At 33.0% G+C, this 57,671-nt stretch carries 62 protein-coding genes and 2 pseudogenes (2 of these 64 running past the window's edge); 45 read left to right on the plus strand and 19 right to left on the minus strand.

Going from position 1 to position 57,671, the window contains the following annotated elements; all coding sequences use genetic code 11:
- The 7 genes from AAHM86_RS06620 to AAHM86_RS06650 form a co-directional block, all read left to right on the plus strand.
- Positions 1-318, plus strand: the final stretch of a protein-coding gene (locus tag AAHM86_RS06620; protein ID WP_342267729.1) for an Rpn family recombination-promoting nuclease/putative transposase. Its footprint begins 534 nt before the window's first position; 318 of the gene's 852 nt are visible here — the last part of the coding sequence; the start codon falls outside the window, past its left edge; it ends in the stop codon at positions 316-318.
- An 80-nt stretch (positions 319-398) separates the two neighbouring features.
- Positions 399-641 carry a Holliday junction ATP-dependent DNA helicase RuvA gene (locus AAHM86_RS06625; protein ID WP_341747723.1) on the plus strand — a complete coding sequence of 81 codons (243 nt, stop codon included), beginning with the start codon at positions 399-401 and terminating at the stop codon, positions 639-641.
- Between the two features lie 3 nt (positions 642-644).
- Entirely contained in the window at positions 645-1,247 is a 603-nt protein-coding gene (gene ruvA, locus AAHM86_RS06630) for a Holliday junction branch migration protein RuvA (protein WP_342267730.1), read from the plus strand.
- Entirely contained in the window at positions 1,240-2,220 is a 981-nt protein-coding gene (gene ruvB / locus AAHM86_RS06635) for a Holliday junction branch migration DNA helicase RuvB (RefSeq protein ID WP_342267731.1), read from the plus strand. The genes ruvA and ruvB overlap by 8 nt, the downstream gene beginning before the upstream one ends.
- 422 nt (positions 2,221-2,642) lie before the next feature.
- Entirely contained in the window at positions 2,643-3,641 is a 999-nt protein-coding gene (locus AAHM86_RS06640; protein ID WP_342267732.1) for an FKBP-type peptidyl-prolyl cis-trans isomerase, read from the plus strand.
- An 11-nt stretch (positions 3,642-3,652) separates the two neighbouring features.
- Positions 3,653-4,546, plus strand: a complete 894-nt coding sequence (gene thyX / locus AAHM86_RS06645; protein WP_342267733.1) for an FAD-dependent thymidylate synthase — start codon at positions 3,653-3,655, stop codon at positions 4,544-4,546.
- Between the two features lie 10 nt (positions 4,547-4,556).
- A complete protein-coding gene (locus AAHM86_RS06650) occupies positions 4,557-5,288 on the plus strand; it encodes an N-acetylmuramoyl-L-alanine amidase (protein ID WP_342267734.1) in 732 nt (243 codons plus the stop codon).
- A gap of 274 nt (positions 5,289-5,562) precedes the next feature.
- On the opposite strand, the gene AAHM86_RS06655 is transcribed toward AAHM86_RS06650, so the two are convergent.
- The gene (locus AAHM86_RS06655; RefSeq protein ID WP_342267735.1) at positions 5,563-6,879 is read right to left on the minus strand and encodes a porin; all 1,317 of its coding nucleotides are present in this window, start codon (positions 6,877-6,879) and stop codon (positions 5,563-5,565) included.
- 328 nt (positions 6,880-7,207) lie between these two features.
- Here AAHM86_RS06655 and rimP point away from each other — a divergent pair, with 328 nt between their 5' ends.
- From rimP to AAHM86_RS06685, 5 genes are all read left to right on the plus strand, one after another.
- Complete coding sequence (gene rimP, locus AAHM86_RS06660; RefSeq protein WP_341748495.1) at positions 7,208-7,696, plus strand: ribosome maturation factor RimP; 489 nt, start codon at positions 7,208-7,210, stop codon at positions 7,694-7,696.
- Positions 7,697-8,194: 498 nt separating this feature from the next.
- Complete coding sequence (gene nusA, locus AAHM86_RS06665; protein ID WP_342267736.1) at positions 8,195-9,691, plus strand: transcription termination factor NusA; 1,497 nt, start codon at positions 8,195-8,197, stop codon at positions 9,689-9,691.
- A 683-nt stretch (positions 9,692-10,374) separates the two neighbouring features.
- Positions 10,375-12,864, plus strand: coding sequence for a translation initiation factor IF-2 (infB, locus tag AAHM86_RS06675; protein ID WP_342267737.1), 2,490 nt, complete (start codon positions 10,375-10,377; stop codon positions 12,862-12,864).
- Positions 12,865-13,245, plus strand: coding sequence for a 30S ribosome-binding factor RbfA (rbfA, locus tag AAHM86_RS06680; RefSeq protein ID WP_341747732.1), 381 nt, complete (start codon positions 12,865-12,867; stop codon positions 13,243-13,245).
- A 12-nt stretch (positions 13,246-13,257) separates the two neighbouring features.
- Positions 13,258-13,707 carry a GNAT family N-acetyltransferase gene (locus AAHM86_RS06685; protein WP_342267738.1) on the plus strand — a complete coding sequence of 150 codons (450 nt, stop codon included), beginning with the start codon at positions 13,258-13,260 and terminating at the stop codon, positions 13,705-13,707.
- A gap of 12 nt (positions 13,708-13,719) precedes the next feature.
- Here the strand turns inward: AAHM86_RS06685 and AAHM86_RS06690 are convergent, their stop codons facing one another.
- On the minus strand, positions 13,720-13,884 hold the full coding sequence (locus tag AAHM86_RS06690; RefSeq protein WP_342267739.1) for a hypothetical protein: 165 nt from the start codon (positions 13,882-13,884) through the stop codon (positions 13,720-13,722).
- Between the two features lie 18 nt (positions 13,885-13,902).
- A complete protein-coding gene (locus tag AAHM86_RS06695) occupies positions 13,903-14,166 on the minus strand; it encodes a hypothetical protein (protein ID WP_342267740.1) in 264 nt (87 codons plus the stop codon).
- Between the two features lie 119 nt (positions 14,167-14,285).
- Here AAHM86_RS06695 and AAHM86_RS06700 point away from each other — a divergent pair, with 119 nt between their 5' ends.
- The 3 genes and pseudogenes from AAHM86_RS06700 to AAHM86_RS06710 all read left to right on the plus strand — a co-directional run bounded on the left by AAHM86_RS06700 (position 14,286) and on the right by AAHM86_RS06710 (position 15,848).
- Positions 14,286-14,447 (plus strand): hypothetical protein, encoded by a 162-nt coding sequence (locus AAHM86_RS06700; protein WP_342267741.1) that lies wholly within the window; start codon positions 14,286-14,288, stop codon positions 14,445-14,447.
- A 327-nt stretch (positions 14,448-14,774) separates the two neighbouring features.
- Positions 14,775-14,959, plus strand: a pseudogene (locus AAHM86_RS06705) (DDE-type integrase/transposase/recombinase); the annotation flags it as partial.
- Positions 14,960-15,254: 295 nt separating this feature from the next.
- Positions 15,255-15,848, plus strand: a complete 594-nt coding sequence (locus AAHM86_RS06710) for a hypothetical protein (RefSeq protein WP_342267742.1) — start codon at positions 15,255-15,257, stop codon at positions 15,846-15,848.
- Between the two features lie 49 nt (positions 15,849-15,897).
- Here the strand turns inward: AAHM86_RS06710 and AAHM86_RS06715 are convergent, their stop codons facing one another.
- The 3 genes from AAHM86_RS06715 to AAHM86_RS06725 all read right to left on the minus strand — a co-directional run bounded on the left by AAHM86_RS06715 (position 15,898) and on the right by AAHM86_RS06725 (position 17,813).
- Positions 15,898-16,932 (minus strand): IS3 family transposase, encoded by a 1,035-nt coding sequence (locus AAHM86_RS06715; protein ID WP_342267743.1) that lies wholly within the window; start codon positions 16,930-16,932, stop codon positions 15,898-15,900.
- Between the two features lie 18 nt (positions 16,933-16,950).
- The gene (locus AAHM86_RS06720; protein ID WP_342267695.1) at positions 16,951-17,094 is read right to left on the minus strand and encodes a transposase; all 144 of its coding nucleotides are present in this window, start codon (positions 17,092-17,094) and stop codon (positions 16,951-16,953) included.
- A gap of 74 nt (positions 17,095-17,168) precedes the next feature.
- Complete coding sequence (locus tag AAHM86_RS06725; RefSeq protein ID WP_342267744.1) at positions 17,169-17,813, minus strand: hypothetical protein; 645 nt, start codon at positions 17,811-17,813, stop codon at positions 17,169-17,171.
- Positions 17,814-18,351: 538 nt separating this feature from the next.
- Here AAHM86_RS06725 and AAHM86_RS06730 point away from each other — a divergent pair.
- From AAHM86_RS06730 to AAHM86_RS06755, 6 genes are all read left to right on the plus strand, one after another.
- Positions 18,352-19,434, plus strand: a complete 1,083-nt coding sequence (locus AAHM86_RS06730; RefSeq protein WP_342267745.1) for an LptF/LptG family permease — start codon at positions 18,352-18,354, stop codon at positions 19,432-19,434.
- The gene (locus AAHM86_RS06735; RefSeq protein ID WP_342267746.1) at positions 19,431-20,921 is read left to right on the plus strand and encodes a UbiD family decarboxylase; all 1,491 of its coding nucleotides are present in this window, start codon (positions 19,431-19,433) and stop codon (positions 20,919-20,921) included. The genes AAHM86_RS06730 and AAHM86_RS06735 overlap by 4 nt, the downstream gene beginning before the upstream one ends.
- 238 nt (positions 20,922-21,159) lie before the next feature.
- Positions 21,160-21,384: a hypothetical protein gene (locus AAHM86_RS06740; protein ID WP_342267747.1), complete on the plus strand. Its 225-nt coding sequence runs from the start codon at positions 21,160-21,162 to the stop codon at positions 21,382-21,384.
- Between the two features lie 9 nt (positions 21,385-21,393).
- A complete protein-coding gene (locus AAHM86_RS06745; RefSeq protein ID WP_342268407.1) occupies positions 21,394-22,440 on the plus strand; it encodes a hypothetical protein in 1,047 nt (348 codons plus the stop codon).
- The gene (locus AAHM86_RS06750; RefSeq protein WP_342267748.1) at positions 22,431-22,868 is read left to right on the plus strand and encodes a hypothetical protein; all 438 of its coding nucleotides are present in this window, start codon (positions 22,431-22,433) and stop codon (positions 22,866-22,868) included. Before AAHM86_RS06745 ends, AAHM86_RS06750 begins: the two co-directional genes overlap by 10 nt.
- A gap of 390 nt (positions 22,869-23,258) precedes the next feature.
- Positions 23,259-23,702 (plus strand): hypothetical protein, encoded by a 444-nt coding sequence (locus AAHM86_RS06755; protein WP_342267749.1) that lies wholly within the window; start codon positions 23,259-23,261, stop codon positions 23,700-23,702.
- 79 nt (positions 23,703-23,781) lie between these two features.
- On the opposite strand, the pseudogene AAHM86_RS06760 reads toward AAHM86_RS06755, so the two are convergent.
- From AAHM86_RS06760 to AAHM86_RS06770, 3 genes and pseudogenes are all read right to left on the minus strand, one after another.
- A pseudogene (locus tag AAHM86_RS06760) lies at positions 23,782-24,545 on the minus strand (IS5 family transposase).
- A 180-nt stretch (positions 24,546-24,725) separates the two neighbouring features.
- A complete protein-coding gene (gene ileS, locus AAHM86_RS06765; RefSeq protein WP_342267750.1) occupies positions 24,726-27,905 on the minus strand; it encodes an isoleucine--tRNA ligase in 3,180 nt (1,059 codons plus the stop codon).
- Positions 27,906-27,921: 16 nt separating this feature from the next.
- Positions 27,922-28,551 carry a COQ9 family protein gene (locus AAHM86_RS06770; protein ID WP_342267751.1) on the minus strand — a complete coding sequence of 210 codons (630 nt, stop codon included), beginning with the start codon at positions 28,549-28,551 and terminating at the stop codon, positions 27,922-27,924.
- 97 nt (positions 28,552-28,648) lie between these two features.
- Between AAHM86_RS06770 and rpsU the strand changes: the two genes are divergently transcribed.
- The 8 genes from rpsU (at position 28,649) to AAHM86_RS06810 (ending at position 35,396) form a co-directional block, all read left to right on the plus strand.
- Positions 28,649-28,849 (plus strand): 30S ribosomal protein S21, encoded by a 201-nt coding sequence (rpsU, locus tag AAHM86_RS06775; protein WP_341748434.1) that lies wholly within the window; start codon positions 28,649-28,651, stop codon positions 28,847-28,849.
- 474 nt (positions 28,850-29,323) lie between these two features.
- On the plus strand, positions 29,324-29,773 hold the full coding sequence (locus AAHM86_RS06780) for a hypothetical protein (RefSeq protein ID WP_342267752.1): 450 nt from the start codon (positions 29,324-29,326) through the stop codon (positions 29,771-29,773).
- A 50-nt stretch (positions 29,774-29,823) separates the two neighbouring features.
- Positions 29,824-30,561, plus strand: a complete 738-nt coding sequence (locus tag AAHM86_RS06785) for a hypothetical protein (protein WP_342267753.1) — start codon at positions 29,824-29,826, stop codon at positions 30,559-30,561.
- Between the two features lie 380 nt (positions 30,562-30,941).
- Entirely contained in the window at positions 30,942-31,232 is a 291-nt protein-coding gene (locus tag AAHM86_RS06790) for a hypothetical protein (RefSeq protein WP_342267754.1), read from the plus strand.
- Positions 31,233-31,473: 241 nt separating this feature from the next.
- Positions 31,474-32,088: a hypothetical protein gene (locus tag AAHM86_RS06795; RefSeq protein ID WP_342267755.1), complete on the plus strand. Its 615-nt coding sequence runs from the start codon at positions 31,474-31,476 to the stop codon at positions 32,086-32,088.
- A 75-nt stretch (positions 32,089-32,163) separates the two neighbouring features.
- The gene (locus AAHM86_RS06800) at positions 32,164-32,817 is read left to right on the plus strand and encodes a hypothetical protein (protein WP_342267756.1); all 654 of its coding nucleotides are present in this window, start codon (positions 32,164-32,166) and stop codon (positions 32,815-32,817) included.
- 186 nt (positions 32,818-33,003) lie between these two features.
- Entirely contained in the window at positions 33,004-34,089 is a 1,086-nt protein-coding gene (locus tag AAHM86_RS06805) for a Sca4 family protein (RefSeq protein WP_342267757.1), read from the plus strand.
- Between the two features lie 110 nt (positions 34,090-34,199).
- Positions 34,200-35,396, plus strand: a complete 1,197-nt coding sequence (locus AAHM86_RS06810; protein ID WP_342267758.1) for an IS3 family transposase — start codon at positions 34,200-34,202, stop codon at positions 35,394-35,396.
- Between the two features lie 152 nt (positions 35,397-35,548).
- Here the strand turns inward: AAHM86_RS06810 and AAHM86_RS06815 are convergent, their stop codons facing one another.
- From AAHM86_RS06815 to AAHM86_RS06855, 9 genes are all read right to left on the minus strand, one after another.
- Positions 35,549-36,793: an autotransporter outer membrane beta-barrel domain-containing protein gene (locus AAHM86_RS06815; RefSeq protein WP_342267759.1), complete on the minus strand. Its 1,245-nt coding sequence runs from the start codon at positions 36,791-36,793 to the stop codon at positions 35,549-35,551.
- Positions 36,794-36,798: 5 nt separating this feature from the next.
- Complete coding sequence (locus tag AAHM86_RS06820; protein ID WP_342267760.1) at positions 36,799-37,170, minus strand: hypothetical protein; 372 nt, start codon at positions 37,168-37,170, stop codon at positions 36,799-36,801.
- An 18-nt stretch (positions 37,171-37,188) separates the two neighbouring features.
- Positions 37,189-37,332 carry a transposase gene (locus AAHM86_RS06825; RefSeq protein WP_342267695.1) on the minus strand — a complete coding sequence of 48 codons (144 nt, stop codon included), beginning with the start codon at positions 37,330-37,332 and terminating at the stop codon, positions 37,189-37,191.
- A 36-nt stretch (positions 37,333-37,368) separates the two neighbouring features.
- Positions 37,369-37,551, minus strand: coding sequence for a hypothetical protein (locus AAHM86_RS06830; RefSeq protein ID WP_342267761.1), 183 nt, complete (start codon positions 37,549-37,551; stop codon positions 37,369-37,371).
- A 163-nt stretch (positions 37,552-37,714) separates the two neighbouring features.
- On the minus strand, positions 37,715-38,629 hold the full coding sequence (locus AAHM86_RS06835; protein ID WP_342267762.1) for a hypothetical protein: 915 nt from the start codon (positions 38,627-38,629) through the stop codon (positions 37,715-37,717).
- A gap of 24 nt (positions 38,630-38,653) precedes the next feature.
- The gene (locus AAHM86_RS06840; RefSeq protein ID WP_342267763.1) at positions 38,654-39,292 is read right to left on the minus strand and encodes a hypothetical protein; all 639 of its coding nucleotides are present in this window, start codon (positions 39,290-39,292) and stop codon (positions 38,654-38,656) included.
- Positions 39,293-39,510: 218 nt separating this feature from the next.
- Positions 39,511-41,358, minus strand: coding sequence for a PAS domain-containing sensor histidine kinase (locus AAHM86_RS06845; RefSeq protein ID WP_342267764.1), 1,848 nt, complete (start codon positions 41,356-41,358; stop codon positions 39,511-39,513).
- Between the two features lie 73 nt (positions 41,359-41,431).
- Positions 41,432-43,429, minus strand: a complete 1,998-nt coding sequence (locus AAHM86_RS06850) for an acetyl/propionyl/methylcrotonyl-CoA carboxylase subunit alpha (RefSeq protein ID WP_342267765.1) — start codon at positions 43,427-43,429, stop codon at positions 41,432-41,434.
- Between the two features lie 21 nt (positions 43,430-43,450).
- A complete protein-coding gene (locus tag AAHM86_RS06855) occupies positions 43,451-44,995 on the minus strand; it encodes an acyl-CoA carboxylase subunit beta (RefSeq protein ID WP_342259532.1) in 1,545 nt (514 codons plus the stop codon).
- Between the two features lie 232 nt (positions 44,996-45,227).
- Between AAHM86_RS06855 and AAHM86_RS07225 the strand changes: the two genes are divergently transcribed.
- The 3 genes from AAHM86_RS07225 (at position 45,228) to rpe (ending at position 46,513) form a co-directional block, all read left to right on the plus strand.
- A complete protein-coding gene (locus AAHM86_RS07225; protein WP_410521585.1) occupies positions 45,228-45,461 on the plus strand; it encodes a carboxymuconolactone decarboxylase family protein in 234 nt (77 codons plus the stop codon).
- 202 nt (positions 45,462-45,663) lie between these two features.
- Positions 45,664-45,876 carry a hypothetical protein gene (locus AAHM86_RS06860; RefSeq protein ID WP_342267766.1) on the plus strand — a complete coding sequence of 71 codons (213 nt, stop codon included), beginning with the start codon at positions 45,664-45,666 and terminating at the stop codon, positions 45,874-45,876.
- Positions 45,863-46,513 (plus strand): ribulose-phosphate 3-epimerase, encoded by a 651-nt coding sequence (gene rpe / locus AAHM86_RS06865; RefSeq protein ID WP_342267767.1) that lies wholly within the window; start codon positions 45,863-45,865, stop codon positions 46,511-46,513. Before AAHM86_RS06860 ends, rpe begins: the two co-directional genes overlap by 14 nt.
- On the opposite strand, the gene AAHM86_RS06870 is transcribed toward rpe, so the two are convergent.
- Positions 46,502-47,194, minus strand: a complete 693-nt coding sequence (locus AAHM86_RS06870; RefSeq protein WP_342267768.1) for a SprT family zinc-dependent metalloprotease — start codon at positions 47,192-47,194, stop codon at positions 46,502-46,504. The genes rpe and AAHM86_RS06870 overlap by 12 nt on opposite strands.
- A gap of 83 nt (positions 47,195-47,277) precedes the next feature.
- On the opposite strand from AAHM86_RS06870, the gene AAHM86_RS06875 reads away from it, so the two are divergent.
- The 13 genes from AAHM86_RS06875 to AAHM86_RS06935 all read left to right on the plus strand — a co-directional run.
- Positions 47,278-47,403, plus strand: coding sequence for a hypothetical protein (locus AAHM86_RS06875; protein WP_342267769.1), 126 nt, complete (start codon positions 47,278-47,280; stop codon positions 47,401-47,403).
- Positions 47,404-47,716: 313 nt separating this feature from the next.
- On the plus strand, positions 47,717-47,893 hold the full coding sequence (locus tag AAHM86_RS06880) for a type II toxin-antitoxin system RelE/ParE family toxin (RefSeq protein ID WP_341748503.1): 177 nt from the start codon (positions 47,717-47,719) through the stop codon (positions 47,891-47,893).
- Positions 47,894-48,063: 170 nt separating this feature from the next.
- Positions 48,064-49,032 carry a Fic family protein gene (locus AAHM86_RS06885; RefSeq protein WP_342267770.1) on the plus strand — a complete coding sequence of 323 codons (969 nt, stop codon included), beginning with the start codon at positions 48,064-48,066 and terminating at the stop codon, positions 49,030-49,032.
- Between the two features lie 60 nt (positions 49,033-49,092).
- Positions 49,093-50,481 (plus strand): dihydrolipoyl dehydrogenase, encoded by a 1,389-nt coding sequence (gene lpdA / locus AAHM86_RS06890; RefSeq protein WP_342267771.1) that lies wholly within the window; start codon positions 49,093-49,095, stop codon positions 50,479-50,481.
- Between the two features lie 80 nt (positions 50,482-50,561).
- Positions 50,562-50,756 carry a hypothetical protein gene (locus AAHM86_RS06895; protein WP_342267772.1) on the plus strand — a complete coding sequence of 65 codons (195 nt, stop codon included), beginning with the start codon at positions 50,562-50,564 and terminating at the stop codon, positions 50,754-50,756.
- Between the two features lie 184 nt (positions 50,757-50,940).
- Complete coding sequence (atpH, locus tag AAHM86_RS06900) at positions 50,941-51,504, plus strand: ATP synthase F1 subunit delta (RefSeq protein ID WP_342267773.1); 564 nt, start codon at positions 50,941-50,943, stop codon at positions 51,502-51,504.
- Between the two features lie 117 nt (positions 51,505-51,621).
- On the plus strand, positions 51,622-53,178 hold the full coding sequence (gene atpA, locus AAHM86_RS06905; protein WP_342267774.1) for a F0F1 ATP synthase subunit alpha: 1,557 nt from the start codon (positions 51,622-51,624) through the stop codon (positions 53,176-53,178).
- Between the two features lie 32 nt (positions 53,179-53,210).
- On the plus strand, positions 53,211-54,140 hold the full coding sequence (gene atpG, locus AAHM86_RS06910) for an ATP synthase F1 subunit gamma (RefSeq protein ID WP_342267775.1): 930 nt from the start codon (positions 53,211-53,213) through the stop codon (positions 54,138-54,140).
- 20 nt (positions 54,141-54,160) lie between these two features.
- Complete coding sequence (atpD, locus tag AAHM86_RS06915; protein ID WP_342267776.1) at positions 54,161-55,594, plus strand: F0F1 ATP synthase subunit beta; 1,434 nt, start codon at positions 54,161-54,163, stop codon at positions 55,592-55,594.
- On the plus strand, positions 55,594-55,989 hold the full coding sequence (atpC, locus tag AAHM86_RS06920) for an ATP synthase F1 subunit epsilon (protein WP_342267777.1): 396 nt from the start codon (positions 55,594-55,596) through the stop codon (positions 55,987-55,989). Before atpD ends, atpC begins: the two co-directional genes overlap by 1 nt.
- Before the next feature lie 366 nt (positions 55,990-56,355).
- On the plus strand, positions 56,356-56,772 hold the full coding sequence (locus tag AAHM86_RS06925; RefSeq protein ID WP_342267778.1) for a 6-pyruvoyl tetrahydropterin synthase family protein: 417 nt from the start codon (positions 56,356-56,358) through the stop codon (positions 56,770-56,772).
- A complete protein-coding gene (gene cutA / locus AAHM86_RS06930; protein ID WP_341751789.1) occupies positions 56,773-57,087 on the plus strand; it encodes a divalent-cation tolerance protein CutA in 315 nt (104 codons plus the stop codon). It abuts the gene before it with no gap.
- 316 nt (positions 57,088-57,403) lie between these two features.
- Positions 57,404-57,671, plus strand: the beginning of a protein-coding gene (locus AAHM86_RS06935) for a dicarboxylate/amino acid:cation symporter (protein ID WP_342267779.1). 938 nt of this gene lie beyond the right edge of the window; only the first 268 of its 1,206 coding nucleotides appear in the window; its start codon is at positions 57,404-57,406; its stop codon lies off the right edge, out of view.

Genomic DNA, 57,671 nt, shown 5'->3' on the forward strand with positions numbered 1-57,671 from the left:
GATATGTGGACAGCTTTTCTAACAAGACATGACCTACTTAACAAAGATAATTTACCTAAAGAATTAGACAATGCCAGCTTAAAAAAAGCTCTAACAGTGCTAGATGTTATGAACTTTACTGACGAAGAAAGAGAGGCCTATGAAGACCATCTTAAATGGTTGCGTATCGAAGCTAATACTCTAAAGAAACAACTGGAAAAAGGTAGAGAGGAAGGTATAATAGCTATAGCAAAAGAAATGCTATTAAACAATGAGCCGATGGAAAAAATTATTAAATACACTAAGTTAAGTAAATCTCAAATAGGAAATCTAAAATGACTTACGATCCTCAAATTTATGATTTACTAACATATTCCATTATTGTTATATAATGGTTAGCTATAGCAGAAGAGGAAATTATGATTAAGAGTATTTGGGCAAAGGTTAAATATGTAGTATATTTGCTTATATATATAGTGATTACTTGGGTTACTGCGAAAATTATACTTATATCAACATTTCCTGATGATGGTCAATGCCATTGCACTGAAACTCCAACGTTACTGCATTATATTTTAGCTTCGATAGTAACTATATTGCCAGTAATAGCACATATATGTACAAAAAATCGTAAACCAAAAGTAAAATCTGATACTAAATAAATTATGATTGGTAAATTAAAAGGTAAAATAGATGCATGTTTTAATGATTATGTCATTATTGATGTTAGTGGTGTTGGATATTTAGTGTATTGTTCTAGTAAAACTTTAAATAAATTAGTGGTTAATGAGTTTTGTCAATTATTTATTGAAACACATGTAAGAGAAGATCATATTAATCTTTACGGATTTTTATCTCTCGAAGAGAAGGCTTTTTTTAATTTATTACAATCGGTAAACGGTATTGGTACAAGAATGGCTTTAGCTATTTTATCAAATTTATCACCCGAGCAAATCCAATCAGCGATAGCAAGAAGGGATAAAGAAGCTTTTAAAGCCATTTCTGGTGTTGGGCTAAAACTAGCTGAACGAATTATCATAGAGTTAAAGGATAAAGCCTTAACTAATTTTACTAACAACCTTACCATGGATAACAATGATACTGACTTAGCTAAGATATCATCTGATGCCACATTAGTGTTAACCTCGCTTGGTATTGGTAAAACTGAAGCACAAAATTTAGTACAGGGAATTATTGTAGAAAATTCTAATCTCTCTATTAATGAACTAATTAAACTTGCACTAAAAGCACGTGGATCCAATGTCTAAAAATATTTTGTCAGCTGATATACTTCCGAGTGATCAAGAATTTTCTCTACGACCTAGCTATTTAAGAGAATTTGTCGGACAACAACAAATTAAGGAGAATTTATCCATTTTTATCCAAGCAGCTAAAAATAGGTCTGAACATTTAGATCATACATTATTTTACGGTCCTCCTGGACTTGGTAAAACCACTCTTGCACAAATTATTTCTAAGGAAATGGGAGTAAATTTTAAATCCACCTCAGGACCTGCTATATCAAAAGCAGCTGACCTAGCTGCTATACTTACTAATTTGCAAGATAATGATGTGTTATTTATTGATGAAATTCACCGTCTTAGTACAAATATTGAAGAAGTATTGTACCAAGCAATGGAAGATTTTGCTTTAGACATAGTTATTGGTGAAGGACCTTCAGCAAGGTCAGTAAAAATCAATCTACCCAATTTCACTTTAGTTGGAGCAACTACTAGGCTCGGTTTACTCAGCAACCCTTTGAGAGATAGATTTGGTATACCATTGCGTTTGCATTTTTATAACGTGGATGAATTAAAACTTGTTTTGAGTAGAGCTAGTAAATTGTTAGCAATTAATTTAACCAATGAGGCATTAGAAGAGATAGCGAGACGTAGTAGAGGAACTCCAAGAATTGCCCTTAGGCTAGTTAGACGAGTGAGAGATTTTGCTTCTGTCGATGATAAGCTAGAAATTGATAAAAATATTGCCAATATCTCCCTAAATCGATTAGAAGTTGACAAAATAGGTTTAGATAGTAATGATTATAGATACTTAAAATTTATAGCTGATAATTATGCTGGTGGTCCGGTTGGTATAGAGACAATTGCAGCAGCTCTATCAGAACAACGTGATGCTGTTGAAGAGACTATCGAACCCTATCTAATACAAATAGGGTTATTACAACGTACCCCAAGAGGTAGAGTTATTACTAAAAATGCCTTTGACCATCTTGGAATATAGTAATTTACAGTTACAAAGAGGTAGTTTATGAAAATAATTAATTAGTTATCTCCAACAGCTTCCTAGAAAAAAACATTAAAAATTAGAGAATATATAGCTAACCCGAGTAACATTACTCCGTCATTGCGAGGAGCTACTTTAGTGGCGACGAAGCAATCCAAAAAAGTGATTAGAAACAGATTGCTTTGTCGCCACTAAAGTGGCTCCTAGCAATGACGTTGTTTGATGTGTTGATTTTACCCGGACACTAGTGTGCTTTCGCAAGGGTAACACAAAACAGGATTGCTTAGTCACTACTAAAGTAGCTCCTCGCAATGACACTAGGATTTATGTACTCCTCGCTAATAGCCGGAGTAATGCTAATCGGAGTTAGCTATATATTTTAAAAACAAACTAAGAAATACTTAAGAAAGAAATATTATATGCAAAAAGCTTTAAGTCTTATAATTGCTGCAGCAATTATTTACTCTATTGTCCAAATGAAGATGCTCTCTCCTTCCGAGGACAAAGACCCTAAAGTTCAGACAACTAATGATGCTGAAAATAATAAAAATACTACCGCTGCTCCTGAACAAGCAAATATACCATTAACTGGTAATTTTCTTCAAAAAACTGTTTCAAAGGTTTTGATAAATGCTCTTAAGACAGAAGAAGGTCGACTATTTTTTGAGCATTTACTACAACCAACAAACAAACCTATTACTGATGGTAAATATACTATAGAGGTTAATAGAGACTTAATACAACCAATGTTTAAGATTAATAGCTTTGGTAACGGGACTGTTGGACCAGCTACTTGTGGTCACGTAGTCACATTACGTTATCAATTATTGGATATTAACAATAATTTACTTAGCGAAAATACCAAAACCTTTACACTTGGTTCTAGAGCGATCATGCTAGGTCTTGATGCTGTAGTAGTAGGTATGATGGTTGGACAAACAAGACAAGCGGTGCTTCCTGCAAAATATGCATATTATAACCAGCAATATAAAGAAGAAGATAGAGAACATGATGCACCTTATAGAGTTAATATTGTCTTAAATTCAATATTACCTAATAATTTTGTTGATAGTAATGAAGTAAAGATATTTGATGATGAAATAGCTTATAGAATACCATTATTATGCGGAGATAAAGTAGGGGTTGACGTAAAGATTACTAAATTATCGAATGGTCAGGTAATTTATGATTCAGTACAGAAAGGTAAGAAATTAGATATAAAAATTGGTGATATTAATTATCCATTAATCGTTTCATATGCTCTACATGGTAAAGTGCCAGTTGGCACTAGAACAGTAATTGCCAAAGGTAAGTCATTTAAGGCACTTGGTTCTAATATCAACAAAATGCTTAATCAAGATAAGATTCCTATGGATGAATATTTGATGCTGGAATTAACAAATTTTCAAACAGAATAATAGAGAAAAGAATGCACGACAATAATTACAATACAAAAAGAGCTACAGTACCAGCTCTAGAAGAATTATTATTTGAACCTATAAAAATACTAGATCATGGTTTTATCAGAATTATTGATTATATGGGTGATGATAGTAGCATCGTCCAAGCAGCACGAGTATCATATGGTAAAGGTACAAAACAACTAAGCCAAGATAAAGGTTTAATCAATTACCTAATGCGTCACCACCATACAACACCATTTGAAATGTGTGATATCAAATTTCATATTAAACTGCCTATTTTTGTTGCAAGACAATGGATACGTCACAGAACTGCTAGTGTTAATGAATATTCAGCTAGATATTCTATATTAGGAAATGAATTTTATTTACCAGAAAAACAGAATCTTGCTGCTCAATCCATAATAAATAAACAAGGAAGAAGTGATGAAGAAATTCCAAAAGAAATTGCAGATAAAGTCTTAGTGCTACTAGAAAAAGATGCTAAACTATGTTATCAGCATTATACTGAAATGATGAACCAGGATGAACATGGGAATATTATCGATGAAAATACCATAGGTATTACTAGGGAACTTGCAAGAATGAATTTAACCTTAAACTATTATACAGAATGGTATTGGAAGATTAATTTGCATAATCTATTACATTTTCTACTGTTACGTGGGGATTCTCATGCCCAGTATGAAATCAGAGTATATGCAGAGAAGATGCTAGAAATAGTAAAAGCTTGGGTACCTTTCACTTATGATGCTTTCGAGGAATATAGGCTAGGAGGAAATAATATTTCTAAAAAAGGACTTGCTGTTATAAAAAAACTACTCAATAATGAAGAAATTACTCAAGAATCTAGTGGCATAAATAAAAGAGAATGGGATGAATTAATGCAACTTATAAAATAGGTATTATAAAATGATTACAATTGATAGAACAACCTACCGAGCCCCATCTTTTAATGAGAGAGTTAGATTTTTGGTGCTGCATTACACTAACGAAAACTTAGAAGGATCCCTAAGAGACCTACTAGGTCCAAAAGTTAGTGTACACTATCTAGTTTCTGACTCTAATCCGAATCATATATTCCAATTAGTGGAAGAGTCTAGACGAGCTTGGGATGTTGGTGTTAGTGGTTGGCAGGGGCGTCAGAATCTCAATGATACTTCTATAGGTATTGAAATAGTAAATCTTGGCGATACTAAAGATTCTCAAGGAAAGATTCATTGGTATCCTTATCCCGAAGACCAAATTACAGCGGTAATGGAGCTTTGTCAGAATATTATAGATCGCTATGATATTGCCCCCACTTGTGTAATCGGTCATTCTGATGCTGCTCCGGGAAGGAAACAAGACCCAGGTCCTCTATTTCCATGGAAACAATTATATGATAATAATATCGGAGCTTGGTATGATCAAGATACTGTTAATGCTCTAATACCCAAGGTAGACCTGTCTAATATAAAGTTAATCCAAGAACAATTTAGCAGATATGGTTATGTGTTGCAGCCAACAGGAATAATTGATCAACAAACAACAGATGTTATAGTATCGTTCCAAATGCATTTCCGCCCAAAGAATTTTTCTGGAAAATTAGATGTTGAGACCGTGGCAATTTTAGAAGCATTATTACAAAAATATCTTATGTAAAAAAGCTGTTCCTGCGAAACCTTTGCCCGCGTCGATCAAAAAGTCAGCATAAGTAATAATATACCAATTCCCGAAATTAATTTATTCTATAGTAATTTGTACGTGATACCGGTGCTCAAATCCTCACGTACGTCTTTGTACACTGCGGTTTTGTACTTCGTGCCTTCTGCAAATCCTTCAGAATAAATTAAATTCGGGAATTGGTAGTATTTACAGAACCAAAAACGTTGTCATTCAGCTAAAAGCTGGAATGACAACGAGGGCTTATTAAAGGTTAAAATTTAAGCTTTGCACCAATAAGAGCAACTGTACCTTTGGTTTTTTTCTTAGGTGCTTCAATAAGGTAAACTGGCTTACCCTTAGCTTGGAAATAAGAGATTTCAGCATAAGGCAACAAGCCTGGTGTTATCTTATATTCAGTACCTAAGCTTACTGTATCCACCGTATTTTTATACTTTAGTGATTTAAAATAAGAAAGACTTGTTTTTATAGGACCTTGCCCATAAGCAATTGTGCCATTATAATATTTCGTATCACGACCAACTTTATGGTAAGTTTTTGAAGTTAAACTTTTACCTAAACTACCATAAGAACCAGCACAAGAAATATTACCATAAGTTAAGACTGCACCTAAATTGTAAGCGTTTAGATCTGATAGCTTGTTGCTAGATAGCATCTTTCCATCAGGATCTAATACTATAAGTTTGCGAGCTGGCTTAGCATGTTCTCCTGTAACGCCAACTTCTACTGCCATATCATCTAAAATCTCATACTTATAGGATATCCCTGCAGAAATCGCATCTTTGACATTGTAATTATAAATTACTGTATCACCTTTACCACCATCTATACCAGGTAGTTCTACTTCAGTTATACCAGTCTTTAATGTACTACGACCTGTTTTACTATCTAAATTTTTTATATTACGATGACCACCAGTATTTGCTGAATCAGGAATATAAGAAATACTAAACTGAAAACCTTGCATCTCTGGTGTATAATAAGATACTTTTCTAGCTGGCTCTGTTCCTTTATTTATGTCATCGAAGCCATTGGTAAATGAGTCTATGACAGAGGGTGGGACTACCTCAAATTGTGGCTTCATACCTTTATATTGCATACCGCTATCGTCTAGTGAGACATACTTACTCCAACCAAAACCACAACTAGCTGCTGCAACTTTAGCACCACTAATACCCATCTTATTTGCAGCATCATAAGGAGAGCCTAGCTCTACTTTACCATAATCTGTCTCTAAGAATATGAAAGAGCCATTGACACTTGCAGAACCCTTTGGTTTAGTTGTTGGTAGTAAAACCATTTTAATTCCAGCTATTACATCATTAAATTCTTGCTTAGCAGTGGCAGAGAAAGCTGCTTCACTATAAAATCCAAGCTTTTTCTTATTATCAGTAATATATTTACTTTGTTCTGACGACAATTTGCCTTGAGTACTATAACCAGCTTGGAAACCAAAAAATCCTTCTAATTTTATTTCAGTATCTGAAGCAGCTTCAGCTGAAGGAGTAGAACTGCTAAAGGCTGTGCTAGACAAACAAGAGACACAAAGCAACATTATTAATTTTTTCATAGTAATACCAAAACTCTTTATTCTTATTATGTAGTCGAGTTCATTGAACATAATACTTGAACATAATACATTTCTATTTAAGTATTTATAGCAGAAGATAAACCATAATGTAACAAATTTTCGTAAATAACTATGATTAGTCAGACAAATTTTATTATTTTAATGGTAAAATTACAACTAATATAACATTTTTTTTAATTGTTGCTAATATCATAAAAATATTGTATTCTAGCTTTGCAGGTTGAAATTTTTGTAAATAAAGTTGAAAAAAAAAAGGTGGGGGTTAACCCCACCTTTTTTATTAAAATCTTTAAATATTTATGTTGTAATGCAAACTATAGAGCAACAAATTATTGATGCGGTGCAAGATAACCTGAAAGATATTGGTTTCGACTTAGTAAAAGTAACTTTAAAGGGTTCAACCCATAAAGTACTTGAAATACTAATAGATAGGTTGGATGGTAAAAAAGTTACTATAATAGATTGTCGGAATAGCAGTAGAATTATCTCAGCCCTTTTAGATGTTGAAGATATAATTAGTGATAAATATTTTTTAGAAGTTTCTTCAGCAGGTATTGAACGCCCATTAATAAAATTTGAAGATTATACTAGATTCCTCGGTAGAGAGGCTACCATAAAATTAAAAGAATTATTAAATGGTCAAACTCGATATCAGGGAAAGATAGTTAAAGCTGAAGATAATAAAATTCATCTGAATAACCATGGTGAAGACATAGTGTTTTCATTTGATATGATAAAAAAAGCCTCTTTGGTATTAACAGATGAAATGTTTAGGAATTTAATGAATAAAAAATAGACTTCTTGGATAATTTGCTTCTGCTAGGGAATTTGTAGGAGGATCAAAACCTCGACCCACAGCGTACTCAAATTCCGTTACGGATTCGAGTCTATTATACTCAAATGATCCTACGAATTAGATTTGAAAATGAATGGTGAGCATGCTAGGTCATAGTACCATACATTTTTCTATAATCGTCATAGCAAGGCATCTTTAGATGCTGTGCGATCCAGGTAAACAGCGAAGCTGTTTTTTTAGAGTAACGCTTCGTGTATCCTAGATTGCCGCGTCGCCGCTTTTTCGCGACTCCTCGCTAATAGACGATCAGCAGCCATTTTAATAGTGGTTATATAAAAAATGTAGGGTACTATGATGCTAGGTGTACATATAGTACATGAGCATGTGAATCCATGATATTTTCAAAAAATAATTCGTAGGAGCAGAAGAGTATACCGACGCACAAATTACCAGTAGCAAGTAGATGCAAGAAGTTTAATATTAAAAGGCAGTGAATTTATGATTAATATTGGTAACATAGAAATTCTGCAGATCATAGATTCTGTAGCTAGAGAAAAGAATCTTCCTAAGGAGACACTACTTTCGGCAATGGAACAGGCTGTACAGATTGCAGGACGCAGAAAATATGGAAATGAACATAATATAAAAGCTGAGATTGATAGGAAAAATGGTAATATTAATCTTTTTAGAATCCTTGATGTAGTGGATGATGTGGAGAATTATTTTACTCAAATTTCTTTAAAGGATGCTGTTGAAAAGAAAGTTGATGCTAAAATTGGTGATGAGATTTATGAATTCTTACCGCCTATTGATCTTGGACGTGTTGCAGCTCAGGCAGCTAAGCAAATAATAATACAACGCGTTGGTGAAGTGGAAAGAGAAAAACAATATGAAGATTTTAAAGATAAGAAAGGTGAGATTTTAAACGGCACTGTTAAGAGAGTAGAGTTTAATAATATCATAGTTGACCTTGGTGGTCGTGCTGAAGCAATGATTAAAAAGGAGCAGCTCATTAGAGGAGAAAGCTTTAAGGTTAATGATCGTATTAAAGCTTATGTCCAAGACGTAAGATTATCGTCTAAAGGACCACAAATTTTTCTATCTAGAACTGATGACCAAATGCTAATAAAATTATTTGAATTAGAGATTCCAGAGATTTATGATAATATAATTGAATTACGAGCTATAGCTCGTGATCCTGGATCAAAGGCAAAAGTTGCAGTCTTTGCTTCTGACTCTAGTGTTGATCCTATAGGTTCATGTGTAGGAATTAGAGGCAATAGGATTAAGGCTATTACTAATGAGCTTAATGGCGAAAAAATAGATGTAATATTATGGAGCAAGAATATTGCCCAATTTATTATGAATGCACTTGCTCCTGCAGAAATTGCAAAAATTGTTATTGATGAAGATAAGAATATAGTTGATATAGTTGTGTCTCAAGATAATTTGAGTCTTGCAATTGGTAGAAGAGGTCAAAATGTTCGTTTAGCCTCTAAACTTACTGGCTGGAATATTAATGTAATGACGGAAGATCAAGAATCCAAACGGAGAAATGATGAGTTTTGCTCTGCTACTGAGTTATTTATGGAGACCTTAGATGTTGAAGAAGTAATAGCACAACTGTTATCTGCACAAAGTTTTACCTCTCTAGAACAGTTAGCTTCCAGTAAAATTGAAACTTTAATGAATATTGAAGGCTTTGAAGAAGAATTAGCAACTGAGATAAGAGAACGAGCAATAAATTATGTAAATGCTAAAAATGAAAAAATTATTATTAAACTCGAAGCTTTAGGTGTTGAACAAGAATTAATTGATGTATTGGATTTACAACCAGAATTCATATTAAAATTAGCTGAGTATGGTGTAAAGACTATAGAAGATTTGGGAGAGTTGACAGTTAATGAATTTAAATCATTAGCACCTAATTCTAACATGGTAGATGATGATATAGAATTACTGATTCGTACAGCTCGTACTCGTGAAGATGAATAAATTTAAGCAACCTCAGTATCAATCCTGACAGGGGATGCTACCTAAACTACTTAAGTTGACACCCATGTGCGTAGACGGAGTTCTAAAATGTTTAATTAGTTGTCAGTCAAAGCAAGAAAATTTTAAAAAATTTAGCATTAAGTATTAGTGCTAAGAATTTTATTGATATACTGAAGAACTACTAGCAAAATTAGCCATTTCTAATAACAGAAACTTGGTAATTTAATTTTGGGTAAAGAAAAAATTAACAATTCCCTTAAAAAAAATGGTATTATAGTGTAAGCATGAGATGCAAGTCAAGTGCAAGAGAAAATTTAATAGACTTCTTGCATAATTCTATTTCTACTGGTAATTTGTGTGTGATACCGGTACTCTGCTCCTCACGTACTCTAGAGTACGTTGCGGGTCGAGGTTTCGTGTCTCCTACAAATTCCCTAGCAGGGGTGAATTCTACAAAAGGTCTAACGGTAAATTAGAAATTTGTAAATTATTCGATATACTCAAATGATTTGAAGAATGGAGATAATAAACAAGGGGTGAGTGTACCTTACTATTCCCCACAAATATTTGCAGAAGCCAATTCTTTAAAGCAGAAGAGTATATCTGTTAATCATTAATCACATAGCAAAATTATTTAAAAAACTTTATCACAAATATAATTGCTATTTAAAGGTTTAATATTTATGACGAATAACCAAGAACCTAAACCAAAGAAACTAACACTTGGTGGTCCTAAACTATCGCTTAGTAAGCCAGCCCAACCCACCAATGTTACTAGAGGTTTTGTTAGTTCTGCAAAAACAATTGTAGAAGTTAGGAAGAGTAGCACTCCAGCTAATACTTTGTCTTTTAACAAACTTTGGTCTAGTGGTTCTACTTCTCAAGGCGGCGAATCTACTGCTGGAGAAGAATTTAACAGACGCTTAACTATTTTAAAAAAAGCAGCAGAAGATGCAAAATCTCAGAGTACTGATAGTAAGATTAGTACTCTGAGTAAACTTGCAACTATCAATCAACCTGTGAAAAAAGACGATATTGAAGAAAATGTTCAGGATGAGTTACAAGATATCGAAAATGATTCTGAAATACCACCTACTACATTAGCACCTACATCTTCACAGGATAACAACCCATCCAAGTCTTTTGTTAGATCAACACTGATTGGTTCTCAGAGCCATTTTGGTGTTGCACTTGAAGATATTTCTTCAATAGACAAGGCTGGTGATAATAAAGCAGTAGTGCCAAAGGTTAAAATTGAAGAACCTAAAAAATTAAAAAAGGCAGATATCTTCAATATGCTTGATGCAGATGGAAGCGATAATACTGGTAGAACTAGAAGCCTTGCATCAATAAAAAGAGCTAGAGAAAAAGAAAAACGTAAAGCCGAGCAACAAACACCAGATAAAGTATATAGGGAAGTTATTATTCCGGAAGCTATTTCTGTAGGAGATCTAGCCAATAAAATGTCTGAGCGAGCCACAGATGTTATAAAAGAATTGATGAAGCTCGGTATCATGGCTACGACCGCCCAAACAATTGATGCAGATACAGCAGAGCTTGTTACTACGACCTTAGGGCATACAGTAAAAAGGGTTCAAGAGTCCGATGTTGAAAATATATTGATTAGTGAAGCTGATAAAGAAGAAGATTTAAAGCATAGGGCTCCTATTGTAACGATTATGGGACATGTCGACCACGGTAAAACTTCGTTACTTGATGCTTTAAAGTCAACTGATTTGGCAAGTCAGGAAACAGGTGGGATCACCCAGCATATTGGTGCTTATCGAGTAACCTTGGCTGATGGTAGGGCTATTACTTTCATTGATACTCCAGGACATGAAGCGTTTTCAGATATGAGAACTAGAGGGGCAAAGGTAACAGATATAGTGGTTATAATAGTTGCTGCAGATGATGGAATAAAGCCGCAAACGATTGAAGCAATTAATCACGCTAAAGCGGCAAATGTTCCTATAATCGTTGCAATAAATAAGATAGATAAACCGGATATTAATCTTGACCGAATTAAAAATGACCTATTAATTTATGATTTAGTTAGTGAAGAGTTGGGAGGTGATACTATAGTTGTACCAATTTCAGCTTTAAAGAAAACTAATTTAGATAAGTTAGAAGAGGCTATATTATTGGTTGCAGAAATGCAGGATCTTAAGGCTAAATTTAGCGGACTCACTGCTGGGGTAGTCATAGAGGCAAGAGTTGATAAAGGTAAAGGAGCGGTGGCTACTATATTGGTACAACGTGGTATTTTACAAATTGGAGACATAGTAGTTGCCGGAACGAAATATGGCAGAATTAAAAGAATGAATAATGATAAAGGCGTGGATCTCACCGAAGCAGAACCAACTTTACCAGTAGAGATTTACGGCTTAAATGAAGCTCCGCGTGCAGGAGATCAGTTTAATGTAGTGCAGAATGAAAAACAGGCTAGAGATATTGTAGAGTATCGTGAACGCCTTGCAAAAGAAAAGAAAATTTCTGTTATCCAAAGATCAAGTCTAGAAGAATTATTCCTAAAAGCCTCTGGTAATACTGGTATGGTAAAAGAGCTACCGATAATTGTTAAAGGCGATGTGCAAGGTTCAGTTGAAGCAATTATCACTAGTCTATTAAAGTTGCCAAATGATGAAGTTCGTTTAAGAATTTTACATCACGCAGTAGGTGGAATATTGGAGTCAGATGTTACTTTAGCTAAAGCATCCAACGCTATTATTGTTGGTTTTAACGTTAGAACTAATAATAATGCTTTGACTATGGCAGAAAGAGAAAAAGTGGATATTAGATATTATTCCATTATCTATAATTTGTTAGATGATATTAAATCAATAATGAGTGGTATGCTTTCACCAATTATTCGTGAACAATATATTGGTACAGCAGAGATTAGACAGCTATTCACTGTCTCAAAAGTTGGTAAAGTTGCAGGTAGTTATGTTACCAAGGGTACTATTAAAAGAGGTGTTGGAGTTCGCTTGTTACGAGATAATATTGTTATTCACGAAGGAAAACTTAAGACTCTAAAACGTTTTAAAGATGATGTCAAAGAAGTTCACGAGAATTTTGAATGTGGTATCGCTTTTGAAAATTATGATGATATAAAAGAAGGTGATATAGTAGAAGTCTTTGAAATTATTGAAGAAAAAAAACAGTTATTGTAAATGCAAAAACTTTCTGATAAAGACAAGTCACAAAATAGGTCACAAAGGCAAAAAAAAGTGGCAATATTAATAAATGAAGCATTAGTGGAAGTACTAAGGCGTGGTAAGATGTTAGATGAACGTCTGATTAATTGTCCAGTAACTATTACTAAAGTCTTAGTTACCTCTGATTTAAAAATAGCAGATTGTTACTTTTTACCATTTAATACTACTTTTAATGAGATACAACTTACTGAGTCTTTAAATAATTCAAAATATGCTATAAGAAACTTTATAACTGCTAAAATTAATTTAAAATATTCACCAGAAATTCGTTTTCATTATGATCACGGATTTGATAATGCTTACAAAGTTGAGGAGTTATTGAAACTAATCGAGTGAACTAGGATTACAATGAATCAAAACCTTACCCATCGCAAAGCCACAATTGCTGACTTAAGAACAATTGTTAACCTTCTTTTAGAGGATGAACTTGGACAAACAAGAGAACAGTTTTCAGCAGAATTGGATCAAGCTTATATTGATGCGTTCTACAAGATAGATAGTGATCCACATCAATATTTGATGATAGTTGAAATGAATAAAGAAATAGTTGGCACTTGCCATTTGACTATCATGCTATCGCTAACTTTCATAGGTTCAACTAGGATGCAAATTGAAGCTGTTCGTATCTCAGAAAAGTATAGAGGAAAACATTTCGGTGAATGGATGATGAGTATTGCAATGAAATATGGCAAATCACAAAAGGTGTCTCCATTGTTCAGCTCACAACTAATAAAAAACGTCCAAGAGCCAAACAGTTCTATGAAAGACTTGGTTTTGAAGCAACACATGAAGGAATGAAATTATATAACTCTAACGAATAATAGTGTTATACTCTTCTGCTCCTTTGGTATTATTAAAATGATTTTGGCTAATACTACTTGCAACGCCTACATCAAAAAAATAAAATTTAGGATTAGATGATATAATTTCTCTACTAATTTTTTTTTGATAGGGATAAACTAAATATCCTACCAAACTATCAACCAATATTTGCTAATATTCTTTAACTATTTTAGCATCAATAGAACAATCGCGAGCTATGTTAGAATAATTCACTAGTTCGCTAGAGGAGAAAGCCGTGCTATCTATAAATCTACTAAACGCTGTAATATTTCTTACCAGTCCCTCAGCCCGAATCTCATTAGTTAAATAATCCTCAACATATGCTTTTAGTAATTTACGAGGATTATTACTGATAAAATGCGATGGAATTAAACCATTATTAAATATTTTTAAAAGATCAAAATCCTCCTTCACCTCAGGGTATACTAATGGAAAAAAATTATATTTTATTGCTCTACCGCCTAATAAATTTGTACCATATGCTCTTAATTTTCTACTACTTGAACCACATAAAATAACTATCAGTATTTTTTATGAGCCAATGTATTTCATCAAGTAACGCTGGAACTTTTTGTATTTCATCTACTATTATAGGAAGATCAAGCTTAGATGAGTGTAGTGCTAATACTTCTTCTCTAAAATTTGATGGTTGTTTTAGATACTTAAAATATAAGTCAGTTTTTAATCAGTCATAATATATTGAATTAGGGTACAGGTTTTTTAAGTAAGTTGATTTTCCTACTTTTCTAGCTCCCCATAAAAAAGCTGTTTGCTTGTGATTTAAATTTAATTTGAAATATCTTGTATACATATAGGTTTACTATTTAGGAGTAAAGTCCATATTTATTGATCAATCTTAATTTCTCTAATCTTTTATATCTTCCATTCTTGCAACTATACTCAAATGATTTGAAGAATTGGATTTGAAAATGAATGGTGAGAAGGCGTAGCGTACATCTAGTATAGTTACGCATGCGAATCCATGATATTTTCAAAAAACAATTCGTAGGAGCAGAAGAGTATATCTGAATAATATAGCTGAACAAGAGTACCGCTTTATCAAGAAACGAGCTAAGTCAATGCTTGGTTTAAAATTTTTCGTTCTGCTGTGGTTACTATCACTGATATAGAAAATATTCGTATGATTCAAAAAAGACAAATTACTGGAGCTAATAATAACCTCAGTATCCGTAATGGAAGTCAATAAGAAAATAATAACTTAACATAAATTTTCATTGCAAGAAGAATTATTTTTTACAATAGAGTGCATAAAAGCTAGTAATTTACGCATAACAGCAACAAGTTCAGATTTTAGAATGTTATTGACATCGTAGAAAATAATACTTGCAATCCAAAAAAACAATATTGTCTATCCAACAAAGAGTCCTCAAGATTATCGATTACAAGCTAAAATTAACAATGGAAAACTGTCTTTAGACACAATAATTAATACTAATAATACAAAATATGCTGATAGTTTACCTGAGTCAGTTTCATTATATTTGCACCGATTTGTACAGTTTGTCAAAGAAGAATATAGTGGTATGGAAGTGGATGTAGAATTTGTTTATGATCCTAAAGATAACAAAATATCTATAGTGCAAGTGCGATCAAAACCTGATGGAGATCGCACCCTACAACAGCCCTCAGCATTGAGTCCAGAATTTCTAATAGAAATTGCTGAAGAGGGTGGTAAAGTACTAAAGGGTAGCACAATCACACAGGATATCAATAATAGTCAATTAATTAAAGAAGCTAAAGAAATTTTAGTTTTCAACAATATAAATGAGGCTTTAGATGCATATCTTTCTTCAGCTAATGAGGTTAAGGCTGTTATTATACAAAATGACGCTTCACCTAATTCTCATGAAGCAGGAGAATTCGCTTTCAAGGGAATACCAGTAATTATAATTAAGGATCTCGCTAATGTTAAGGAGCTAGTACAAGAGTTGAATGTAGGGAAGCAACTAGTTATATATCCACAGCATAAATCTATTGTTCAATTACCAACAACATATGAAAAACTTACATACCAGCAACTACAAGATGACGGGATTATAGTACCTGGTATCTTTTCTTCTACGATACTAGACTGAAAAATCAAGACAAAAAAAATAATAATGTTGTTTCCCATTTTTGCATTTTTCAAGCTGCAATTTGTTCATAATTTTGTATAGAATTTAGATAGACATTCATAGGCTTTTTGTAACCAATACTTGAATGGAATCTTCTATAATTATAGTGATTGATGTAATCATCAATACCACTCTTTAGCTCTTTAACATCTTTAAAATCATTAATAAATATACAATTATATTTTAAAGTTCGGAAAAATCTCTCCATAATTATATTATCAATACTTCTTCCTTTACCATTCATCGAAACTTTAATGTTATGCTCTTGTAAAATTTCAATGTGTTCATGACTAGTATATTGACTGCCCTGATCACTATTAAATATCTGCGGTGCAGGATATTTGTTAAGTGCATCCCGCAATACTTCAGTTACCAAACTTACGTCCATACTATTTGACAATTTATAACTCAACACAGCTCTACTATGCCAATCTATAATTGCCACCATGTACATAAATCCCGAATTAGTTCTAACATAAGTGATATCTCCGCTCCAAACCTCGTTAGCGTTAGGTACATGTACAGTCTTAGTTGTACCTAGATTAGTCCAATATTTATCAAGCAAATAACTATAAATTTTATGCTGTTTATCTTTTTCAGACGTTAACTTTTTCCTCTTTGGATAAATAGCCTCTATGCCAATCATGTTCATATATTTTAGAACCCGATCCTTACCAATAACCAAGCCATCTTCTAATAATTGTCTATGGATATAACGATAACCAAATTCAGGATAATCAGTATATATTTCATCTATTTTATTTAAAATATTTAAGTTATACCCACTAAATGGTTTTGCTTTATAGTACATTGAAGAACGATTAATCTTTAATAATTCATATTTCCTTGTCTTTGGTAACATTGCTAGCTTGGAATCGACAAGTTCTTTTCTATTTGATAAGTCCAAGCTTTGTAGCTTTCCCACAGCCCAATCTCTCTCTACTATTGTTTTTCCAAGAGTTTTCGCTAATTCATCATTTTGTTCTTTCAGCATATTAATTTGTTCCTGATATTTACTTACCAGTTTTGCTGGTTCAAAAGCCAATGCTGCATTTGATATAAATTATTTTTTCCAATTACTAATTGTCTTGGAGTTTATCTCATATTTTGATGCTATCACTGATAATGGACTCTCTTCTTTCAGCACTTCTAATACTATCCTAGTTTTTTCTTCAGCACTAAAAACTCTTACTTTTTCTTTTGTCATTTTTTCTCCTAATTTTTTCTTATTATTTTATCTTAATTAGGAAACTTTTAACTCTATTTTTTTGTCCATTTTCTTCAGTCCATTATAGAAGTCAGATGTGAGAATTCTATCTCTGCCATTTGTTCATTATTAACACTTCTTACCTCTATATCTTTTAATACATACCCCCAACTAAAGCTGATTCCTTCATCACTTGAAACAAATGATTGACCTTTGTGGCAAGGTTCATCATAACACTTTTTATATAACTCGCCCCATTCTATATGCCCGTTAGCGGGATGTCTTTTCACTCCAACTGCAAAACAGTTCTGATTTGACAAAGTAATGGATTGTACTTCTGATATATCCCCCACACCACTTTTACCTCTATGATGAACTACATCGGAGTTATCTGCAAATAAAGATACAAGGTCATCTCCGTTTACTGGAGTTTCATGCTCTATAAGCTTTGAACGTTCTGCTCTCTCTAACTTAAGTTTTGCAGCTGTACGATCACGATATGGAGGTGCATTAACAGCGTCTTTAATTATTTTTATAGATGCTTCGTCAGAATATTTAGTAAAATCCGTATGTTGATTTGGTGTTATAGCTAATCCGGAAGAATTATTACTAGCTTTGGCTATAGTTGTATTTTCTCCTGTAGGAAATGTGCCAGCTAAACGCAAGGCTGAAGAAGAAAGTAGAGCAAGAAATGTGGAAGAAGGAGCGAAATATTTCATAAAAATTGTTTCCTATTTAATAATATTGATTAATATTCAGTTTAACAAGATAGTTAATATAAACTATTTAAATTGATAAAATAGCTTTTTTATATAGAAGTCAAGGTTTAGTTGCAAAGCTACCCTGGCTAGCTGATAAAAAATAACATAGTGATATTTTATAGTTACCCTGACTAGCATTATTCCGCTATTAGCGAGGAGGCATTTTAGGTGGCAACGAATGAGTTATATAGAACCTTAATGGGTTATAAAACAATAATTTTTTAAAGCAGAAGGTATAATTGTATTTTTTAACTTAGTGGATAGAAATTGTGGATAGAAATTTTATAGTATACTACATGGATTTGGTAGATAATAGTACTGTGATAACTCATTCGAGTATACTCTTCTGCTTTGAAGAATTGTTTTTTAAAAATATCAGGAACTCGCATACTCACGTACCTCATGTACTGCTTGCGTGTACTCGCCCTTCATTTTCAAATCCAATTCTCCAAATTATTTGAGTATACATATTTGAAAGACTATAAATGATTACAGAATGTTAATATATAAACGTTATATAATAAAAAATATTGTACCATCCTTGGTGATAATTATTTTCTCGATCACTAGCCTTGTATGGATTACTCAGATATTAAAGTTTTTGTACTTAATTGATAAAGGAATAAAAGCTCAGGATTTCTTAAATTTAATTATTTTAGTTATTCCATCTTTGCTATTTATTTTGTTACCTTTTGCAACTATTATCACTATTATTTATACTTATAATGCTTTAAGTGAGAGGCGTCAGATAATTATTCTGCAAAATTTGGGATTAAGTAATATACAACTAGCTAGTCCAGCATTGATTGTAGCCTTAATAGTTACGTTGTTTGCTTATTATATTTCGGCTAGTTTATTACCATTATCTTATGCAAAGCTTAAATCAGATCTTAATTTCATGAAAAATAATTATGCATCCACTCTACTAGATGAGAAGACATTTAATACAATTTCTAAAGATATCACAGTTTATTTTGATAAAAGATTGCCTGATGGTACTATGAAAGATTTAATTCTTTTTGATAATCGTAAACATGATAATCATGCAATTTTATTTTCTAGATTGGGGATATTTAAAATATATAACAACTCTTCGTTTTTCCAACTAAAAGATGGAGCGAGGCAGGAATATGACTATAATGGTAATTTAACTAATTTATCATTTGATGTTCTAACAGTAGAGTTAGTCAGTAATGATGCTAAAAGATTGGTAAAGGACGAGTATAGTCGAGAAATCAATGAATATTATATTCATGAATTATTAAAACCCAACAATAATCTATCAAAGCAGAGAAAGATTAAATTAGTTGCTGAGGGACACCAAAGATTGATTTGGCCAATGTATAATTTTGTACTTGTTTTTCTAACATTGTCGGTTTTTTTAAGACAGCCTTATAATAAAAAATCTAGTCTGAGGCAGATTCTAATTACAGCACTTTCTGCAATAATTATCACATATTTACACTTTGTATTACAAAATCTTGCTTCTAAAGATTCAAATTTTATCTTTGCTTGTTATGCTAACATTATTATCGCTATTATTTTAAGCCTGTATTTATATTTTCGTAAAATTATATGAGTTTTCAAGATTTACCACAATTCCTAAAAATTTTAGAGCAAAATGGTCTCCTAAATCGTATATCTTATCCTGTATCATCTAACCTTGAAATAACAGAAATCAGTAGAAGAGTTTTAAAAAAAGATGGACCTGCTCTTTTGTTTGAAAATGTTATTAGAGATGATGGGACTAAGTCTGATATGCCAGTTTTAACTAATTTATATGCCAACACGCAGCGGATTGCCTTAGGACTTGGTTTAAAAAATACAGAAGAGTTGAAGAAATTTGGTGAATTGCTAGCTTTTCTTAAAGCACCAGAACTACCTTCTTCCTTTAAAGAAACCTTTGCTATGTGGCCACTCGCCAAAAGAATATTGGCTATGTCACCCAAGATTTTGTCAAAAGCTCCTTGTCAAGAAGTGATAATTAATGATCCTGATGTTAATATATTGCCGATACAAACCTGCTGGCCTCTTGATATTTCACCACTACTTACTTGGTCAATAGTTGTTACAAAAGGACCTAGCTTAGAAAAAATAGATAATTTTAACCTTGGTATATACCGAATGCAAGTAGTAGAACGTAACAAACTTATTATGCGCTGGCTTAAAATGCGAGGTGGAGCTCAACAACATAAGCGTTGGCAATCAGCAAAGATTGATCCTTTCCCTGCTGCAGTGGTTATTGGGGCAAGTCCTGCCGTGACTATGGCTGCTGTTATGCCGTTACCCGATAATATGTCTGAGTATAATTTTGCTGGATTATTAAGAGGTAAGTCAATTGAACTGGTAAATTGCGTCAGTATAGATATGAAAGTGCCAGCTCATAGTGAAATTGTTATTGAAGGGCATGTAAGTTTTGATGAGTATCTACCAGAAGGACCATTTGGCGATCATACAGGTTACTATAATGACGTTGAATATTTTCCAGTATTTAATGTTAAGACTATTACCATGAAAAGACAACCTATATATTTAAGTACTTATACTGGTAAAGCCCCAGATGAGCCATCTATACTTGGTGAAGCATTAAATGCAATGTTTATTCCGATAATTCAACAGCAATTTCCAGAGATCGTTGATTTTTGGTTACCACCTGAAGGGTGTTCTTACAGAGTTGCTGTGGTATCTATTCGTAAGGCTTATGCAGGTCATGCAAAAAGAATAATGATGGGGATTTGGTCATTTTTAAGACAATTCATGTATACAAAATTTATTATTGTGGTAGATGATGATATAGATATTCGTGACTGGAAGGAAGTGGTTTGGGCAATATCTACTAGGGTAGATCCTTCTAGGGATACTACTTTTATCGATAATTCACCAATAGATTATCTTGATTTTGCCTCACCTGTGTCTAGCCTTGGTAGTAAAATGGGAATAGATGCAACTAATAAAATAGTCCCAGAAACTAATAGAGTTTGGGGTAAGAAAATAGAAATGACTAGTGAAGTCGTTGAAAAGATTGACAAAATTTGGGATATGCTTGGTATATCCGCAAAAACTTGAAATAATTTTTTCTTAAAACACTTAGTGTTAGAAATTTATAGTATATATTATATATACTGCTTGTAAATGAAGAGTTGGTAGACGATAGTATAACTTCAAGAAGAGTTAGGCAGTAGCAAAGTCGAGCGGCGTAGCGTACATGAGTAACGGAGCAGCTTCGATCTTTGGTCGCGGGAACGCCAATTCTTGAAGTTCACCGAGTATACTCAAATGACTTGAAGAATTGGAATTGGATATAGTGGATAATATTTCTAGTGATGAAATAATCAAAAATATAAAAAAAGTTAGTGATAAATACCAAGAGATAATACTTTGTCTTATGCAGGGCAGGGGGAACATGATCCCTGCATCTCTTATTGATATGGATAAAAATAGAGTTATATTATCAAGCTTAAGTGAACAATTTATAAAAAATCCTGAAAAATTTTGGCAACTAAATATTCAGTATGTTGAGAAATTTTAGAATCTTGTCATAAATTCAGTAGAGAAATTTGTAGGGAAATCAACCACTCCTCTTTTTTCACCAAATAGTAAAGATAGAAGTTTTAATGATTTAGCTTGGCAGGATAATGCGTATTTTGATTTTGTTAAGCAGTTCTATTTAATGTCTTCAGAATGGTTACAGGATAATATCGAACAATATGAACTAGCACCTGACCTTAAACAACATTTGGCATTTATGACGCATCAATTTATTAATGCCTTCTCTCCGTCAAATTTTGCTTTTGGTAACCCGATAGTTCTTAGTAAAATTTTGGAAACAGGTGGTCAGAATCTTGTTCAAGGCTTAGAGAACTTTCTTGCAGATATAAGAAATTCTAGTGATATATTAAATATAAAAACTACCGATAATAATGCTTTTTTACTTGGCAAAAATATAGCTACTACTAAAGGAAAAATTGTTTTTCAGAATCAATTAATACAGTTAATATGTTATGAACCTAAGCAAAAAACACGGGCGATACCATTACTTATAATTCCACCCTGTATTAATAAATACTATATACTTGATCTATCTGAACATAATTCAATGGTAGCATTTCTTGTCGAACATAATTTTCAAGTATATATGGTCTCTTGGGTTAATCCCGATGAAACTCTAGCTGATAAAAGTTTTGAGGACTATGTAAAAGAAGGAGTTTTAGAAGCTTGTGAATATATAATGCGGTTTGGATATAACCATATTAATGCTATTGGTTATTGTATTGGTGGAACTTTTCTTGCAACTGCTGTTGCTTATCTGAAGGCAAATAATTTAAATTATATTAATAGTGTCAGCTTTATTACTACCCTTTTAGACTTTAAAAATCCTGGGGAAGTAAGTATTCTTGTCAATGAGTCATCGATTGCCATGATCGAACAAGAAATGAATTATAAAGGATATTTTGATGGTCGTTTTTTGTTAATAACTATCTGCTTGGTCAAACTCCAATGCCATTTGACTTATTATATTGGAATGCTGATCCAACGAATTTACCAACTAATATGTATAGCTACTACTTACGTAATATGTATCTAAATAATTTATTAAAAGAACCGAGTAACTTATCATTATTTGGTACGCCAATTGATTTGAGCAAGATTGACTGTAATTCTTTTTTCCTTGCTGTAAATGACGATCATATAGCTCCGTGGCGATCGGTGTATGAAGGATTAAAACTATTAAAAGGTAACAAAACCTTTTGTCTTACAAGTTCTGGACATGTTGCAGGGGTGGCTAATCCTCCTGCAATGTCTAAATATAATTATAAAACTAATAAAGACTTAACCTTGACTAGTGAATCATGGTTTATTAATGCTGACGAGCATCAAGGATCATGGTGGTCTTACTGGCTTACTTGGTTAGAAGATAATAGTGGTGAGTTAATAAAATCGATAGATTATGATAGGTTAAAATCCATCGAACTTGCCCCCGGCAAATATGCTCATAAAAGAATAGTTACCTAATCTCAGATATAAGTATACTGCTATGATTTCAAGAGTTTCGCGTAAATTGTGTGTAATACCTTTTTTATCCTTGCATAAGTTTTTCTATTATTGACTTTATAGGAGTATAGTTTAGAATTAAAAATGAAGTAACTGCAAAGTTACTTTGGGGTGTAGAAACCTGTAATCCACTAATGGTAAGCATCAACCATTAAATGATGTATCCTCGACTTTATGGTCGGGGAGATGATAGCTATGTTCAGGACTTAAGGTGCAAACCTTAAGTCTAAAGGCTATCGTAGCTGTTTAGTGGCAGTTTTTCTAACTCCCCGATCGCCAAAGTAATCCCTCAAGGTTCTTTGGTGGTTAAAACTTAATAACTTTAAGTTTAATCATAAAGGGGATACTGCTATGACATACACAACAACTTTACCTTCTGAAGCAATCATCTTTTTTGATCCAGCTTATGACCATTCTAAGGATATAAAACTTAGAGATGATGTCACTACTACCAGCCAACAAGAAGGACTAACATTAGTAGAAATTATCGAATCTAAAGGACCTTATGATCACAGTACTTTTAGTAAGTTAATCCGCCGAGTAATGAGCTGCAATAATAAGCCTGTCACCATCCTCATTAACGAAGATATACGGCATACAACAATTAACACTCTACTTTGGTCTGTACTTGGTACTTTGTCATCTGCCGGTCTAATTACCGTTACTACTTACGAAAGATCCTATAAAAAAGTACTCTTGAAAAAAGTAAATATAGAGGATGATTATTTTTTATACGTGGCTGCTACTTATTGTAAAAACCATTATAAATTTGGTAATGAACAATTAAATATTTAATACAGATGAATAATATACTTCTCGTAAATGAAGAGTTGGTAGACGATAGTATAACTTTAAGAAGAGCTAGGGTATATCGTCACGAGATTTTAGCCCACATTAGTAATCCCCTTAGACAAAGACCTGCCATGTATGATTTTGTATTTTTAGCATATCTTGTTGCTATACCACGCCATTCTTTAAATTTTTGAAATGTATTTTCAATAATGTGCCTTATTATATAAATCCTTATCTATCTCTCTTTGAATCTTTCTGTTTCTTTTTGATGGTATTACAGGAATTATATTTGCTTGCTCAGCAAATTCTACGATGCTATTTGTGTCATAAGCTTTATCTGCTATAAGGTACTCTGCCTCTATATTTTGGGTTAATTCACAAGCTTGAGTACAATCGTTTCTGGAACCTTCTGTAACAATAATTCTGACCGGCATACCATGGCACATCCACGGGCCATATGTATCTTTGTATTGAGCCCCCTTTTGTACGGCTAATCGTTTGATTCCCGTCTTTTGCCCCAAGTCCTGCTTTATGAACTTTTACAAATGTTGAATCTATCATTAACCATTCGAAATCAGGAGCATTTATAAAAATATTTAGTACATGCTCCCATACTCCATTATCGTGCCATCTACAGAATCTTCTGTGTACATTCTTCCAATTCCCATAATCAGGTAGCAAATCTCTCCAAGGAGCTCCTGTCCTAAATATCCACATTACTGCATTTACAAAGGTTCTATTATCTTTTGCAACCCCTCCCCAACAACCTTCCCTGCCAGGCAAATGCCTTTGTATCTTATTCCAAAGTTCATCATTTATATCATGTCTTCTATGTGCTAGCCCCATAACTCTTATCCCTATTACTATAATTAGTATAACCAACTTCACAAATTATTCAACTATAATCTCGTGACGACATGCCCTAGGAGTGTCAAAGTCGAGCTGCTAGGCGTAATTAGTACGTGAGCAGCGGATATCTTTAGACATGACGACGCCAATTCTTGAAGTTCACCGAGTATACTATGGTTACTTAGACACTCTTGCTACCCTTATAGTTATGTATGAATTTAATTCAATATTAGTCATATATTCTGGCGTGAAATCGCTAGCAAATTCACTTAAGGTTTGCTCAAGAATGAATGTACTATGTTGCTCAACTATTTGCATAAAATCCGGTTTGCCTATGATTTCTAGGAATATTCTATCATTCATGGCAAAATTGGCATCTTTTCTCGCTTGTTGAATAAAGCGTACTAAATCTCTTGCAATACCTTCTTCGTATAGTTCTTTTGTTATTTCTAAATCCAGTAATATTAGTCCATGATTATTAGCTAAAGATTTAGTTGCATGTCTTGTACCTTTAACATTTTTAGGTTCTAAAACTAGAGAGAACTCATCTTGATTTAATGTTTCTCCCGCTATTACTAGATGCTCATGCATCAGTTGCCACTGATGCTTTTTAGAAGCTATTATGATATCTTTGACTTTATGAGGTAGACGTTTTCCTAAATTAGGGAAGTTAATCGACAATTTGTAATCAGCATGATTTTCTACATCATCTTTATAAATTACCTTTTTAACATTAATCTCATCTTTAACTAATTCTTCAAATTTTACTAGTAATTCATTATTTTTACTAATGATCGTTAAACTGCTCAGTGGTTGCCGAACCCGGATATTTTCGTTACTTCTAATGAATAAAGCATTACTACAAATATCTAATACTTGATCCATGATGCTGACTAAATCATAATCGACTTCTATCATATCAAGTTTAGGAAAATCCGCTGAATGAACACTGCCTCCTTGCTTTTCTAGCCTTGTAAGTCCTAAATAAATTTCCTCAGAAATTAATGGTAGTAAACTAGATTGAGCAATAGACATTATTTCAAGACAACTATATAAGGTATTATAAGCATTTTCTTTATCTTGATCTTTTTCAATTTTCCAAAAACGATTCCTACTTCTTCTAATATACCAATTATTTAATACTTCAAAAAAATTGCCGACATTATTATAAGCTATTTGAGTATCAAAATTATCTAGCCCATACTGGATTTTTTCTACTGATATTTTTAGTTTTGATAAGATATAACGATCTAGCACATTTTGAGAATTAAAGTTGCTTTCCGCTTTTATCTGATCGCTATTAGCATACAGAGTAAAGAAATGGTAAGCATTCCAAATGGGCTTGATAAATAAACGTAAGCTCTCATAAATCATTTTACCGCCTTTGTCGATCAGCAGTTCCTGACCTTTGACTACATTGGAAGAGAGCATGGTAACTCTTAGAGCATCAGAACCATATTTATCAAATAATTCTAGCGGATCAGCATAATTATTCAGACGCTTTGATAATTTTTGCCCGGTGTTGTCTAATATAACCCCATGGCAAATACAATTTAAAAAAGGTGGTTGGTCAAAAAGGGCTGTTGACAGTACCATTAAAGTATAGAACCAACCGCGTGTTTGTGCTGAATATTCCACTATAAAATCGGCAGGAAAATGCTTTTCAAACCAATCTTTATTTTCAAATGGATAATGTACTTGCCCATAAGGCATAGAGCCACTTTCAAACCAGCAATCAAAGACATCTTCTACTCTAACCATCATTGATTTACCGGTTGGATCATCCGGATTTTTTCTAGTTAGTTGATCAATAAAAGGCCTATGTAAATCGGTAACTGTAACCCCAAAATCTTTTTCTAACTCCTCTATTGATCCATACACATCAATCCTAGGATAAGCCGGATCATCTGATTTCCATACAGGTAGCGGTGTACCCCAGAATCTATTTCGGCTAATTGACCAATCTCTAGCATTTTCTAGCCATTTACCAAATAGATTATCTTTGACATGCAAAGGAATCCAATTAATCTGTTTATTTAGTTCTACCATTCTGTCTTTAAATTCAGTAACTTTTACATACCAAGAAGGAACGGCTTTGTATATAAGAGGGGTGTCAGTACGCCAACAATGGGGATAATTATGAATATATTGCTCTGTTTTAAACCAATTGCCTTGATTTTTGAGCTTAATAATAACTGGATCATTAGCATCAAATACTTGCATACCAGCCAAGTCAAAAATTTCTTTGGTGTATTTTCCAGCATTATCTACAGGACAAACTAGTTCTATATCATGGGCTGCACAAAGAATTTGGTCTTCCTCACCGAAACCTGGAGCCATATGAACGATACCGGTACCGTCTCCTTCAACAACAAAATCTCCGGAAAGTACTTTAAAGCTACTTGGATGATTGGCAAAATAATCGAATAATGGCTTGTAAGTGAGATTTAATAGATACTTACCTTCAATTATATCATAATTTGTGTCAGCACTAAGCCCTAATTCTTTCTGATATTTAGCCAAAGCAAATTTAGCCAAAATATAACAAACAGAGCCATTTGGCACTAGAACATACTCGATATTTGGTCCAACGGCCAATGCTAAATTAGCAGGCAAAGTCCATGGTGTTGTAGTCCATGCCAGCATTCTGTACTCGTTATATTGTACAGAATTTGGTAATTTACCCTCAAGTACAAAACTTACCGTAACTGCCTTATCAGTTCGTTCTCTATATGAATTATCTAGCCTTGTTTCAAAATTAGACAAAGGTGTCTCACATGCCCAAGAATAAGGCATTACCCTCATCGATTCATAGAGAAGTCCTTTTTTGTATAACTCTTTAAAAGCCCACAAAACAGATTCCATAAAGGCTTTATCCATGGTTTTATAGGAATTATTGAAATCTACCCATCTTGCTTGCCTATTGACATATTCCTGCCACTGATCAGCATATTTCATGACCGATGATCTACAATGCTCGTTAAATTTATCAATACCAAAATTGATGATGGCAGTTCTACCAGAAATACCCAGCTCCTTTTCTGCTTGCATTTCGGCAGGTAGTCCATGACAATCCCAACCAAAGCGTCGCTCGACTCTTTTGCCTTTGCTAGTTTGATAGCGTGCATAAACATCTTTGATAAAACCAGTTAGCAGATGACCATAATGCGGTAGACCATTAGCAAAGGGTGGTCCATCATAGAATACAAACTCATTATTTTGCCCATTATTTATTGATGGTCTAGCATCTATCGTTTTTTGGAAAATATTGTTCTTTTGCCAATAAGCTAAAATCTTTTTTTCAATCGTTGGAAAATCGGCATTAGATTGGATATCTTGGTAGTATTTATTAGTCATGTTGTAATCTTGATTATTATAAAAATAGTCGAATAATTGGTATATCGACGGGATTTGGTAATTTAAAAATATTCTTACATTTAGAAAACATAGTTATGATAGCAGATAAAGACTTGGTAATATATTTATCGGTATCTATATTATTCTCTGACTCATCTTGAATGTAATAGAGTATCGAACTTATATAAACGCTAAATAACAAACTTCTCTTAGTATAATAATTATAATCTATAGACGTATCTCCTGCATAACGCCAAATTAAATCACAGGTACGAAAGGCTATTTTTGTAGTAAATAGAGTGTTTGATGGTGTGGTAAAATAAGTACGATTCTTCAAATGTACAAGTTTAGGTGTACAATTTTTTATTCTAACTTTTAAGGCTAAATCAATTTTATCCCTTATTTTAGCTGGGGTTTCTTGCTGAGATAATAACTCAAGCATTTTTTGGTCTTGCCAGCTTTCAAAAAAATCAACTATTTCTCTTAGACCATTTGGAAAAATTATATGACAATACCCCTTAACAAAACCACATTCCTTTTCCGCATCTGCCAATAATTCATTATTCCACTCATCAAAGATTAGCAGTTTTGCTAGAACTTGTACAAATTGTACTTTCAAACTATAATATTTTTCGTAAGTAGTCATTAAAATGCATCTTTTAATCTTGACATATAAGCTTAGTATATAGATAATGTTACTATCATTCAATAGTCTAGTTTATATTAAAAAGGGGGTAATTAAAGTGATACTAGTAAACGTTCATGCTGGGAATGGTGAGCAAGCAATTAAAAATTTGAAAAGAAAAATGCAAAGAGAGCTTGTGTTTCGTTCAATGAAAATGTCGCGTTTCTATGAACCCCCTTCAGTAAAACGTGTTCGTAAAGATCAAGAAACAGAAAGAAGAAAAAGAAAAGTTGCTCGTAAACAACTAATGGAAGGTTAATCGATCTTAAAACTATTATATCTGTGAAGCAGGGCAGTTTAAGAGTTGTGGAGAAACAACCAACGTTTATTAGCGAGAGGGGGGCATAAGACTTCCGAAGCAATCCACAAAAGTGATTAGAAATGGATTGCTTCGTCGGCTCGTGTCTTCTCGCAATGACGCACTAGTGTTTGGGTTAAGTCGGTGTATCAAATGATGTCATTGCGAGGAGACCTAAGGTCGACGAAGTAATCCAATATGTTGGCTTACCTATGCCTACTTGGATTGTTTCGTTGCTATAGTCAATTGATGAGAAGTTGGTGACGTCGTCACTCGTCGCTCTCCTATTATATTATAGGCGTCGCTCCATCGCTCCTAGCACCAAATCCTCCTGAATTGACTATACTAAAGTGACTCCTCGTTAATAGATAATGGTTGAGTAACTCCTCAGCAATAACATTTGGGTGACGACACAATTCTAAATTTGAAATATTTATGATTATTAGAACATATTTTTGCTACATTTTTTTTATAGTCTTAATAATATCATCTTTTATGATGCACATCCACGCAGCTGAAATAAAGAGTGCTAATTTGTATATTATAAGCGATAAAGCTTTTGTTGGGGATCGTAGTCAATTGCTAGGAGTAGCAAGAGAAAGCGAAAAATACTTTAAAAGCAAGTCTGTTATGCTGAATGTTGAGGAATACGATAAATCTCAATTAGAAACCGTTAAGGATCAAATTAGCAGTAACAAAAATCTTGCCATTATAGTTTCAGTTGGTTATTACGGCATAGAATCAATAACTAAATTAAAGTCAGATACTGAACTGGCAAAAAAGATTATCGCAGTACATCTTTCTCACCAACTATTAGATAATGACACTTTATCACACAAGCAACTTGTCCAAGAAAAACGTGATAATTTTTTGGTGCAGACATAATAGCATTGCCTAGCCATGCATTAGATAAGCAGAATACTAAGCTTGCTGGCGTGAATACTATACTTCTTACTACTAATGGGGTAGCTCATAATATGCAGGTCTCTGATATTGAATCAGAATATGGTGCATTTAAATCAATGTTCTCTTCCTTTGATAAATATTTAGCAGTGATTTTAGCAGGGGATGTACCAGAAAATGGTACATATCATTGCTACACAAATAAAGAAGCCGAGAAGTTAGCCGAATATGTTAGTAATCTTGCATTAAAAAATAATTATTTCGTATTAGTATCCAATGGACCGCGTACAGGAAAATATGATTGCCAAAACAATAAAGAGCTTAGTGTACATGAAAAAGATAGTATAATGGACACGGTGACATCAAGTTTCCAAAGGGTTTTACAAGAAAATCGAGTACCCTTTAAATTATTTGACTTTAAGAAAGGACAACCAAGTATGTATAAGGCTATTCTTGGAGCCGTTTTATATAACAAGCATAGTTTGATTATAGTACCAGGTGAGTCTACTTCTATGGTCTCGGAAACCGTAGATATGTTACCTGCTAAAACTGTTACGGTGTATTATAATTCCACAATGAACGAAACCCATAAAAGACATATAAAAAACGAGTTTAATGAAGGAAGAGTGTCAATTATTGATGAGAATATGCATCTTCATTTACCTAATAATATGCGAGCTAAGTATTATTCTGCTAGTGAGAATATAGCTAAGGGGATATATACTTTGTGGCATACTCGTACAGTTACTATCCCAAAGGTTATTAAATAGACCTGTCCCATACTTATCATCCTACTCTTACTATAGTGAAACCTATTGAATTAGGTGATACAAACTTTGTGTCATACCTGCGAAAGTAGGTATCTAGATTTCCGCTGCGGCTAGGAATGACAACTTACAACCCCTGCGAAAGTAGGGGGTCTAAAAAACTATTAAACATTTTTAGATTCCGCTACCTACGTAGGAATGACATCAAAGCTGTTTCATCAAACCTAGGTTAATTATATAAAGTGCGAAACTCCTGATAGAGAATTTTCAATAATCTAAAGATTTTACTTCTAAAAGTTGTTTTTAACAACTTTTGAAGTTATAGTTATACTCAAATAATTTTATAATATTAATTTAGATAATTTAAACTATGGGTAAATAAAATGTCATTACCAGAATCAGAAGAAATTTTATCCGTAATAAAACAACTTCAAGAAAAGGTGAAAACTGAACAGGGTATGTTTGAAGAAACTGATAAAGACCTTAAAGGTTTACAAAAAGATATTCAAGACAAGCAAAAAGCATTAGATACTCTAAGAGAGAATTTGCAGCAAGAAGATAATGATGCATCAGAATTGTTGAGAAAACTTTGGAAACAGCAGGAAAAAATAAAAGGACACCTAGCTGCTCAATCAGCAGACGCAAATAATACAAGCAGTTCAAGAACAAAATGAATTTATAGATTTAGAGTTAGAACTGATCAAGCAGCAATATGAAAATATTGCATTAAATCTTGAGATATGCCGAGAGTTTGAGCAGTTTTTACATGAAGATGGACAAGATACTTCTCATAGGAGCATTGAATACAAAGAGGCATTTGCTAAATTCCTTGAAGGAAGTGAATTACTTAAAGAAGATAACAAAAAAGAGTTACTTGAGAAAAATTCGCAGCTTATGGCCGAGCTTAATGCCAGTATGCAGAATTTAGAAAAAAGAGATAAAAATTTAATCGAGCAAAAAAAGGAGTTACAAAAGAAAGATTTAGCTGATAATTTGACAGTTGATGCTCAGCCAATACTACAAGAATTGTTTAAGGAACGGCAAGCGGAGATAGAAAAAGATATAAAAGCTATTTCAGAACAAGAGCCTATACTAGCAGAACAATATGAAAATATAATACTCCAGGAAAAAGAAATAAAGACAATCCAAGATGAAATAGATGCAAAGACTAAAATCATTGAACAAAGCAAGCAAAAAGAAGAGCAGTTGTTTGAAGAATTAAAGCAATTGGAACAAAAATCTTACCCCCCTCTATCCAGTGCAAAACAACAAGAAGGTTCAGTTAGCCAGTATTCTATATTACAAGAAAGAGCTAATGATGTTGAAGCGTCACTGAAACGTCAAATTGAGATTAATGAACTGATAAAACAGCAAAAAGAACTGACTAGTGTTGAAAAAGCAAGAGCAGATAATTTAGACCAGCAATTAATACAGCTACAATTGTCTACAAAGCAAGAAATACAAGCACATCAAAAATTAATAGATGACCTCCAAGACGAGATTATAGGTCTGAAAGGAGAAAAAGAGTAGAAACAATTTAGTATGCCTACTAATGAGAAAAATTGGGCAGATGAACTATAGGAGCTAAGTGAATCAGATGGATCTTTGTCAGATCAGATAGATAAGTTAACCAGTGAAAATGATAATTTAAGAGCTAAGTTAGAAGAGACAGAGAAAAATGCAAAAGAACAGCTAGTAGAACTTAGTGGAGCAAAAGATTTAGAGTATAGTAAAGCAAAAGAAAATTATGTAGCAGAATTGCAAGAGATAAATAAGGAATTATCAAAACTAAAATTAGAGCGGCAAGAAAGACAGGCAGAGCTACAAAAGACGAAAGAAGAATTAACCAGTACTAGTGAGAAATTGCTTGAAGCTGAAAGATTGCATGGAAAAGAAAGTGAGCAGGCTAAAGAATTACAAGATCAGCTAGGTGGGTTAACCAATGAGAATAATAGTTTAAAAACTCAGTTAGAAGAAATAGAAAATGAAAGAAAACAGTTAGAAACACTTAGTGGAAAAAAAGATTTAGAGTATAATTATTTAGAGGCAGAATATGAAAAACAACAGGCAGAGCTAAAGAAAATTCAAGAAGACCTAACGTTGGAGAAACTTATTTCTGATGAGCAATATGACCCAAATAAAAACTTTAAAACTCAGCTAAATAAAGTAACCGACGAGAATGAGGGGTTAAAATCTCAGTTAGAAAAAATAAAAAAAGATACAAAAAATCAGCTAGAAACACTTAGTGCAGCAGAATAATTAAAGTATAATGCTTTAGTAACAAAACAAAAAGGGGATATAGATAAACTTTGGGGGAGGTTAGAGGTCGCTCAGGAACATGCCCAAAGAATCCAAAAAGATGAACAGGCTAGGGTAACAGAGCTTAGAGATAAGGATGTTAGGATAGCTGCTCTTGAAAGCCAAAATGCCGCACTTCTAAGTCAATTGGAAAAGTTACAAATTAAGCCAGAAGCATACGAAGTTGGGATTCAAACGGATAAGATAGCTGGTAAGTCAATAGGTACGGAAACAGAGACTATTACTAAAGAGTTTAGAGCAGTTGATAGCCAAACAGATAATAGGCAAAAGTTGTATCAATCAGTAGGTACAGAGTATAGGCCAGTGATGGATAGTGGCGTGTCTGTAGATAAAGTATTAGTTCAGGATAAGACTAAGGGTAATGTTTATGACGATGATAAAATATTGCAAGATTTTAAGGAATTGTCAAGAGAGCAAGTTCAGCCAATTGTTAATAAATTTTCTTTGCAATCTACAAGTAGTTTTGCTCAATTTGCCCAAGAAAATGTTGGTAAATTATCCGAAGCATTTCGGGACTCAAATGTACTACGAGAGATAGAAAATATTGAACAAAGAGGCTATACAGATATTCATAAAAAATTTGCAGCTGAGTATAAAGATATTGCATGGCAAGAAAATATTATATCCCCAGAATCAGGTAAAAGCTTTAACTTGAAGCAAAACGGTAAGGATGTTGTGACAATAAATGAAACAACATTGAGTTATGATGTAAGTCATGATGACAAAAATGCTAAATATAAAACTAGAGAGGGAGAAGAAATTAAAAATGCTCGTATGGTAAATATACCGTTATCTATAGATATGCAGGGGGCGTGCCATATGTCTTTTGCAGTACAAGATACAAATGGACGTAATATTAGTAAAGAAGATGCTGTATATTTGACTGCTCACTATAAGAATGGCAAGTTGGTGCATCTGACCAAACCTACAGAAATATTTTCTTGTTCTGATGACAATAAGTCACCTTTATATTTGAAACGTAAGGGTAAAACTTATACTTTACCAGTAGATAAAAGAACTCTTGAGCAACTTGAGCAAGAAGTCCTTAAAAACAAAGGAGAATATGTAGGAATAGTTAAAAATGCCCAGGGTAATATTAGGGTAAATTCAGCTGCTGTTCACGGGTTGCAACCTGATTGTGTAACAGCTGACCCTCTTTTTAAGGATGCGTCTCTCAGCTATTACATGATGCTAATGCCACCCCTGCTCTAGATGGTTCTCTAGATATGAAAGGATATAATGGACTGAAGAAAATGGACAAAAAAATAGAGTTAAAAGTTTCCTAATTAAGATAAAATAATAAGAAAAAATTAGGAGAAAAAATGACAAAAGAAAAAGTAAGAGTTTTTAGTGCTGAAGAAAAAACTAGGATAGTATTAGAAGTGCTGAAAGAAGAGAGTCCATTATCAGTGATAGCATCAAAATATGAGATAAACTCCAAGACAATTAGTAATTGGAAAAAACAATTTATATCAAATGCAGCATTGGCTTTTGAACCAGCAAAACTGGTAAGTAAATATCAGGAACAAATTAATATGCTGAAAGAACAAAATGATGAATTAGCGAAAACTCTTGGAAAAACAATAGTAGAGAGAGATTGGGCTGTGGGAAAGCTACAAAGCTTGGACTTATCAAATAGAAAAGAACTTGTCGATTCCAAGCTAGCAATGTTACCAAAGACAAGGCAATATGAATTATTAAAGATTAATCGTTCTTCAATGTACTATAAAGCAAAACCATTTAGTGGGTATAACTTAAATATTTTAAATAAAATAGATGAAATATATACTGATAATCCTGAATTTGGTTATCGTTATATCCATAGACAATTATTAGAAGATGGCTTGGTTATTGGTAAGGATCGGGTTCTAAAATATATGAACATGATTGGCATAGAGGCTATTTATCCAAAGAGGAAAAAGTTAACATCTGGAAAAGATAAACAGCATAAAATTTATAGTTATTTGCTTGATAAATATTGGTCTAATCTAGGTACAAGTAAAACTGTAGATGTACCTAACGCTAACGAGGTTTGGAGCGGAGATATCACTTATGTTAGAACTAATTCGGGATTTATGTACATGGCGGCAATTATAGATTGGCATAGTAGAGCTGTGTTGAGTTATAAATTATCAAATAGTATGGACGTAAGTTTGGTAACTGAAGTATTGCGGGATGCACTTAACAAATATCCTGCACCGCAGATATTTAATAGTGATCAGGGCAGTCAATATACTAGTCATGAACACATTGAAATTTTACAAGAGCATAACATTAAAGTTTCGATGAATGGTAAAGGAAGAAGTATTGATAATATAATTATGGAGAGATTTTTCCGAACTTTAAAATATAATTGTATATTTATTAATGATTTTAAAGATGTTAAAGAGCTAAAGAGTGGTATTGATGATTACATCAATCACTATAATTATAGAAGATTCCATTCAAGTATTGGTTACAAAAAGCCTATGAATGTCTATCTAAATTCTATACAAAATTATGAACAAATTGCAGCTTGAAAAATGCAAAAATGGGAAACAACATTATTATTTTTTTGTCTTGATTTTTCAGTCCAGTATCGGACTTGCTCATAAAAAACCTAACCGAAATGTAGGTGGTAGTAGAAATCCTTAACGAAAGTTGCTAATTATGTAATAATTAGCAACTTATATTAAAATTTCACTGATCCATTAACATAGAAAGAGTGGGTAGTAAAACTTTTCTTTAAACTATAATCGTAACCAGCACCTAATTCAAGTGCTGATACAGATTGCATGTTTATACAACCTCCTAAAGTGTACATAACATTCTTTGGAGATGGTCTTAGAGATTTTGTGATAGCTACTGTTTGAGTATGGTGTTCTATGCTAGTAAAATTAATGATGTCGGTTGAATTATTTAGTAGAACAGTCTGATCTAGTTTAAAGTGTACCTTAGGAATAATTGAAATATTTCTTACTAAAATGCGTTTACTGAAATCAATTCCAGTTTCAAATGATACTCTTTTTCCTTTCCTAGTTGGTACATTAATATTAAAATCTTTCCTATATTCTGTAAAATTTTTGATTAGAAAACGATCAAATATTATTCCTACCATTGGTTTGAACAAAAATTTATCTAAATCAACTTTATAGTGAGTTTCAAGCTTCACACGTCCTACATAACCGTTAGTCTTGCTATTAATTGATATAGTATCTCTTTTCCCTAGATTTTTAATAAAGGCTTTACCATATTTAAGATAAGAACTCAGATACATATTTTGTGATAATGTATATTTGCTGTAAACTGCAGCTACATGTAAAATAATATTTTGTTTGTCATTAAAGATGCTTTGAAATTTAGTATATGAATTTGCATTAGCATATGCGATTCCTATAATAAGTTCATCAAGAGGCTGTGCATCAAAACCTAGAACGAAGCCTTGCTGATTATTTTTAAAGGGTAAAGTATTTCCTTTTTGTTTGCTAGTAGAGTTCATAACTTGAATCCACCCTCCTTTTTTAATATAATAATCATTATCCCCTGCCGCTACCATATTTACCGTATTATGTTTTAATAGATTATTTCGAGTACTTAAAGCGTTTGAAGTTAAATCCAAGTAATCAAATTCTATATATGTAGTATATTTTGCTATATTTTGTTCGATATCAAAATTAATAGGTGAGATATAAGATTCTTTTTCAGCTAATATTGTAGTTTCTGCAGAAATTTGGGGTTCAGCTGCAGTTGCAATAGGTTGAACATCAGCTACAAGCTGTTCATCTGCAGGATGTTCAGGCTCAGGAAGTTGCTCATTAGCTACAAGATGTTCATCCTTCTGAGGTTGATCATCAGCTACAAGACGTTTATCTGCATCATGTTCAGCCTCTTGGGCTTGATCATTAGTTACTATTGGTACATCCTCTTCTTTAAACAATTCTTCTAACCCAAGATTATCTTCATCAAATATATCATGTTCATCCTTCTGAGGTTGATCATTAGGTATACAGTATATATTTCATCTATTTTATTTAAAATATTTAAGTTATACCCACTAAATGGTTTTGCTTTATAGTACATTGAAGAACGATTAATCTTTAATAATTCATATTTCCTTGTCTTTGGTAACATTGCTAGCTTGGAATCGACAAGTTCTTTTCTATTTGATAAGTCCAAGCTTTGTAGCTTTCCCACAGCCCAATCTCTCTCTACTATTGTTTTTCCAAGAGTTTTCGCTAATTCATCATTTTGTTCTTTCAGCATATTAATTTGTTCCTGATATTTACTTACCAGTTTTGCTGGTTCAAAAGCCAATGCTGCATTTGATATAAATTATTTTTTCCAATTACTAATTGTCTTGGAGTTTATCTCATATTTTGATGCTATCACTGATAATGGACTCTCTTCTTTCAGCACTTCTAATACTATCCTAGTTTTTTCTTCAGCACTAAAAACTCTTACTTTTTCTTTTGTCATTTTTTCTCCTAATTTTTTCTTATTATTTTATCTTAATTAGGAAACTTTTAACTCTATTTTTTTGTCCATTTTCTTCAGTCCATTATAATCGTCTTCGATCGCTCGCCTATTATCTATAGGCTTCGTTCCATCATTCCTGCTATCCAATTCTTCTGAATTGACTATAGTTACTGGAGGTGTGGTTTTTGCAAGAGACTGAGATTCAGCTACTATTGACATAGTCTCTTGAGTTATTGGTAAGGGGGGAAACGTTACTATTGCTATTTCATCACTAGAATCAAGATTTGAAGCATCTGATGATCTTCTTGAATAATATTGTGGATCGAGTGGTGCTAATGAAGATGACCTTGAGAACCTTTTTAAGGGAATATCTATAAATGATTCATTCTTCAGAGTTGCTCCACTCTTCCTCTTCAGATTCTGGTATGCTGCTGTTATAAGAGAAAAATCCTTCGTCTAGTGATTGGGTTCGGGGGAGTTCGAGGCTAAACGTACGAGTAATAGTTTTCTTATCTTGATAATATTTAGGTTGTTCTGTTTCAACGCTATGTCTGCGAGTAATAATCTCCTTACATTGATTATTACCGTCATTTTCTGTTGCAAATTCTTGAAATTCGTTGTGTAAACTTTTAGTGTTTACTAGTGGTATAGCTTTATCGGTTAGCGTTTCATTATTAGGCTGAGTGGTATCTGATATTAGAGGCATAACAACAGAATCCTCTACTTGGTATGGTAATATCTCTGTTTGCATACTTAAGCTTGGATATGGAGGAGGGGCATTAAGAGATATATAAGGTGATTTTACTGGCATCAAACTATTAGAAGCTTGAGGTTGTGCTTTGATAATAGAAATAATGCATGCTGCCACATTCTTAAATTTCTTCTTTAGTAAAGTAGGTAATGAATTATTAGCCTCTTTACAATCTAACTTAGATTCAAAATATTTTTTTGTTTCCTCTAACTTGTAGATTTTATCTTCTTTTATATTGATAGCACTTGATAGTTTGTCGTAATGATCTTTTTCTTGGTTGAGTATTGACTCTTGCTGTTCTATGTTACTCATATCCTGTGCCAAATCTTCTAACTTTTGATTTACTTCCTTAAGATTAATATAGAGAGTTTCTTTTGTGTTATCATCGTACCTTAGGTCTTGTGGAGATATGTCTATTTTTTTTAAAATTTTAACTATACTTGAATGATCTGAAAAATTGTCTTCGTAAATACTTTCGGGTTTTGTGTTTACTACGTTATATTCGCTCCCTCCTTGTTTGTTGTTCTCATTCTTCAAATTATCCAAGTATACAGCATCTTGATATGAGGTTTATTCTAATTCTTTTTTTATTTTTGATAAAGATTCTTCCTTTTCTACCAAAGCCTTTCGTTCAGTGTCTGATTGAGCTTTATCATATTCTTTAGAATTTCTCTTTATTAGTTGTTTTATTGCGGTTAAACCTTTCTCCTTTATACCTTTCCGTGTTTCGTTATCTGATATTTTTTCTTCGATCATTTCTTTCTCTAAACTATAATCTCTATGTAAATCAAGTAATGTTAAATAATCTGCTTCTAGTAACTCAAGTGTTCCTAGATAATAATTGTTTTGTGAACCAAATTCTTTTTTCAACTCATTGTCATAATCCCCAAATTTGTCTATTATTTGTGAATTACGTGTTTGTTCTAGTCTTTTCAACTCATCACGAGCTTCATCAATAAGTTGCCAAGTTGTTTCTATTTCATTTTCAAAGTATTCTCTATTAATAGTTGGGTTTGGATGATGTAAATTTATTTGCTCATTTATTAATCCTGCTGCCAAAACATTAGATGTACCAAACCCTTGTAATAAAAAAAACAGAATAAACAAAAAAAGAAAAATTATGCACCTTGTTACTAAATATCTATTAGATATATATCTATTAAATCTATTAATAAGAAAATTATTTTGTAACTTGTTAAATAAAATCATTTTATTACCTATCAGTTAATTTATTTATTAAAGATTAATTAATGTTAATGCAATTGTCATAGAGAGGGAAAGTAAAAACTGTATTTATAATTTTATTTTTAAAGAACGATTTACTAATATATGATAAAAATCGCGATTGCAGATTAAGTATATTGTTATAAAGCATGACTTTAAATATGAGAGAGTCGCCAAGAAAGAGGTAAAGTAAGGAAAGAATATTAAGTGAAAATGTGATTTATCGACTTCGAATTATTGATCTTTAATTTTAATTCATCAAGGTTGAATGTTATGTTGACAATCGCTCCCCCCTCGTACTTGTTTGCTAACTCTAGTGTTGCACAATGATCTTGTGCTATTTTTTTGATAATGGCTAGCCCTAAACCAGTTCCTTTGGATCTAGTCGTTATATAGGCTTCTGTAGCCCTATCAATTAAATTTGCTTGGAATCCTACTCCATTGTCATTTACTGTAATAGTAATCTGATGGTTAGACTTGGTTATAGAAACAACAATAACACCTTGTTGAAATCTAGTAAGTCCTATAGATTCTTCGGCATTTTTTAATAAATTAACCATAATCTGATTAATTTGAGTTGTATCACAGATAAAATCTATGTATTGATCATTTGTGATGAATTTATATAATATTTTATCATTAATTAATTTTCGTGATTCAACCATATTCTTTATAAGAATTACTAGATCACAATCCATAAATATTGGGGCTGGTAGTCTTGCAAAATTAACAAATTCAGAGACAATTTTCTTAATATCGTCAGTATGACGTACAATCATCTGTATGTATTTGTTGAACTCTGTCTTATCTTCAACTTGATTACTAAATTTCCTAAGTAATCTTTCGGAGGCAAGACGAATAGGTGTCAAAGGATTCTTAATCTCGTGAGCTACTTTCCTTGCTACGTCAGACCAAGCAAGTGCACGCTGAGCTATAACTAGATCTCTTTGTTGATGGTCAATTTGTTTAATCATCCTATTAAAAGCTGAGGATAAAACGCTTATTTCATCTTTATTAACAAGGTCTTCTGGTACTTGAATAGTTAAGTCACCATTTTTAACCTTTTCAGTAGCAATCACTAATTTCCGAATAGGCTTTACTATCTTTGTAGCAAAAATCATCCCCCAGCTTATTGCAGCTAATAGCAGTAATAAAGCAATAAAAATAAATACTATAGAAAATTTGATCTGCATACTGGATATATGTTTTTTAAGACGATAATATTCTTCAGCTGCACCGTTAGTTTTATCAATATGATCAATAATTTTAGCATCAATCAATCTACCTACCAACAAATATATATCATTATGATCTTTAAGTTTTGTAAGCATTCGAATCTTTTTAGGATCAGATTTTATCTCAACAATTTCTCCTAGCTCAGCTCTTTTCATTAAATGAGCTGGAATAGTAGCAAATGAAATTGCGAAACTTAAGAATGTATTAGCAATAACAGTATTAGTAGGTCTATGAAAAACTATAGCTTCATCAAGAGAACGCATCTCAACTTCAGTATTTAATGCTTCATTAAATGAAAGGGGATTATGTATTAGATTATAATACATCTCAGTTAAATCATCAGCGACAGATAATGCTGTTTCTCGTAACTGCAGTTTATGTTCGTCTATATAAGATTCTGCGACTATTATCGACTGATCAAGCACAGCAGAAATCTTTTTATCGAACCAAGATTGAATACCAAAATTAAAAAAATATGCTGAAAACACTGAAACAATAATAGTTGGGATTGTAGCAATCAAACTAAAGGCAATAATGATACGATTTTGTAATTTCGAAGACGTCTCCCTTTCACCTTTATCAATAAAATCTCGTAAAAATTTACGAGCTAATAAAATGCCTAAAAGTAAGAATACAGCAAGATCTACTAATATAAGCCCTATAACTCTACTTGGGTCTGGACCAAGAGATTTAGACTCAATTGAAATCACATAATAAGTCGAGCAAGCCAATATAATGGCTACAATTATTAGAACAAATATTAATTTACCGCTACTACAATATTTTTTAAGATATCGATAAAAGTAATTCAACATTTTTATTATTCAAAATCATTTGAGTATGCTAGTTACAATTAATTTTCAAGCTATTATTATATCTAGTTTAAACCTAAGCAAATTCAAGTAACACCTGCCCACTAACCACCTGATCTTTCTCATTAACTAAGATTTTAGCAATTTTCCCATTACGCTCAGCAACAAGTATATTCTCCATTTTCATGGCAGTTAAAACCATAATCTCTTGACCAATAACTACCGTACTACCTTCTTGAATCTTAATTGCAATAATTTGTCCTGCAAGCGGGGCATGCAGCTCTGTTTGCTCTTCTTGGATATTTTTTGTAATCATCAACGCTTCTAGTTCAGACATCCGTGGAGAACGGACATAAGCTTTAACAGTAATACCTGAATGTGATAACATATAACCTGTTAAGATATTACCAATTTTTACATTGGCTTTTCTACCATTTACAATACAGGAAAAGAGTCTACTACCTAAGTTCCAGTTACTACGGATATAAATTCTATCATTTTCTTGTCTTATATTATAACCATAATCTACTGATTTAATTAAAACTGGAAATAGTTTATCATCAATTGATACAACCCATCTAGTACCGATTTTATTAGTTTGATCGACTATTTGACCAGAAATTAACGAAGCACGTTTTTGCTCCGCAATATAAACAAAAATGGCTGTAGCTAGGAATATTTTAGTGATTTCAGAAGTTAAGCTTGCTCCAGAAAACCCATCTGGATATTCTTCTTCTATAAATGCAGTATTTATATCACCTGCTATAAAACGAGGATGTGATATTACTGCTTCTAAGAAACTAATATTATGAGAAATACCTTGTATTATGTAAGCACTTAAAGCAGAACGCATAACCTCAATAGCTTGTTCTCTAGTCTCTCCGTAAGTACAAAGCTTTGCAATCATTGAATCATAAAACATACTGACTTCTCCACCAAGTCCAAGACCTGTATCCACACGTATGTTAGCATTTTTTGGTGGTTCTACATATTCAGTAATTCTACCGCTAGACGACAGAAATCCACGCATGGGGTTTTCTGCACAAATTCTAGATTCAAACGCATGCCCTTTTAATTTTATATCTTCTTGAGAAAATGATAATTTTTCACCAGCAGCAATTTTTATCATTTCTTCTACTATGTCAATACCAGTGATCAGTTCAGTTACTGGATGCTCAACTTGTAGCCTAGTATTCATCTCAAGGAAATAAAAATTCTTATCTAAATCAACTATAAATTCAACTGTACCGGCTGAGTAATAACCGACCTTGCTAGATAAAGCTATGGTCTCTTTATACATTTTTTGCCGTATTTCCTCGGTAATAAAGGAGCTTGGAGCTTCTTCAATCACTTTTTGATGATAACGTTGAATTGAACATTCTCGCTCACCAAGACAAACACTGTTACCATACTGATCAGCTAATAATTGTATTTCAATATGCCTTGGGGACTGAATTAATTTTTCAATGAATAATCTACCATCGCTAAAATTATTTACTGCCTCAAGCTTAGCTGATTCAAAGGCATTAGCCATTTCTTCAGAGTTTTTTACCACTCTCATTCCACGACCACCACCGCCAGCTGTTGCCTTAACTATAACAGGGAAACCTATTTTTTCTGCAATTTCTATGGCCTGATTTATGTTGCTGATAGTACCAATATAGCCAGGGACAGTGCTGACTCCTGCTTCCATAGCGATTTTTTTTGCTTCAATTTTATCACCCATTTTCTTAATAGCAGAAGCATTGGGACCTATTAAGGCAACTCCTTCCCTTTTTAAGATATTTGCAAAATTTGAATTTTCTGATAAAAATCCATATCCTGGATGTACTGCTGAAGCACCACTTGATCTAATAGCATTTACAATATTTTTAATTGACAAATAGCTCTCAGTGGTAGGAGAATTGCCGATATAATAAGCTTCATCAGCATATTGTACATGCATTGAATGTGTATCTGCTTCAGAATATACGGCAACTGATTTAATACTCATCTTCTTTAGGGTTTGCATTATTCTCAAAGCTATTTCACCACGATTGGCGATTAAAATTTTATCAAATAATGGTTTAGTCATAAAATCTCGTGCTTAAGTATACTAAAGTGGTAAGTTATCATGCTTCTTCCATGGTAATTGTATTTTTTTGTTTTGAAGAAAGTTTAGTGCTTTACATATACGCCATCTAGTATTTTGAGGCTTTATAATATCGTCTAAGTATCCTCTAGATGCTGCAGTGAAAGGAGAAGTAACAGTATCTTTATACTCTTGGATTTTTCGTTTTTTTGATTCTGTATCTTTGCATTCTTCTTTAAATATTATTTCAGCAGCTCCTTCAGCTCCAAGTACTGCAATTTCTGAGTTGAACCACGCGTAATTCACATCACCACGAAGATGTTTTGAGTTCATAACTATATAAGCTCCACCATAAGCTTTCCTAGTAATTATGGTAATTTTTGGTACAGTTGCTTCAGCGTACGCATATAACAATTTTGCTCCATGTTTAATAATTCCGTTATGCTCTTGATCAGTGCCAGGTAAAAAACCTGGTACATCAACTAGAGTTACTATTGGGATATTAAACGCATCACAAAAACGAACAAACCTTGCTGCCTTTCTTGATGCGTTAATATCCAAACAGCCAGCTAAATGTAATGGTTGATTCGCAACAAATCCTATAGGTCTTCCTTCCATATAACCAAAGCCGATTATAATGTTTCTAGCAAAATCTGGTTGCAGCTCAAAAAATTCTCCTTCATCAACAATACGCTCAATTAATTCTTTCATGTCATAAGCTTTGTTCGGAATGCTTGGGACTAAGGTGTTTAGGGACATATCAACCCGATCAGCTGGGTCTTCGGTACGACGATGTGGTAGGGGACTACGATTTGATAGAGGTAAAAAATTAAAAAACCTTCTAGTTTCTAGAAGTAGCTCTATATCATTTTTAAAAGCAAGGTCAGCAACACCACTCTTTGTAGTATGCATTTTTGCTCCGCCAAGTTGTTCTTGGCTTACTTCTTCACCTGTAACAGTTTTAACTACGTCTGGTCCTGTTACAAACATATAAGAAGTATTTTTAACCATGAATATGAAATCTGTTAAGGCAGGAGAATAAACAGCACCACCAGCACAAGGTCCCATAATTAAGGTGATTTGTGGAATAATACCGGAAGCAATTACATTACGTTGAAATAATTCTCCATAACCACTAAGAGAGTCAACCCCTTCCTGAATTCTTGCCCCCCCCGAATCATTTATGCCAATAACTGGTGCTCCTACTGCCAAAGCAGAATCGAGTATAGTACAAATTTTTTTAGCGTGATATTCCCCAAGAGATCCACCTAACACGGTAAAATCTTGGCTATACACAAAAACCAACCTACCATTTATGGTACCATGTCCAGTTATTATACCGTCCCCAAGAAATTTTTTGTCGTTCATGCCAAAATTACTGCATCTATGTTCAACAAACATTCCTGTTTCTTCAAAACTCTCAGGATCTAGCAATACTTCTATTCTTTCTCTTGCAGTAAGCTTACCTTTTTTATGTTGTAAGGCGATTCTCTCTCCTCCCCCACCTTGACGGGCATTATTACGTTTTTCATCAAGTGATTCAGGAGAGTTTACAATATGTTGATTCATTATGGCTATACTAGTTCATTATAAAATCATAACCTGTAGTATAATAATAAAATGTCGAAAAGATAGTAGAAATTTATTTGAATAGTTATAGAATTTAACTTACTACTGAATTTGTCAGTTCTTTACTTGACAGATGAAATGGTTTAGATATAGACATATTTCAGGAATAATATTTACAAATAACTAAATCTAAAGGAAAAGAATGAACTATGCCGAAATCTCTAAGAACACAATGTCATGTATATATAAATCTTATGAAAGTCTTAATGAATCTCCTCTTGATAATGGACTAAGATCCTTAATTGAACTGAGGGTATCACAAATAAATAGCTGCTTTTATTGTTGCAATTTACATCTTACAGATGCTAGAAAGAATAATATGCCTCAAAAGAAGTTAGATTTATTACCAATTTGGTCCTCTAGTAAAGAGGTATTTAGTGAAAAAGAAGTTATAGCTCTAAGATAGTGTGAATTAATAACGCGGGGTTTCTTCGAGGAAATTGACGCAATCAAAGATGAAATATTACAGTATTTTTCTGAGAGAGAAATTGTAGATATTACTATTTGTATTTCAATTATGAATGCCTTAAATAGAATAGCTATAAGCTTAAAAACACTTTAACTGTGGGTATATATCTATAGTTTTTGGGTGGTATAACATAAGTGATATGTATTTTATAGAATGCAGTGAAAAACTTAAACAAGTTTATAGGAAGGGTTTTATAACAAAGGAAAAGCAGCAGAAATTGCAAAATAGTGGGAGTAAATTTAGTGAGAGTAAATTTCAAAAACTGTCTAGTGCTTTAAAACAGAATATAGCAAGAAGAAAAAATAGCCAAAAAGTTCATATTGAGGATAAAAACAAAAGTGAAAATAATTAAGATCGCACCTTCGTTACTGTCAGCAGATTTTGCTAATTTGCAAAAAGAAATCAGTTCTTTGGAAGAAGCTGGTGCTGATATGATCCATATAGACGTTATGGATGGACATTTTGTACCTAACTTAACATTTGGACCTCCTATAATAAAAGCTTTAAGACCTCACACTACATTACCATTTGACGTACATTTAATGATTAATAACCCAGAATATTCGATTAAAGACTATGCTAGTAGTGGAGCGGATATTATCACTATCCATCCTGAAACCACTATCCATCTTGACAGAACTTTAAGTACTATTCAAAATTTAGGGTTAAAAGCTGGTATGGCATTACTTCCCTCTACAAGTCCAAATTCTATAGATTATATTATTGATAAAGTAGATATAATTCTAGCAATGACCGTAAACCCCGGTTTTTCTAGCCAAAAATTTATAGAGAATCAGCTAGAGAAAGTCAAAATTATTTCAGAAAAAATCAAAAATTTTGGTAAACCTATAATGCTTTCTGTAGATGGAGGAATAAATGATGTTACTGGTAAGAACTGTATAAAAGTTGGAGCTGATATTTTAGTATCAGGTAATTTTATTTTTCAATCAAAAGATTATCAAAAACAAATAGAATTACTAAGACATTAAATATTGATGGAGAGTATTGCCATGTTCCTTAAGCCATAATCTAGCCAACTTATAGTCAGGATAAAGTCTTGCTACTAAATTCCAAAAACGAGGACTGTGATTCATTTCAATTATATGACATATTTCATGGGTCACTAAGTATTTTAATATTTTTTTTGGAGCAAAAATAAGACGCCAATTAAAAGCAAGTACAGCCTTACTAGAGCAGCTTCCCCATTTGCCCTTATTATTCATAATTTTAATTTTAGTAAAGTTTATATTATGTTCTTTTGCTAGAAGAGTAGCCAGTTTTGTGGTTTCTAGTAATAACATATTTTTTAAAAACCTTACTAAAGTACTTTTGTGTTGTGAGGGTAAAGAATATATCTGAATAACATCATCCGTGATTTGTACTTTTTCATAATCTGCATCAATATTTAATAACGAATATACTTCGTCAAAGACTGTTATTGTGTTATAATCAAAGGGGGGCTTGTTTAAGAATTTTTGCAGTTTTTGCCTAACCCAGGATTCTTTTTCTAACAAAAATTTATATCCTGTATTAAAATTTTTATTAGGTAAAACTAATTCAGCTCCTGTGTGGTTTATTCTAATGCTAATTCGTTTAGCTTTAGTACTATATCTTACTGGAATGTTAATATCAGACCCTAGTTTATCTAAAGTAATCTGCTGATGTTTCATGTTTAAAATCTAATTTCAAAATTATTATTAATATAATATATTGATAATTCTAGTTAATTAAATTTATTAAGAGTAACTTAATTATGCATACTTTATCTTTTAACGTAGATGATCAGTTAAATGAACAAATTGAAACTTTTGCTAAAGTGCATGACCGTAGTAAAGCCTATATACTAAGAAAAGCTGTAGAGTTATATTTAGTCGATTAAAATGATCTTACAATTGGCAGGCAAGCTTTAGATGAGTTTTATAACGATGGTTTTAAAACTTATTTATTAAATCAAATTAAAAAGGAAAATGGCTTATAGTATTCTGTTTACGGATCGTAGTAGAAAACAATTTTCAAAATTAAATAAAGATACACAACAACGTATAATTCACTAGACCTCTTTCGAAACTCGCTTGTGCTGAGGGATTTGAAGGAGACGCAGAACCGCAGCGTACTCTAATGTACGTGAGAATTCGAGTACCGCATCGACGTACAAATCACCAGCAGAAGTAGAGTTTCGAAAGAGGTCTACTATTTGGAAAGCAGAATCTCTATTAAATCCTCATGATTTTGGCAAAAGTCTTGTTGGAGAGAAGAAAGGTCTTTGGCGTTACAGAGTTGATGATTATAGAATTATTTGCAATATCAGTAATAACGAATCGCTGATCTTGGTTATTGATGTAGGACATAGACGTGAAATATATGATTAAAACCGATGTTAGCACATCTAAATACTAGAAATTACGGAGGCTAGAGGACTCTCGCTTATCATCCCAACGCCGTTATTAAGCCTATATAGCTGCAAAGTTCAAATTACTCTGTATTTAAAATCTAATATTATTTTATAGCCAATGATAGTATCATATGATACTATCATTTTATGAGTGAAAAACCACCTTTTCAAGTAAGTAATAAAATACTTACATTACTGCAAGATATTGCATATGAGCTTGGTATTCTATCCGGAGCTAAGCTTTCTTTGCCTGCAGTAAAACTTAGAAAAAGTAACCAAATAAAGACTATACATTCTTCTTTAGCAATTGAAGGTAATAGTTTAAGTTTATACCAAATAACCGATATAATTGACGGAAAACCGGTGCTAGGTCCTAAAAATGATATTATTGAAGTTAACAATGCCATTAAATTATACAATAATTTACATAAATTAAATCCATTATCAATAGATTGTTTACTAGAGGCACATAGATTATTGATGCAAGAGTTAATAGTTGATAATGGCTATTTTCGAACTAGCGGAGTTGGCATATTTAAAGGCAATCAAATAGCTCATATAGCTCCTAAAGCTAATCGTGTTCCATTATTAATTGATAAATTATTTCAGTTCATAAAAGAAAACAAGGATATTCCGTGGCTAATTAAAGCTTGCGTATTTCATTATGAGCTAGAATTTATCCATCCTTTCTCAGATGGTAATGGACGAATGGGTAGGTTATGGCAACAATTATTATTAATGAAAGCAGAACCAATTTTTAAATATATTTCGGTAGAGGTACTAATAAAAAACGAACAAAGTGAGTACTATGACGTTTTAGCTGAGTGTGATAAAGTAGGGGAGTCTACCTTGTTCATTGAATTTATGGCAACACAGATACTAAAAGCTCTGCAACTATATGTTAATAATGTAGTATCGCAAGTCAAAACTCCTAAGTCTAGGTTAGAATTTGCTAAAATAAAATTACCAAATAGTTGGTTTTCAAGGAAAGATTATATTCTGTTACATAAGGATATTTCTTCTGCGTCGGCCAGTCGTGATCTAATTTTTGGTGTTAAGGAAGGTATCCTAACTCATAAAGGTATAAAAAATCAAACTTGTTATAAATTTCAATAATAGACTCTTCCGTTAAATTAAGTTATAAAAGAAATCTAGAAAGAATGAGTGGATATATTAATGGAAAATTATGATCTAGCGATTATTGGTGGTGGACCAGGTGGTTACGTGGCTGCAATTAGGGCCGCACAACTAAATAAAAAAGTTGTGTTGATTGATAAGGAGCATTTAGGGGGAGTTTGCTTAAATTGGGGTTGTATACCAACAAAAGCATTGCTTAAATCAGCTGAATTATTTCAAAAAATTAGACATGCTAAAGATTATGGTATTATAGTAGGTGAAGCAAGTTTTGACCTAAAAAAAATAGTACAGCGTTCTAGAGATATATCGACGCAGTTAACATCTGGTATTAAATCTCTGCTAAAAAAAAATAAGGTTACGATAATTGATGGCACGGCTAGCCTAGGAACAGGCAAGGTAGTAGAGATCAATAATAATGGTCAAAAAATTTTGATTAAAGCAAAGGACATAATAATTGCAACAGGTGCAAGGTCTAGAATCTTAGATGGATTTGAGCCGGATGGCAAGCAAGTTATTACCTCCAAAGAGGCTATGGTTCTTGATAAATTACCAAAATCTATGATTATCGTTGGATCAGGAGCGATTGGTATAGAATTTGCTTCATTTTATAATGCTTTAGGAACAAATGTCACTGTAATTGAAGTGCAAAATAGGATATTACAGGCTGAAGATGAAGAAATTTCTTTAATGGCACGAAAAACTTTTGGAAAAAAGGGTATAAAAATTCATACTAATAGCAAATTGTTAAATCATAGCCAAACACAAGAGCATATCACGATTGAAGTTGAGATAGAAGGCAAGAATCACAAGATACAAGCTGAAACTTTGCTGATGGCAGTTGGTATAGTTGGCAATACGGAAAATCTTAATCTAGAAAAAACTAATATCAAAATAGATAGAGGTCATATTATTACTAATCAGTTTATGCAAACTGATGAACAGGGAATTTATGCAATAGGCGATGTCACATCAGCACCATGGCTTGCCCACAAAGCAAGTCATGAAGGTATTATTGCTGTAGAAACTATTGCGGGGATTAAAGCTCATCCTATAGAAAAACGTAATATTCCAGGCTGTACTTATTCCTCACCTCAGATTGCTAGTGTAGGACTTACTGAAGAACAAGCGAAAAAAGCTGGTTACCAAGTGAAAATTGGCAGATTCCCATCTATCGCTAATGGTAAAGCCTTGGTTGATGGTTGTACTGAAGGGATGATTAAAACGATTTTTGATGTAAAGACTGGTGAATTGTTAGGAGCCCATTTGATAGGCGAAGAGGTTACCGAACTAATTCAAGGTTATGTGATTGCTAGAACTATGGAAGGCACAGAGCTTGATTTAATCAATACTATTTTCCCTCATCCAACTTTATCTGAAATGATGGGTGAGTCAGTATTGCAGGCTTATGGTAGAGCTATTCATATATAATTAAAAAAATTCTTTTTGTTACTTAGTGGTAAGCATAAATTATGTTATAAATTGTCCTATAATTAATATGAGGAAAAAAAATGAGTAAAATGAACCGTGAAGATTATAGAGTTTATCCACCAAGGAGGAGAATAAACATTGTTATGCAGCATGGCGTGTCATTTGGTGCGGCACTTGCTATGGCTATTTCATTTAATATAAACCACTCTGTATTATGGGCAATCGTACATGGCTTGTTTTCTTGGCTGTATGTGGTTTATTATTGTTTGATTTAGTTTTATACTCAGATAGAAAATCAAGAATTGCGTCGTCATTATCCAAGATTCTAGAGGTGTTCACGTACTATATGTACGCCTAGCACCTCGACTTGGTAATTCCTGCTACTATCATGATTTTGATTCTATCGTCTATCAACTCTTCATTTACGAGCAGTATAAAAATATAAGATATAAAAACATAATGATTAACAATAAATTAGTACGTAACTATACTTCTGCGTTATTTGATAATGCAGTAGCTAAGGCTTTGGAAGATAAGATATTTGAGCAGATTACCATTATTAATCAATTTATCGAGGATAATCCGCAAATCAAGGCTGTTATATTTTCTCCGATAGTAAAGGATATTGACAAATGTAAAATAATTGAGTTAATTACAGAAACCTTTAATATCGAATCTATAGTTAAGCGGTTTTTGTTAATATTACTAAGGCATTCACGTATGCCTATTTTATCAAACATAATAGTATTATACCAACAACTACTTAATAACAGCAGAAATATTAAAATGGTAAAAGTAACTTCTTCTAAATCTTTGCAAACTAGAGAGAAAGAATGGTTAACAAAATATTTAGCAGATGAGTTTCAGCAGAAGGTTGCTATAAATTTTCGCCAAAGTCAGTCAATTATTGGCGGTATTGTGGTACAATATGATAGCATAGTTAGGGACTATTCTATTGCTGGAATGTTAGAAAAAATAACGAAAACCTTGAAAGCTACAAAGATAACCGGAAGTTCGATGTAACTTGTTACATTGAACTTCCGGGATACATATAATGCGAATTCGGGATAAGAATTAACAATTCTTATATCAAATTGAGGTACAAAGATAGGTTAAATAAATTTTATATGAGGAATAACTATGGGGTCTACCCAACAATTAAAGGCTGTCGAACTTGCTGAAATATTAAAAAAAGAAATTGCTAATATTGATCAGCTTAGTGATTTACGAGAAGTAGGGCAGGTTGTAACAGTTGGTGATGGTATAGCTAGGGTATATGGTATCGATAATGTGGAAGCTGGCGAGGTAGTTGAGTTTGTGTCAGGAGTAAAAGGTCTAGCTCTTAATCTTGAAACAGACTCTGTAAGTATTGTATTAATTGGTAGCGATCGAGAAGTCAAACAAGGTGATACGGTAAAAAGAACTGGGAAGATTTTACAAGTACCAGTTGGTAAGTCGTTGCTTGGTAGGGTTGTTGATGGTATGGCAAATCCTATTGATGGTAAAGGTGAGATTATAACTGATACATATAGGAATATAGAGGAAAAAGCTCCGGGGATAATTGTTAGAAAAAGTGTTACAGAGCCGGTGCAAACGGGCATTAAAGTAATTGATGCCCTAATTCCTATTGGTAGAGGTCAGAGGGAGTTAATTATTGGTGACAGGCAAATAGGTAAAACCGCTATTGTTATCGATACTATTATTAACCAAAAACAAGCTCATCTTGACGGTAATGAAAAAAATAAAATTTATTGTATTTATGTAGCTATTGGTCAAAAAAGATCGACTATTGCACAGGTAGTAAAAAGATTAGAAGACTCAGGAGCAATGGAATATACCACAGTTGTGGCAGCTACTGCCTCTGATCCTGTTGCGTTACAATATGTTGCCCCTTACACTGGTTGTAGTATTGGTGAGTATTTTCGTGATAATGGTATGCATGCACTAGTTATTTACGATGATTTAAGTAAACATGCTGTTGCTTATAGACAAATCTCACTATTACTTAGAAGACCGCCGGGACGTGAAGCTTATCCAGGAGATGTATTTTATCTACATTCTAGGTTACTTGAACGAGCAGCAAAAATGTCAGATGAATCTGGTGGTGGATCTCTTACGGCTTTGCCAATTATTGAAACCCAAGCAGGTGATGTTTCCGCATATATTCCAACCAATATTATATCAATTACTGATGGACAGATTTTTTTAGAAAATGAGTTGTTCTATAAAGGTATCAGACCAGCGGTAAATATTGGTATATCCGTGAGTAGGGTAGGATCAGCAGCACAAGTAAAATCTATGAAGCAAGTGGCAGGAAGTGTGAAACTTGAGTTAGCACAATTTAGGGAATTAACAGCTTTTTCTCAGTTTAGTTCAGACTTAGACGTTTCAACTAAACAACTTATTTCACATGGTACAAAGCTTAGCGAAATATTGAAGCAGGATCAATATAGCCCTTTCCCTGTTGAGGAACAAGTGGTTAGTCTTTATGCTGGGGTAAGAAATTATCTTGATAGTATTCCTGTTGAACGAATAAAAGAATTTGAGCATAGAATGCTACAAGAAATAAAACTGAGTGAAAACGATATTTTAGTATCTATTAGAGAGCAAGGACGAGTTACTGAAGAAATGGAACAAAAGTTAAAAGTTTTCTTAGAAAATTTTGTGCAAAACTTTAATGCTTGTTCAGTAAGTTAAATCGACTTCAGATTAAGATTAATTAGGTAGCTATGTCAGGTTTAAAACAGTTAAGATCTAGTATTAAGAGCATTACAACAACGCAAAAAATTACTAAGGCTATGCAGATAGTTTCGGCTACTAAGTTTACAAAAGCCAAAAACCAAGTTAAGGACTCAGAGGATTATATTGGGATTCTGCAGGATATAATGTCTAGTGTGGCATCTAGCAATAATTTACAGGATATGCCTCTCGAACAGAAAAAATTTTTTTCGGAAGAATTATTATACCAAGGTGACGTGAATAGATCTCTTGCAGAAGTAGAATTATGCAAGAGGTCTAATATAAATAAGTTACATTTACTAATAGTAGTCACTTCCGAACGAGGCTTGTGCGGAGCTTTTAATTTTTTACTGTCCAAGCAGGTAAAATCTGATATTGCAAATTTGGAAAATGCTGGTAAACAAGTAAGGCTTATTATTATTGGCAAAAAGGGTTATGATGCATTTAAGGGGCAATATTCCCATTATATTGATAATTATTATGAGTTTCCAAAAGCTCATAATAATAATTTGTCATTTCAGGTCAAAGAAAAACTGATGGAGATGGTAGAGGATTCTAGAATTAGCAATTGTCAAATATATTTTAACAATTGTAAAAATGCTATGATACAGATTCCAACTAAAAAGCAAATATTGCCAATTGAAAAACAGCTATGTTCAAATGAGAAATATTTGAGCTATGAATATGAAGGTGAAGGGCTTATTTTGCATATGATTAATCTTTATATATCTGCTCAAATTAATTATGCTCTACTACAAAATAGAGCTAGCGAAGAAGGAGCTAGAATGACAGCAATGGATAATGCAACAAAAAATGCTAAGGAGCTTATTAATAAGTTAAAACTAAAACTTAATAGATCTAGACAAGATCTGATTACTAAGGATTTGATAGAGATTATTGCAGGGGCAGAAGCCGTATAAAAAATAAATTAAGGTAAAATATGACAAAAACTATTGGCAAGATTGTGCAGATTATTTCAGCTGTAGTCGATGTGCAGTTTAGTAGTGATGGTAAATTGCCAAAAATTCTCAATGCACTTGAGTGCAATAATAATGGAGAGAAAGTGATACTAGAAGTATCACAGCATATAGGAGACGATATTGCTAGATGTATATCTATGGGACCAACAGAAGGGTTAGTAAGAGGGCAAGAAGTAATAGATACAGGTGAGACTATTAAGATACCTGTCGGTATTGGCACACTCGGACGCATAATAAATGTGGTTGGTGTACCAATTGATGAAAGAGGTAAGGTTGATTCAACTGACTTTGCTTCAATTTACAAACCAGCTCCAAGTTTTGTTGATCAATCAACTGAAAGAAACATTTTGGTTACAGGGATTAAAGTCATTGATCTTTTAGCTCCTTATTCAAAAGGAGGAAAAATTGGGCTATTTGGTGGTGCTGGGGTAGGAAAGACAGTGTTAATTATGGAACTTATTAATAATATAGCAAAAGCACATGGGGGATATACGGTTTTTGCAGGAGTTGGGGAACGAACTAGAGAAGGTAACGACCTTTATCACGAAATGATTGACTCTGGGGTAATTGATTTAAAAAATCCCAAAAAATCTAAAGTAGCTCTTGTTTATGGGCAAATGAACGAACCACCCGGTGCAAGAGCTAGAGTTGCTTTAAGTGGTCTTACTATAGCCGAAAGTTTCAGGGATTTAGATGGAGGACAGGATGTCTTGTTTTTTGTCGATAACATTTTTCGCTTTACTCAAGCTGGTTCTGAGGTATCAGCCCTTTTAGGCAGAATACCTTCAGCAGTTGGTTATCAACCAACACTGGCAACAGATATGGGAGAGTTGCAAGAGCGTATTACTTCAACAAAGCTTGGATCAATTACCTCTGTGCAGGCTATTTATGTGCCAGCAGATGACCTAACTGATCCTGCTCCTGCTGCCTCTTTTACCCATTTGGATGCTACTACCGTACTTAGTCGACAAATTGCTGAGCTTGGTATTTACCCGGCAGTAGATCCACTTGATAGTAGTTCACAATTACTAAATCCGGCAATTGTTGGAGAGAAACATTATTCGGTTGCTCGTGAGGTACAAAAAGTTTTGCAGACATATAAGTCTCTGCAAGATATAATTGCCATTCTAGGAATAGATGAGTTATCGGAAGCAGATAAATTAACCGTTACTAGGGCAAGGAAAATTCAACGCTTTTTATCTCAACCTTTCCATGTTGCCGAAGTATTTACAGGTATAGCTGGAAAATTTGTCAGTTTAGCTGATACTATTGAAGGGTTTCATGGGTTGGTTTCTGGCAAATATGACTATTTACCAGAAGCTGCTTTTTATATGGTTGGTAGCATTGATGAATCAGTAGAGAAAGGTGAAACACTTAAAGAAAAAGTGGCATAATGAATAAAACAATTAGAGTTAAAATTGTAACGCCAGTGAATGTTGTGTTTGACATGGAAGCTCGGATGATAACAATGCCGGGAGAATTAGGAGAATTTGAGGTTTTACCAGGTCATGAGTTATTGATTGCAAATTTAAAAGATGGATTGACAAAAATTACAGTATGTGGTTCTGTATTTAAGTACTTTATCTACTCAGGGTTAGCTGAGGTCACATGGACAAATGTAAATATAGTAACAGAGTTTGCTGTTGATACTAGTAGTTTGCAACTACATGAGATAATTAGGAAAATAGACTCTTTAACAAAAGAAATAGACGAAGAAATTGATGATACAAAAATTGATATTATTAAATTGGATATTGCTAGATATGAATCTTTGCTAGCTCATATTTAAAGAATTAAATAATTCTTCAAAGCAGAAGAGTATATAACATCATAGTACACATTTTTCTATAATCGTCATAGCAAGGCTCTTTAGATGCCGTGGCGATCCAGGTAAACAGCGAAGCTGTTTTTTAGAGTAACGCTTCGCGTATCCTAGATTGCCATGTCGCCGCTTTTTCGCGACTCCTCGCTAATAGACGATCAGCAGCCATTTTAATAGTGGTTATATAAAAAATGTAGATACTATAGATATAACATCCTTCTAGGCTATTTTCTTAGATACCAGCTGCCTATACGCCTAAGATGATATCAAAAGTGCATGGATGATACCCTAGGCTATTAAACCGATGTCTTACATCTATACTTGAGGTTAATGATGATAAAGTGTACTCGTAAAATTGAATTTGATGCAGGTCATAGAGTGGTTGGACATGAGAATAAGTGTCAATTTCTACATGGTCATCGTTATGTCCTTGAAGTTACAGTGGAATCAAATGTTACTGATAATCTTGGTATGGTTATAGATTTTGGTTACATGAAGTCAATAATACAAAAGTGGATAGATGATAATTTTGATCATAATATTATATTACACCAAAATGATAGAGAAATGGGGGATAGAATATGTGACTGGACTGGTCAAAAAATATATTATATGCAGGAAAATCTAACTGCAGAAAATATAGCACTATACTTAAAATTGAATATTTTACCAAAATTATTTACTAATAGTTCTTTTATTATTACAAAAGTCAAATTATTTGAAACACCTAATTGCTTTGTTGAGGTATAAGTGGTACAAAGATGTTGTGTGATTTTAACTACGACCAATGACCAGCAGGTGGTAGACAAAATAACAACTAGCTTATTGGAAGAAAATCTAGCTGCTTGCATACAAGTAGATAATATAGTCAGCTATTTTAAATGGGAAGGCAAGATATCTTCTGTGCTAGAATATCGTATTGTGATAAAGGCTAAGTCTGATAACTACAATACAATAGAAAAGGTGATTACTGATATACATAATTATGATCTTCCTCAAATAATAAAGCTCGACATTCAAGATGGGCTGTCTAGCTATTTAAATTGGGTAACTCAAAGTATCTAATTTTAAGAGAGTGTTTATTAGAGCTAAGATTTACTCAAACTATATAGTCCACTGCTTCCTGAGTTTAAGTCAGCGATGTTATACTCTTCTGCTTTGAAGAATTGGATTTGAAAATGAATGGTGAGCAAGCAGAATGTACATAATAGTATAGTTACGCATGCGAATCCATGATATTTCCAAAAAACAATTCATAGGAGTAGAAGAGTATATCTAGAATTCCAAAATTGGTGTTATCCTGAACACAAGTAGTGCTATCTTGAAATAAATTCAGGATGATGTCGGATCAAAACACTCTTTAATTTAATTAAGTAAAACAATGAAATTATGGAAAAAAGTTACCTTGGGATTAATCCTAGGTATAATGTTTGGTATATATTTTCCTGAATATGTATCTTATATAAAACCGGTAGGAGATATTTTTTTGCGTTTGATTAAAATGATTATTGCTCCTTTAATATTTTTTAGTTTAGTAGCAGGCATAACTAGCATGAGTGACCCTACTTCTCTTGGCAGAGTAGGAATAAAGGCTGTTGCTGCTTTTTTAGGAACTACTTTTTTTGCCGTAGTTTTTGGTCTTACAGTTG

The sequence above is a fragment of the Candidatus Tisiphia endosymbiont of Empis tessellata genome, from assembly GCF_964031035.1.
Taxonomy (GTDB): Bacteria; Pseudomonadota; Alphaproteobacteria; order Rickettsiales; family Rickettsiaceae; genus Tisiphia.

Coding starts and splice junctions, on each gene's coding strand:
- AAHM86_RS06625 (WP_341747723.1), top strand. CDS start 399: ATGATTAAGAGTATTTGGGCAAAGGTTAAATATGTAGTATATTTGCTT.
- ruvA (WP_342267730.1), top strand. CDS start 645: ATGATTGGTAAATTAAAAGGTAAAATAGATGCATGTTTTAATGATTAT.
- ruvB (WP_342267731.1), top strand. CDS start 1,240: ATGTCTAAAAATATTTTGTCAGCTGATATACTTCCGAGTGATCAAGAA.
- AAHM86_RS06640 (WP_342267732.1), top strand. CDS start 2,643: ATGCAAAAAGCTTTAAGTCTTATAATTGCTGCAGCAATTATTTACTCT.
- thyX (WP_342267733.1), top strand. CDS start 3,653: ATGCACGACAATAATTACAATACAAAAAGAGCTACAGTACCAGCTCTA.
- AAHM86_RS06650 (WP_342267734.1), top strand. CDS start 4,557: ATGATTACAATTGATAGAACAACCTACCGAGCCCCATCTTTTAATGAG.
- AAHM86_RS06655 (WP_342267735.1), bottom strand. CDS start 6,879: ATGAAAAAATTAATAATGTTGCTTTGTGTCTCTTGTTTGTCTAGCACA.
- rimP (WP_341748495.1), top strand. CDS start 7,208: ATGCAAACTATAGAGCAACAAATTATTGATGCGGTGCAAGATAACCTG.
- nusA (WP_342267736.1), top strand. CDS start 8,195: ATGATTAATATTGGTAACATAGAAATTCTGCAGATCATAGATTCTGTA.
- infB (WP_342267737.1), top strand. CDS start 10,375: ATGACGAATAACCAAGAACCTAAACCAAAGAAACTAACACTTGGTGGT.
- rbfA (WP_341747732.1), top strand. CDS start 12,865: ATGCAAAAACTTTCTGATAAAGACAAGTCACAAAATAGGTCACAAAGG.
- AAHM86_RS06685 (WP_342267738.1), top strand. CDS start 13,258: ATGAATCAAAACCTTACCCATCGCAAAGCCACAATTGCTGACTTAAGA.
- AAHM86_RS06700 (WP_342267741.1), top strand. CDS start 14,286: ATGAGCCAATGTATTTCATCAAGTAACGCTGGAACTTTTTGTATTTCA.
- AAHM86_RS06720 (WP_342267695.1), bottom strand. CDS start 17,094: ATGACAAAAGAAAAAGTAAGAGTTTTTAGTGCTGAAGAAAAAACTAGG.
- AAHM86_RS06725 (WP_342267744.1), bottom strand. CDS start 17,813: ATGAAATATTTCGCTCCTTCTTCCACATTTCTTGCTCTACTTTCTTCT.
- AAHM86_RS06730 (WP_342267745.1), top strand. CDS start 18,352: ATGTTAATATATAAACGTTATATAATAAAAAATATTGTACCATCCTTG.
- AAHM86_RS06735 (WP_342267746.1), top strand. CDS start 19,431: ATGAGTTTTCAAGATTTACCACAATTCCTAAAAATTTTAGAGCAAAAT.
- AAHM86_RS06750 (WP_342267748.1), top strand. CDS start 22,431: ATGTATCTAAATAATTTATTAAAAGAACCGAGTAACTTATCATTATTT.
- AAHM86_RS06755 (WP_342267749.1), top strand. CDS start 23,259: ATGACATACACAACAACTTTACCTTCTGAAGCAATCATCTTTTTTGAT.
- ileS (WP_342267750.1), bottom strand. CDS start 27,905: ATGACTAATAAATACTACCAAGATATCCAATCTAATGCCGATTTTCCA.
- AAHM86_RS06770 (WP_342267751.1), bottom strand. CDS start 28,551: ATGACTACTTACGAAAAATATTATAGTTTGAAAGTACAATTTGTACAA.
- AAHM86_RS06780 (WP_342267752.1), top strand. CDS start 29,324: ATGATTATTAGAACATATTTTTGCTACATTTTTTTTATAGTCTTAATA.
- AAHM86_RS06790 (WP_342267754.1), top strand. CDS start 30,942: ATGTCATTACCAGAATCAGAAGAAATTTTATCCGTAATAAAACAACTT.
- AAHM86_RS06795 (WP_342267755.1), top strand. CDS start 31,474: ATGCAGAATTTAGAAAAAAGAGATAAAAATTTAATCGAGCAAAAAAAG.
- AAHM86_RS06810 (WP_342267758.1), top strand. CDS start 34,200: ATGACAAAAGAAAAAGTAAGAGTTTTTAGTGCTGAAGAAAAAACTAGG.
- AAHM86_RS06825 (WP_342267695.1), bottom strand. CDS start 37,332: ATGACAAAAGAAAAAGTAAGAGTTTTTAGTGCTGAAGAAAAAACTAGG.
- AAHM86_RS06830 (WP_342267761.1), bottom strand. CDS start 37,551: ATGTCAATAGTAGCTGAATCTCAGTCTCTTGCAAAAACCACACCTCCA.
- AAHM86_RS06840 (WP_342267763.1), bottom strand. CDS start 39,292: ATGATTTTATTTAACAAGTTACAAAATAATTTTCTTATTAATAGATTT.
- AAHM86_RS06845 (WP_342267764.1), bottom strand. CDS start 41,358: ATGTTGAATTACTTTTATCGATATCTTAAAAAATATTGTAGTAGCGGT.
- AAHM86_RS06850 (WP_342267765.1), bottom strand. CDS start 43,429: ATGACTAAACCATTATTTGATAAAATTTTAATCGCCAATCGTGGTGAA.
- AAHM86_RS06855 (WP_342259532.1), bottom strand. CDS start 44,995: ATGAATCAACATATTGTAAACTCTCCTGAATCACTTGATGAAAAACGT.
- AAHM86_RS07225 (WP_410521585.1), top strand. CDS start 45,228: ATGTCATGTATATATAAATCTTATGAAAGTCTTAATGAATCTCCTCTT.
- AAHM86_RS06860 (WP_342267766.1), top strand. CDS start 45,664: ATGTATTTTATAGAATGCAGTGAAAAACTTAAACAAGTTTATAGGAAG.
- AAHM86_RS06870 (WP_342267768.1), bottom strand. CDS start 47,194: ATGAAACATCAGCAGATTACTTTAGATAAACTAGGGTCTGATATTAAC.
- AAHM86_RS06875 (WP_342267769.1), top strand. CDS start 47,278: ATGCATACTTTATCTTTTAACGTAGATGATCAGTTAAATGAACAAATT.
- AAHM86_RS06885 (WP_342267770.1), top strand. CDS start 48,064: ATGAGTGAAAAACCACCTTTTCAAGTAAGTAATAAAATACTTACATTA.
- lpdA (WP_342267771.1), top strand. CDS start 49,093: ATGGAAAATTATGATCTAGCGATTATTGGTGGTGGACCAGGTGGTTAC.
- AAHM86_RS06895 (WP_342267772.1), top strand. CDS start 50,562: ATGAGTAAAATGAACCGTGAAGATTATAGAGTTTATCCACCAAGGAGG.
- atpH (WP_342267773.1), top strand. CDS start 50,941: ATGATTAACAATAAATTAGTACGTAACTATACTTCTGCGTTATTTGAT.
- atpA (WP_342267774.1), top strand. CDS start 51,622: ATGGGGTCTACCCAACAATTAAAGGCTGTCGAACTTGCTGAAATATTA.
- atpG (WP_342267775.1), top strand. CDS start 53,211: ATGTCAGGTTTAAAACAGTTAAGATCTAGTATTAAGAGCATTACAACA.
- atpD (WP_342267776.1), top strand. CDS start 54,161: ATGACAAAAACTATTGGCAAGATTGTGCAGATTATTTCAGCTGTAGTC.
- atpC (WP_342267777.1), top strand. CDS start 55,594: ATGAATAAAACAATTAGAGTTAAAATTGTAACGCCAGTGAATGTTGTG.
- AAHM86_RS06925 (WP_342267778.1), top strand. CDS start 56,356: ATGATAAAGTGTACTCGTAAAATTGAATTTGATGCAGGTCATAGAGTG.